The sequence below is a fragment of the Peribacillus sp. YIM B13472 genome (genome assembly GCF_042788005.1).
GTDB classification, from domain to species: Bacteria; Bacillota; Bacilli; order Bacillales; family DSM-1321; genus Peribacillus; species Peribacillus simplex_E.
Map to the genome: position 1 here is coordinate 1 of NZ_JBHZPG010000021.1, position 57,671 is coordinate 57,671.

Annotated in this window: 51 protein-coding genes, 14 tRNA genes, 1 riboswitch and 1 other annotated feature (1 of these 67 running past the window's edge); of the genes, 42 read left to right on the forward strand and 23 right to left on the reverse strand. The window is 43.4% G+C overall.

The features are described 5' to 3' along the window. Positions 1 to 86: 86 nt before the first annotated feature. The 14 genes from ACFX4I_RS16195 (at position 87) to ACFX4I_RS16260 (ending at position 1,421) form a co-directional block, all read left to right on the forward strand. Positions 87 to 163: transfer RNA gene (locus tag ACFX4I_RS16195), tRNA-Pro, on the forward strand. Positions 164 to 180: 17 nt separating this feature from the next. Continuing rightward, positions 181 to 256, forward strand: a tRNA-Ala gene (locus tag ACFX4I_RS16200). Between the two features lie 28 nt (positions 257 to 284). Further along, positions 285 to 361, forward strand: a tRNA-Met gene (locus tag ACFX4I_RS16205). 10 nt (positions 362 to 371) lie between these two features. Beyond that, positions 372 to 448: transfer RNA gene (locus ACFX4I_RS16210), tRNA-Ile, on the forward strand. A 21-nt stretch (positions 449 to 469) separates the two neighbouring features. Then, positions 470 to 562: transfer RNA gene (locus ACFX4I_RS16215), tRNA-Ser, on the forward strand. 106 nt (positions 563 to 668) lie between these two features. Beyond that, positions 669 to 742: transfer RNA gene (locus ACFX4I_RS16220), tRNA-Met, on the forward strand. 6 nt (positions 743 to 748) lie between these two features. After that, positions 749 to 824: transfer RNA gene (locus tag ACFX4I_RS16225), tRNA-Asp, on the forward strand. A gap of 23 nt (positions 825 to 847) precedes the next feature. After that, a tRNA-Phe gene (locus tag ACFX4I_RS16230) sits at positions 848 to 923 on the forward strand. 10 nt (positions 924 to 933) lie between these two features. Then, a tRNA-His gene (locus tag ACFX4I_RS16235) sits at positions 934 to 1,009 on the forward strand. A gap of 4 nt (positions 1,010 to 1,013) precedes the next feature. Then, a tRNA-Gly gene (locus ACFX4I_RS16240) sits at positions 1,014 to 1,087 on the forward strand. 5 nt (positions 1,088 to 1,092) lie between these two features. Continuing rightward, positions 1,093 to 1,169 (forward strand) — tRNA-Ile (locus tag ACFX4I_RS16245). 10 nt (positions 1,170 to 1,179) lie between these two features. Beyond that, positions 1,180 to 1,254, forward strand: a tRNA-Asn gene (locus ACFX4I_RS16250). Between the two features lies 1 nt (position 1,255). Next, positions 1,256 to 1,346, forward strand: a tRNA-Ser gene (locus ACFX4I_RS16255). 3 nt (positions 1,347 to 1,349) lie between these two features. Continuing rightward, a tRNA-Glu gene (locus tag ACFX4I_RS16260) sits at positions 1,350 to 1,421 on the forward strand. 41 nt (positions 1,422 to 1,462) lie between these two features. Here ACFX4I_RS16260 and ACFX4I_RS16265 read toward each other — a convergent pair. Together ACFX4I_RS16265 and ACFX4I_RS16270 are read right to left on the reverse strand one after the other, a co-directional pair. Continuing rightward, positions 1,463 to 2,212, reverse strand: a complete 750-nt coding sequence (locus ACFX4I_RS16265) for a TraR/DksA C4-type zinc finger protein (RefSeq protein ID WP_377421750.1) — start codon at positions 2,210 to 2,212, stop codon at positions 1,463 to 1,465. 148 nt (positions 2,213 to 2,360) lie between these two features. Beyond that, entirely contained in the window at positions 2,361 to 3,281 is a 921-nt protein-coding gene (locus ACFX4I_RS16270) for a 1,4-dihydroxy-2-naphthoate polyprenyltransferase (RefSeq protein WP_230301573.1), read from the reverse strand. 300 nt (positions 3,282 to 3,581) lie between these two features. Between ACFX4I_RS16270 and ACFX4I_RS16275 the strand changes: the two genes are divergently transcribed. The 7 genes from ACFX4I_RS16275 (at position 3,582) to ACFX4I_RS16305 (ending at position 11,604) form a co-directional block, all read left to right on the forward strand. Continuing rightward, a complete protein-coding gene (locus tag ACFX4I_RS16275; protein WP_230301572.1) occupies positions 3,582 to 4,991 on the forward strand; it encodes an isochorismate synthase in 1,410 nt (469 codons plus the stop codon). After that, positions 4,984 to 6,735, forward strand: coding sequence for a 2-succinyl-5-enolpyruvyl-6-hydroxy-3-cyclohexene-1-carboxylic-acid synthase (menD, locus tag ACFX4I_RS16280; RefSeq protein WP_377421753.1), 1,752 nt, complete (start codon positions 4,984 to 4,986; stop codon positions 6,733 to 6,735). Before ACFX4I_RS16275 ends, menD begins: the two co-directional genes overlap by 8 nt. Beyond that, the gene (gene menH, locus ACFX4I_RS16285) at positions 6,732 to 7,553 is read left to right on the forward strand and encodes a 2-succinyl-6-hydroxy-2,4-cyclohexadiene-1-carboxylate synthase (protein WP_377421755.1); all 822 of its coding nucleotides are present in this window, start codon (positions 6,732 to 6,734) and stop codon (positions 7,551 to 7,553) included. Before menD ends, menH begins: the two co-directional genes overlap by 4 nt. A 7-nt stretch (positions 7,554 to 7,560) precedes the next feature. Beyond that, on the forward strand, positions 7,561 to 8,373 hold the full coding sequence (menB, locus tag ACFX4I_RS16290; RefSeq protein WP_370662606.1) for a 1,4-dihydroxy-2-naphthoyl-CoA synthase: 813 nt from the start codon (positions 7,561 to 7,563) through the stop codon (positions 8,371 to 8,373). A gap of 86 nt (positions 8,374 to 8,459) precedes the next feature. Next, on the forward strand, positions 8,460 to 9,938 hold the full coding sequence (locus ACFX4I_RS16295) for an o-succinylbenzoate--CoA ligase (protein ID WP_377421757.1): 1,479 nt from the start codon (positions 8,460 to 8,462) through the stop codon (positions 9,936 to 9,938). Next, positions 9,935 to 11,038, forward strand: a complete 1,104-nt coding sequence (gene menC / locus ACFX4I_RS16300) for an o-succinylbenzoate synthase (protein WP_377421759.1) — start codon at positions 9,935 to 9,937, stop codon at positions 11,036 to 11,038. The genes ACFX4I_RS16295 and menC overlap by 4 nt, the downstream gene beginning before the upstream one ends. A 419-nt stretch (positions 11,039 to 11,457) precedes the next feature. Then, positions 11,458 to 11,604: a hypothetical protein gene (locus ACFX4I_RS16305; RefSeq protein ID WP_230301566.1), complete on the forward strand. Its 147-nt coding sequence runs from the start codon at positions 11,458 to 11,460 to the stop codon at positions 11,602 to 11,604. A 47-nt stretch (positions 11,605 to 11,651) separates the two neighbouring features. Here ACFX4I_RS16305 and ACFX4I_RS16310 read toward each other — a convergent pair whose 3' ends face one another. Both ACFX4I_RS16310 and ACFX4I_RS16315 read right to left on the reverse strand, forming a co-directional pair. After that, positions 11,652 to 12,347 (reverse strand): response regulator, encoded by a 696-nt coding sequence (locus tag ACFX4I_RS16310; protein ID WP_309519722.1) that lies wholly within the window; start codon positions 12,345 to 12,347, stop codon positions 11,652 to 11,654. Further along, complete coding sequence (locus ACFX4I_RS16315; RefSeq protein ID WP_377421761.1) at positions 12,340 to 13,950, reverse strand: ATP-binding protein; 1,611 nt, start codon at positions 13,948 to 13,950, stop codon at positions 12,340 to 12,342. Before ACFX4I_RS16315 ends, ACFX4I_RS16310 begins: the two co-directional genes overlap by 8 nt. Positions 13,951 to 14,090: 140 nt before the next feature. On the opposite strand from ACFX4I_RS16315, the gene ACFX4I_RS16320 reads away from it, so the two are divergent. Next, positions 14,091 to 15,170 (forward strand): DctP family TRAP transporter solute-binding subunit, encoded by a 1,080-nt coding sequence (locus tag ACFX4I_RS16320; protein ID WP_230301563.1) that lies wholly within the window; start codon positions 14,091 to 14,093, stop codon positions 15,168 to 15,170. Between the two features lie 46 nt (positions 15,171 to 15,216). Here ACFX4I_RS16320 and ACFX4I_RS16325 read toward each other — a convergent pair whose 3' ends face one another. Together ACFX4I_RS16325 and yidD are read right to left on the reverse strand one after the other, a co-directional pair. After that, positions 15,217 to 16,167 (reverse strand): metal ABC transporter solute-binding protein, Zn/Mn family, encoded by a 951-nt coding sequence (locus ACFX4I_RS16325; RefSeq protein ID WP_377421763.1) that lies wholly within the window; start codon positions 16,165 to 16,167, stop codon positions 15,217 to 15,219. A gap of 121 nt (positions 16,168 to 16,288) precedes the next feature. After that, a complete protein-coding gene (gene yidD, locus ACFX4I_RS16330; RefSeq protein ID WP_377421765.1) occupies positions 16,289 to 16,528 on the reverse strand; it encodes a membrane protein insertion efficiency factor YidD in 240 nt (79 codons plus the stop codon). Between the two features lie 190 nt (positions 16,529 to 16,718). Between yidD and ACFX4I_RS16335 the strand changes: the two genes are divergently transcribed. Then, positions 16,719 to 17,192 (forward strand): S-ribosylhomocysteine lyase, encoded by a 474-nt coding sequence (locus tag ACFX4I_RS16335; RefSeq protein WP_137019600.1) that lies wholly within the window; start codon positions 16,719 to 16,721, stop codon positions 17,190 to 17,192. Between the two features lie 38 nt (positions 17,193 to 17,230). On the opposite strand, the gene ytzI is transcribed toward ACFX4I_RS16335, so the two are convergent. Next, positions 17,231 to 17,386, reverse strand: coding sequence for a YtzI protein (ytzI, locus tag ACFX4I_RS16340; protein WP_081108936.1), 156 nt, complete (start codon positions 17,384 to 17,386; stop codon positions 17,231 to 17,233). A 123-nt stretch (positions 17,387 to 17,509) separates the two neighbouring features. Between ytzI and ACFX4I_RS16345 the strand changes: the two genes are divergently transcribed. Then, positions 17,510 to 17,950, forward strand: coding sequence for a Dps family protein (locus ACFX4I_RS16345; RefSeq protein WP_230301561.1), 441 nt, complete (start codon positions 17,510 to 17,512; stop codon positions 17,948 to 17,950). Positions 17,951 to 18,045: 95 nt separating this feature from the next. Here ACFX4I_RS16345 and ACFX4I_RS16350 read toward each other — a convergent pair whose 3' ends face one another. Then, complete coding sequence (locus ACFX4I_RS16350) at positions 18,046 to 18,312, reverse strand: DUF6154 family protein (protein ID WP_370694063.1); 267 nt, start codon at positions 18,310 to 18,312, stop codon at positions 18,046 to 18,048. A 226-nt stretch (positions 18,313 to 18,538) separates the two neighbouring features. Between ACFX4I_RS16350 and ACFX4I_RS16355 the strand changes: the two genes are divergently transcribed. Together ACFX4I_RS16355 and ytkD are read left to right on the forward strand one after the other, a co-directional pair. Next, complete coding sequence (locus ACFX4I_RS16355; protein WP_377421767.1) at positions 18,539 to 18,889, forward strand: hydrolase; 351 nt, start codon at positions 18,539 to 18,541, stop codon at positions 18,887 to 18,889. A 113-nt stretch (positions 18,890 to 19,002) separates the two neighbouring features. Continuing rightward, complete coding sequence (gene ytkD, locus ACFX4I_RS16360) at positions 19,003 to 19,473, forward strand: RNA deprotection pyrophosphohydrolase (RefSeq protein ID WP_309519725.1); 471 nt, start codon at positions 19,003 to 19,005, stop codon at positions 19,471 to 19,473. Positions 19,474 to 19,647: 174 nt separating this feature from the next. Here the strand turns inward: ytkD and ACFX4I_RS16365 are convergent, their stop codons facing one another. From ACFX4I_RS16365 to ACFX4I_RS16375, 3 genes are read right to left on the reverse strand one after another with little or no spacing between them, the layout of a single operon-like run. After that, positions 19,648 to 20,439 carry an ABC transporter permease gene (locus ACFX4I_RS16365; RefSeq protein ID WP_230301558.1) on the reverse strand — a complete coding sequence of 264 codons (792 nt, stop codon included), beginning with the start codon at positions 20,437 to 20,439 and terminating at the stop codon, positions 19,648 to 19,650. Continuing rightward, positions 20,429 to 21,199 carry an ABC transporter ATP-binding protein gene (locus ACFX4I_RS16370; protein ID WP_230301557.1) on the reverse strand — a complete coding sequence of 257 codons (771 nt, stop codon included), beginning with the start codon at positions 21,197 to 21,199 and terminating at the stop codon, positions 20,429 to 20,431. Before ACFX4I_RS16370 ends, ACFX4I_RS16365 begins: the two co-directional genes overlap by 11 nt. A gap of 27 nt (positions 21,200 to 21,226) precedes the next feature. Further along, entirely contained in the window at positions 21,227 to 22,228 is a 1,002-nt protein-coding gene (locus tag ACFX4I_RS16375; RefSeq protein WP_377421770.1) for an ABC transporter substrate-binding protein, read from the reverse strand. A gap of 135 nt (positions 22,229 to 22,363) precedes the next feature. On the opposite strand from ACFX4I_RS16375, the gene ACFX4I_RS16380 reads away from it, so the two are divergent. The 4 genes from ACFX4I_RS16380 (at position 22,364) to ACFX4I_RS16395 (ending at position 24,965) form a co-directional block, all read left to right on the forward strand. Next, a complete protein-coding gene (locus ACFX4I_RS16380; protein ID WP_377421772.1) occupies positions 22,364 to 23,152 on the forward strand; it encodes an alpha/beta hydrolase family protein in 789 nt (262 codons plus the stop codon). A 41-nt stretch (positions 23,153 to 23,193) separates the two neighbouring features. Further along, positions 23,194 to 23,436 (forward strand): DUF2584 domain-containing protein, encoded by a 243-nt coding sequence (locus ACFX4I_RS16385; RefSeq protein WP_076370015.1) that lies wholly within the window; start codon positions 23,194 to 23,196, stop codon positions 23,434 to 23,436. A 253-nt stretch (positions 23,437 to 23,689) separates the two neighbouring features. Next, a complete protein-coding gene (locus ACFX4I_RS16390) occupies positions 23,690 to 24,154 on the forward strand; it encodes a 2-thiouracil desulfurase family protein (protein ID WP_377421774.1) in 465 nt (154 codons plus the stop codon). Between the two features lie 40 nt (positions 24,155 to 24,194). Beyond that, positions 24,195 to 24,965 carry a sulfite exporter TauE/SafE family protein gene (locus ACFX4I_RS16395; RefSeq protein WP_230301554.1) on the forward strand — a complete coding sequence of 257 codons (771 nt, stop codon included), beginning with the start codon at positions 24,195 to 24,197 and terminating at the stop codon, positions 24,963 to 24,965. A gap of 188 nt (positions 24,966 to 25,153) precedes the next feature. Here the strand turns inward: ACFX4I_RS16395 and ACFX4I_RS16400 are convergent, their stop codons facing one another. Both ACFX4I_RS16400 and wecB read right to left on the reverse strand, forming a co-directional pair. Further along, the gene (locus tag ACFX4I_RS16400) at positions 25,154 to 25,342 is read right to left on the reverse strand and encodes a Fe3+ hydroxamate ABC transporter substrate-binding protein (RefSeq protein ID WP_230301553.1); all 189 of its coding nucleotides are present in this window, start codon (positions 25,340 to 25,342) and stop codon (positions 25,154 to 25,156) included. A gap of 95 nt (positions 25,343 to 25,437) precedes the next feature. Further along, positions 25,438 to 26,580: a non-hydrolyzing UDP-N-acetylglucosamine 2-epimerase gene (gene wecB / locus ACFX4I_RS16405; protein WP_230301552.1), complete on the reverse strand. Its 1,143-nt coding sequence runs from the start codon at positions 26,578 to 26,580 to the stop codon at positions 25,438 to 25,440. 190 nt (positions 26,581 to 26,770) lie between these two features. On the opposite strand from wecB, the gene ACFX4I_RS16410 reads away from it, so the two are divergent. Genes ACFX4I_RS16410 through ACFX4I_RS16420 form a run of 3 tightly spaced genes read left to right on the forward strand, consistent with a single transcriptional unit; the run spans position 26,771 to position 30,659 of the window. Next, positions 26,771 to 27,976, forward strand: coding sequence for a glycosyltransferase family 4 protein (locus ACFX4I_RS16410; protein ID WP_377421777.1), 1,206 nt, complete (start codon positions 26,771 to 26,773; stop codon positions 27,974 to 27,976). 23 nt (positions 27,977 to 27,999) lie between these two features. Further along, the gene (locus tag ACFX4I_RS16415) at positions 28,000 to 29,316 is read left to right on the forward strand and encodes a glycosyltransferase (RefSeq protein ID WP_283932285.1); all 1,317 of its coding nucleotides are present in this window, start codon (positions 28,000 to 28,002) and stop codon (positions 29,314 to 29,316) included. 41 nt (positions 29,317 to 29,357) lie between these two features. Beyond that, entirely contained in the window at positions 29,358 to 30,659 is a 1,302-nt protein-coding gene (locus ACFX4I_RS16420; protein WP_377421779.1) for a nucleotide sugar dehydrogenase, read from the forward strand. 528 nt (positions 30,660 to 31,187) lie between these two features. Here the strand turns inward: ACFX4I_RS16420 and pckA are convergent. Then, positions 31,188 to 32,774, reverse strand: a complete 1,587-nt coding sequence (gene pckA, locus ACFX4I_RS16425) for a phosphoenolpyruvate carboxykinase (ATP) (protein WP_377421781.1) — start codon at positions 32,772 to 32,774, stop codon at positions 31,188 to 31,190. Between the two features lie 430 nt (positions 32,775 to 33,204). Next, a riboswitch (SAM riboswitch) is annotated at positions 33,205 to 33,367 on the forward strand. A 162-nt stretch (positions 33,368 to 33,529) separates the two neighbouring features. On the opposite strand from pckA, the gene metK reads away from it, so the two are divergent. Further along, on the forward strand, positions 33,530 to 34,723 hold the full coding sequence (gene metK / locus ACFX4I_RS16430; protein WP_096340908.1) for a methionine adenosyltransferase: 1,194 nt from the start codon (positions 33,530 to 33,532) through the stop codon (positions 34,721 to 34,723). Positions 34,724 to 35,263: 540 nt separating this feature from the next. On the opposite strand, the gene ACFX4I_RS16435 is transcribed toward metK, so the two are convergent. Then, complete coding sequence (locus tag ACFX4I_RS16435) at positions 35,264 to 35,782, reverse strand: gamma carbonic anhydrase (RefSeq protein ID WP_063234974.1); 519 nt, start codon at positions 35,780 to 35,782, stop codon at positions 35,264 to 35,266. A 210-nt stretch (positions 35,783 to 35,992) separates the two neighbouring features. On the opposite strand from ACFX4I_RS16435, the gene ACFX4I_RS16440 reads away from it, so the two are divergent. Beyond that, complete coding sequence (locus ACFX4I_RS16440) at positions 35,993 to 36,796, forward strand: alpha/beta hydrolase (RefSeq protein WP_230301548.1); 804 nt, start codon at positions 35,993 to 35,995, stop codon at positions 36,794 to 36,796. Between the two features lie 69 nt (positions 36,797 to 36,865). Here the strand turns inward: ACFX4I_RS16440 and ACFX4I_RS16445 are convergent, their stop codons facing one another. From ACFX4I_RS16445 to mnmL, 3 genes are all read right to left on the reverse strand, one after another. Then, positions 36,866 to 37,261 carry a hypothetical protein gene (locus ACFX4I_RS16445; protein ID WP_377421783.1) on the reverse strand — a complete coding sequence of 132 codons (396 nt, stop codon included), beginning with the start codon at positions 37,259 to 37,261 and terminating at the stop codon, positions 36,866 to 36,868. Between the two features lie 128 nt (positions 37,262 to 37,389). After that, the gene (mnmM, locus tag ACFX4I_RS16450) at positions 37,390 to 37,962 is read right to left on the reverse strand and encodes a tRNA 5-(aminomethyl)-2-thiouridylate-methyltransferase MnmM (RefSeq protein ID WP_377421785.1); all 573 of its coding nucleotides are present in this window, start codon (positions 37,960 to 37,962) and stop codon (positions 37,390 to 37,392) included. After that, the gene (gene mnmL, locus ACFX4I_RS16455; RefSeq protein WP_377421787.1) at positions 37,959 to 38,918 is read right to left on the reverse strand and encodes a tRNA modification radical SAM protein MnmL/YtqA; all 960 of its coding nucleotides are present in this window, start codon (positions 38,916 to 38,918) and stop codon (positions 37,959 to 37,961) included. The genes mnmM and mnmL overlap by 4 nt, the downstream gene beginning before the upstream one ends. Before the next feature lie 168 nt (positions 38,919 to 39,086). Between mnmL and ACFX4I_RS16460 the strand changes: the two genes are divergently transcribed. The 5 genes from ACFX4I_RS16460 to ACFX4I_RS16480 all read left to right on the forward strand — a co-directional run bounded on the left by ACFX4I_RS16460 (position 39,087) and on the right by ACFX4I_RS16480 (position 47,135). Then, entirely contained in the window at positions 39,087 to 39,593 is a 507-nt protein-coding gene (locus tag ACFX4I_RS16460) for an SMI1/KNR4 family protein (RefSeq protein WP_230301544.1), read from the forward strand. A gap of 94 nt (positions 39,594 to 39,687) precedes the next feature. Continuing rightward, on the forward strand, positions 39,688 to 39,951 hold the full coding sequence (locus tag ACFX4I_RS16465; protein ID WP_230301543.1) for a DUF2524 family protein: 264 nt from the start codon (positions 39,688 to 39,690) through the stop codon (positions 39,949 to 39,951). 154 nt (positions 39,952 to 40,105) lie between these two features. Continuing rightward, positions 40,106 to 40,337 (forward strand) — a binding site (T-box leader). 53 nt (positions 40,338 to 40,390) lie between these two features. After that, positions 40,391 to 42,805, forward strand: a complete 2,415-nt coding sequence (gene leuS / locus ACFX4I_RS16470; RefSeq protein WP_230301542.1) for a leucine--tRNA ligase — start codon at positions 40,391 to 40,393, stop codon at positions 42,803 to 42,805. 325 nt (positions 42,806 to 43,130) lie between these two features. Continuing rightward, positions 43,131 to 46,298 (forward strand): Ig-like domain-containing protein, encoded by a 3,168-nt coding sequence (locus ACFX4I_RS16475; protein ID WP_377421790.1) that lies wholly within the window; start codon positions 43,131 to 43,133, stop codon positions 46,296 to 46,298. A gap of 351 nt (positions 46,299 to 46,649) precedes the next feature. Further along, positions 46,650 to 47,135 (forward strand): DUF2712 domain-containing protein, encoded by a 486-nt coding sequence (locus tag ACFX4I_RS16480; RefSeq protein WP_377421792.1) that lies wholly within the window; start codon positions 46,650 to 46,652, stop codon positions 47,133 to 47,135. Positions 47,136 to 47,933: 798 nt separating this feature from the next. Here the strand turns inward: ACFX4I_RS16480 and ACFX4I_RS16485 are convergent. From ACFX4I_RS16485 to gltC, 3 genes are all read right to left on the reverse strand, one after another. Then, on the reverse strand, positions 47,934 to 48,533 hold the full coding sequence (locus ACFX4I_RS16485; protein ID WP_377421794.1) for a hypothetical protein: 600 nt from the start codon (positions 48,531 to 48,533) through the stop codon (positions 47,934 to 47,936). Positions 48,534 to 48,584: 51 nt separating this feature from the next. Beyond that, on the reverse strand, positions 48,585 to 49,094 hold the full coding sequence (locus ACFX4I_RS16490) for a spore coat protein (protein ID WP_377421796.1): 510 nt from the start codon (positions 49,092 to 49,094) through the stop codon (positions 48,585 to 48,587). A 137-nt stretch (positions 49,095 to 49,231) separates the two neighbouring features. Next, a complete protein-coding gene (gltC, locus tag ACFX4I_RS16495) occupies positions 49,232 to 50,134 on the reverse strand; it encodes a glutamate biosynthesis transcriptional regulator GltC (RefSeq protein WP_207440020.1) in 903 nt (300 codons plus the stop codon). Positions 50,135 to 50,267: 133 nt separating this feature from the next. On the opposite strand from gltC, the gene gltB reads away from it, so the two are divergent. Further along, positions 50,268 to 54,818 (forward strand): glutamate synthase large subunit, encoded by a 4,551-nt coding sequence (gene gltB, locus ACFX4I_RS16500; protein ID WP_377421798.1) that lies wholly within the window; start codon positions 50,268 to 50,270, stop codon positions 54,816 to 54,818. 16 nt (positions 54,819 to 54,834) lie between these two features. After that, the gene (gene gltD, locus ACFX4I_RS16505) at positions 54,835 to 56,316 is read left to right on the forward strand and encodes a glutamate synthase small subunit (protein WP_377421800.1); all 1,482 of its coding nucleotides are present in this window, start codon (positions 54,835 to 54,837) and stop codon (positions 56,314 to 56,316) included. Here gltD and ACFX4I_RS16510 read toward each other — a convergent pair. Beyond that, a complete protein-coding gene (locus tag ACFX4I_RS16510) occupies positions 56,249 to 56,545 on the reverse strand; it encodes a hypothetical protein (protein ID WP_377421802.1) in 297 nt (98 codons plus the stop codon). The two genes, gltD and ACFX4I_RS16510, sit on opposite strands and share 68 nt — an antisense overlap. A 76-nt stretch (positions 56,546 to 56,621) precedes the next feature. Continuing rightward, positions 56,622 to 57,671, reverse strand: partial view of an MmgE/PrpD family protein gene (locus ACFX4I_RS16515; RefSeq protein ID WP_377421804.1) — the 3' portion only. It continues 291 nt past the right edge of the window; 1,050 of the gene's 1,341 nt are visible here — the last part of the coding sequence; the start codon falls outside the window, past its right edge; the stop codon is at positions 56,622 to 56,624.

Consider the following 57,671-nt stretch of genomic DNA (forward strand, 5'->3'; position numbering starts at 1 on the left):
CGCCCGTAGCTCAATTGGATAGAGCATCTGACTACGAATCAGAAGGTTGTAGGTTCGACTCCCGCCGGGCGCACCATGTTTTATTGCGGGAAGTAGCTCAGCTTGGTAGAGCACTTGGTTTGGGACCAAGGGGTCGCAGGTTCGAATCCTGTCTTCCCGACCACGTGATTTTTAATGAATGGGGCCTTAGCTCAGCTGGGAGAGCGCCTGCCTTGCACGCAGGAGGTCAGCGGTTCGATCCCGCTAGGCTCCACCATTTTTCAATCAGAAACTTATATTATATTGGCGGTGTAGCTCAGCTGGCTAGAGCGTACGGTTCATACCCGTGAGGTCGGGGGTTCGATCCCCTCCGCCGCTACCAATAAATATAAGGACCTTTAGCTCAGCTGGTTAGAGCAGACGGCTCATAACCGTCCGGTCGTAGGTTCGAGTCCTACAAGGTCCACCATATTCACTTTTCAAAAGCCATGGAGGTATACCCAAGTTCGGCTGAAGGGATCGGTCTTGAAAACCGACAGGGGAGTCAAATCCCGCGGGGGTTCGAATCCCTCTACCTCCTCCATTTTTTTTTAAAAAAGCAGCAAGTTGTTTTGAAACACCCTTACATAATGGATGCGGACAAAACGATATACACGAAAACTTGATGCAAATCGTTTCATTATTACCGTCGCGGGGTGGAGCAGTCCGGTAGCTCGTCGGGCTCATAACCCGAAGGTCGCAGGTTCAAATCCTGTCCCCGCAATTATTAGGTCCCGTGGTGTAGCGGTTAACATGCCTGCCTGTCACGCAGGAGATCGCGGGTTCGATTCCCGTCGGGACCGCCATTTTTAAAATTCAATACATTTGTGGCTCAGTAGCTCAGTCGGTAGAGCAAAGGACTGAAAATCCTTGTGTCGGCGGTTCGATTCCGTCCTGAGCCACCATATAATTACGGCGGTTGTGGCGAAGTGGTTAACGCACCTGATTGTGGTTCAGGCATTCGTGGGTTCGATTCCCATCAGTCGCCCCATTTCGCGGGTGTAGTTTAGTGGTAAAACCTCAGCCTTCCAAGCTGATGATGAGGGTTCGATTCCCTTCACCCGCTCCAAATATGGGCCTATAGCTCAGCTGGTTAGAGCGCACGCCTGATAAGCGTGAGGTCGATGGTTCGAGTCCATTTAGGCCCACCATATTCATTGTTCCGCAGTAGCTCAGTGGTAGAGCATTCGGCTGTTAACCGAACGGTCGTAGGTTCGAGTCCTACCTGCGGAGCCATGGGGAAGTACTCAAGAGGCTGAAGAGGCGCCCCTGCTAAGGGTGTAGGTCGCGCGAGCGGCGCGAGGGTTCAAATCCCTCCTTCTCCGCCAGTTGGCCCGTTGGTCAAGCGGTTAAGACACCGCCCTTTCACGGCGGTAACACGGGTTCGAATCCCGTACGGGTCATAACAAAAAAGGAAGCATACATTCATGTATGCTTCTTTTTTTCATTTCTTTTCATTGATATAACTTTCTTTTTGTTTATAGGGAATGTCTCCAAGATTGGATTCTATATTTTCTTCCTCCAGTGTGCCTTCATATTCCTTTTGCTTTTTGTTCGGTATATTCACTCTATTTTTTCCTTCGATATCATTTGCGGCAAATCCTTCATAGTCTTCAGGAAACCCGTTCGTTTCATCCTCTGTTTTATAAAGATCATTATAATTGTCATGATCGCCTGTGTAATCGGATGGTGTTTCGGATGTACCGAATTTGGCAACTTCACCAAAGCTATCTTCTTTATCCACCATTTCGATTCCATGACGATTTTCAAAATGATCACCCTTGGATGGAATCAGTATGTCCTCTTCCGCAGGCCGCTCTTGTGAAAGTGGACGTTCTGGGGCATGCTCGACACAATAGAGGGTGCTTGGAATCGCTTCAAGCCTCTCAATGGGGATTTCCCTATTGCAGGTTTTACAATGGCCATACGAACCTTCTTCCATGGCTTTCAAAGCTTCATCGATTTTCTCCATTTCGGATTGTGCATGCTCATCGAGTGCTTGATTCCGTTCCATCTCGAATAATTCGGTTCCTAGGTCAGCAGGATGATTATCATAGGATGATAATTCCCCTATGGATTCGGTCTGGCTTTTCTCCAGAACGGATTGTTCATCATTTTGAATTCTATTACCTAGCTCATTTTTTTCTTGAAGCAGTTCTTTTTTGAATTTTTGCGTTTGTTGTTTCGTTGCCATATCGGATTCACTCCTTCTAAAGTCTAAATCTCATTTTATATTGGTGGGATGGTTGTATTATCTATTACCCGAATCGGGGGATAGGAAAACAATATGGAACGGATGATAGAAAAAAAGGACTGAGCGGATGAGCTCAGTCCTCGGAGATTTATATAAGATAGCTGATGAATAATCCAATGGCCATGAGTAAGCCAAAGAAGGTGTTCGTTTGGGCCGTGGCTTTCATTGCTGGCACCATAGTGATTGGCTGCGTTTTACCTACGAAGCCTTTGATTGCGGCCAGGGCTTTCGGGATGCTTAGGAAAGCAAGGAGGATCCACGCCGTTACGCTTCCGGTAAGGACTAGCCCAAGTAGCCATAGATAAGAGAAGGCGAACATGATTGCCATGAATGTCAGGGCGTTTTTCCGACCCATGACTACCGGCATCGTTTTGCGGCCATGTGCCTTATCTCCATCATGGTCACGTAGGTTATTGGATAAGTTGATCAACCCGACCAATATTCCACTTGGAATGGCAATTAAGATGGCTGTTGAAGAAACATTACCGGTTTGAATGAAAAAGGCGATCAGGATTATCAAAAAGCCCATGAACAATCCAGAAAAGAGTTCCCCGAATGGTGTATATGAAATGGGCAGAGGGCCGCCTGTATAAAGATAGCCTACAAGCATGCAAACCAGTCCTACTGCAGCAAGCCACCAAGATGATGCGGCACAGATATAGATTCCAATTATCAAGGCGATGGCATACATGCCAAGGGCCAAGTTCATGATTAGTTTGGGGGTCATCCCATGACGGACGATCCCGCCGCCGATGCCTACGGATTCCTCCGTATCCAAGCCTCTCTTGAAATCATAGTATTCATTGAATAAATTGGTTGCAGCTTGAATCAGGATACTTGCAATCATCATGGCAGCGAATAATAACCAATTCACTCCATCTTCCAAAAGTGCAATAACAGTTCCAAGTAAGACTGGGACAAAAGCTGCGGTTAGTGTATGTGGACGAATTAACTCCCACCAAATCTTCCAGGTCCGTTTAAGGGGAAGTCCGTCGTATTCTGTTTGCATTATTTCTCTCCTCAAAATCATTATTGGTTCTCTCGAAATTATAACAAATATTGAAATGTTGCACAAAAGGTTATCCTAATAAATGCAGGAAAAGTGGGCAAGGGTGATATTTGGAATTCATGGATGATGCATTTCCAGAATCAAGGATATTTCTCTACATTCGCTAAGATTCATATAATAAGGAAAAAAGCAGGAAAGAATCGTTCGGTAAAGGGGCGTTTTATTGACATGAGGTTCAAGGGAGGTGTATCTTTAAATAGGTTAAAAAGCTTTTAAAATGTACATTTGGGGGGATTTTTTTTGGCTATCTCAGAGGAAACTGAACAGTTTCAGGGACTGGCTTCAGCTATACAAAAGGCGAAGGACTTGAATGATCAAGTTCTATTCAGTCATATTAAGAAAGTTAATTGCAACAACCCCCTTTCATTTTATCAAGCTGGAAGAGAACGGTACGCGGGTGAACGCTTTTTCTGGGAGGACCCTGCAAAGGAAATAACCATCACCGGTTTAGGCAATGTTAAGAAACTCAAAGCGGCATCGAATGCCGAACGTTATAGAGAAGTCGAAAAGAGCTGGATCAAACTGCAGAATACTGCTGTCAAAACAGGAGTGACCGATTTAGAAGCGACAGGTCCTTTACTGTTTGGTGGCTTTTCTTTTGATTATGAAACTGACAGTACGCTCCTGTGGAATCAGTTCGGGGACAACCTGTTTTATATACCTGCCTTCATGCTGTCAATAGTGGGGAAACAAGCTTACTTAACGACAAACTTACTTTGTTCGCCTGATGATTCGGAAAAACTCTTCATAGATATGATAAATGAACGGGAAGCTTTCCTTTTCGAAAGCTTGGATGGCAATGGATCGGGTGCAAATTCCCTGGTTATGCAGAGGGAAGTCGAACCTGAGGAATGGAAGCGGACGGTCGAAGAGGCTGTTCAGGAAATCAAGACGACAGATCTCGACAAGATCGTATTGGCAAGGGAGCTTCGACTTGTTTTTGAACGTTCCATCGATTCAGGGAAAGTGCTTGAACAATTGATTGCTGAGCAGCCATTAAGCTATATTTTCAGTTTGGAGGCTGGCGGTGACTGTTTTGTAGGTGCCACCCCTGAACGTTTAATTAAGAAACAGGGAAATGAAGTTTTTTCAACCTGTCTTGCCGGATCGATGGGGCGAGGGAAAGATGAGCAGGAAGATGTTTGTCTTGGTGAAGAATTGCTTCATGACCAAAAGAATTTACAAGAGCATCAATATGTCGTGTCGATGATATCCAATGCTTTTGATTCTGTATGCGAAAAGGTGATGGTTCCTGCCGAACCGACACTTATGAAAAACCGTCATATCCAGCATTTGTACACACCGGTCCGCGGTATATCCAAGGAAGGTGTCACGATTTTTGAATTCGTCGAGAACCTCCATCCTACACCTGCTATGGGCGGACTTCCAAAAGAAAAGGCCGTTGTCCGGATCCGGGAAATGGAAGGTCTTGAACGCGGCTTTTATGCGGGTCCTTTAGGTTGGGTGGATACGTATGGAAACGGGGAATTCGCAGTAGGGATACGTTCTGCCCTAATACAGAACAATGAGGCATCCCTCTTTGCCGGGTGCGGGGTAGTGGAAGATTCGACTCCCGAAAGTGAATTCCGGGAAACAGGGATTAAATTCAATCCGATGTTAAGTGCTTTAGGAGGAAATCTTAATGAATGACCGAGATGCATTGACAGCGTATGCTGCTTCATTCGTCGATGAGCTGGCACAAAATGAGGTGAAGCATGTGGTGGTGAGCCCAGGTTCACGATCCACACCCATAGCTTTGTTGCTAGTGGAACATCCTGATATCGAAATTCATATTAATGTGGATGAGCGTTCGGCTGCTTTTTTTGCCCTTGGTTTGGCTAAGGCCTTAAAAGAACCTGTCGGACTTCTTTGTACGTCCGGTACAGCCACAGCAAACTATTACCCAGCCGTCATTGAGGCTTACTATTCAAGAGTGCCGCTTATTGTACTTACCGCTGACCGCCCGCATGAATTGCGTGATGTCGGAGCCCCGCAGGCAATCGATCAGATACATCTTTACGGGAGACATGTAAAATGGTTTGTCGAAATGGCACTTCCTGAAAGCACGGATGGGATGATGCGGTATGCCAGAACGGTCGGTGCAAGGGCAGTGGCTACAGCCGCAGCTGAACCAGCAGGGCCTGTACATTTGAATTTCCCGCTTCGTGAACCATTGATTCCGGATCTGGAGAAAGCAAAGGAGTACAGGCAAAATAAAATGACGCCTGCAGTGTTGATTGACAGTGGAGAACGGTCACTGTCCTCATCACAAATGGAGGCTGTTGCAACTACATTGTCACAAGCTAAGCAAGGTATGATCGTATGTGGCGAATTACCGCATCCAGAGATGAAGGAAGCCATAGTCGCATTAGCGGAAAAACTTGCTTTTCCTATACTGGCTGATCCCCTTTCACAGTTAAGGAGCGGAAGTCACGACAAAGCCGTCATAATTGATGCGTACGATACGTTTCTACGCGATGAAACGGCTCAAACGGCTTTCAGGCCGGAAGTGATCTTGCGTTTCGGGGCAATGCCTGTTTCTAAACCCTTATTGTTATTCATGAAAAAACAAAAACAGGCAATCACTTTGGTCGTAGATGGTGGAGCAGGCTGGCGTGAACCAGCCGGATTGGCAACGAATATGATTTACAGCGAAGAGAAAGATTTTTGTTTGAAAATTGCTGATAAAATTATTGCTTCCCCTGATGATGAATGGCTTCGCTTATGGCAGACCGTCAACGGAGCGACGAAGGATGCCCTGGCCTCCGTCAGGGATGAATCGGAGTTAAGTGAAGGCAAGCTGTTCGCCCTGCTTGCTGATATGATGCCATTGGAATCGACGCTGTTTGTCGGGAATAGCATGCCCATACGTGATTTGGATACTTTCTTTTTGAATAATGGAAAAGGAATCAAAACCATGGCAAATCGCGGTGCGAATGGGATCGATGGTGTCGTTTCCACTGCGCTTGGCGTAAGCACCGTATCGAAAAATACAGTGCTGGCAATCGGGGATTTAAGCTTTTTCCATGATATGAATGGCTTGCTTGCGGCAAAACTTCAAAAACAAAATATCACGATATTGCTGGTTAATAATGATGGCGGCGGCATATTCTCCTTCTTGCCGCAGGCGAATGAGAGGGAACATTTCGAAACGCTATTCGGCACGCCTCATGGGCTTGATTTTTCCCATACTGCAAAGCTTTATGGCGGTAAATACAACAAGGTGCAAAGTTGGGATGAGTTTGACAAGGTATTTACGGAGTCATTCGAAATTCAAGGTCTGAAAATCATCGAAGTACCGACAGAAAGAGAGTCCAATTTACAAAAGCATCGAAATTTGTGGAGCTTTGTTTCCCAGGAAATAAAAATGGTGTTAGACAGGGAAATATCATGAATATTGTCAGCAAGGATGTCAATTATGCTGTTGAAATAACGGGAAATGGAGATCCTCTTGTACTTTTACATGGATTTACGGGAAATCGGGATACATGGAAATTCCTCATTCCGCTACTGAGTGACAGGTATACCATGATAATGGTCGACATCATCGGTCATGGCATGTCTGCGTCACCAGCCGATCATCGAAGGTATGAGATGAAGCGTGTAGCTGAGGATATCAAGTATATTTTGGATGTGTTACATTTCCCGAAAGCCCATATCCTTGGATATTCGATGGGTGGAAGGCTCGGATTGGGATTTGCCTGTTTGTATCCTGAGTATGTTGATACACTGATATTGGAGAGCGCTTCACCAGGCCTTTTAACAGAAGGGGAACGGGAAATTCGAAGGGGAAATGATAGGAAGCTTGCTGAACGGATTCTTGTAAATGGCGTGGAAGCGTTTGTGGATCAATGGGAAAACATCCCGCTTTTTGAAAGTCAAAAACGGCTGTCGGCCAAAACCAGGTCGGCCATTCGGGAGCAGCGGTTGGCAAATGACCCTGCCGGCCTTTCCAATAGCCTTCTTGGTATGGGGACAGGCAGTCAGGCTTCATACTGGGAACAACTGCAAACTCTTGATTTCCCTGTGCTCCTTGTAACCGGTGAACTCGACCGTAAGTTCTGTGACATTGCGGACTCAATGAAGAGAAAGCTGAAGCGGTCCGAATGGAAAATAATAAATGATGCGGGACATGCGATTCATGTGGAAGTTGGAGAAAAGTTTGGTAAAATAATAAGTGAGTTTTTAAAGCGAAATAAAAGGAGGAATTAAGGTGACGATACAATGGGAAACAATACGTGAGTATGATGAAATTTTGTATGAAAAATATAACGGGATTGCAAAAGTGTCCATCAACCGACCACATGTACATAATGCATTCACGCCAAAAACCACTGCTGAAATGATTGATGCATTCGCAAGGGCGCGTGATGATTCTAGCATTGGTGTCATTATTTTAACGGGTGTAGGCGGCAAAGCATTCTGTTCAGGCGGAGATCAAAAAGTACGCGGAAATGGCGGGTATGTAGGTGAAGATAACATTCCGCGTCTAAATGTTCTTGATTTGCAACGTTTGATCCGCGTAATTCCAAAACCGGTCGTAGCCATGGTTGCAGGATATGCAATTGGTGGCGGTAATGTCTTGAACGTGGTCTGTGACTTGACGATTGCAGCTGACAATGCAATTTTCGGACAAACTGGACCGAATGTGGGAAGCTTTGATGCTGGTTATGGTTCTGGCTACCTTGCACGAATCGTGGGTCATAAAAAGGCGCGCGAAATCTGGTACCTATGTCGTCAATACAATGCACAGGAAGCATTGGATATGGGATTGGTCAACACGGTTGTACCTTTGGACGAATTGGAAACGGAAACGGTTAAATGGTGTGAAGAAATGCTTGAGAAGAGCCCGACTGCACTTCGTTTCTTGAAAGCGGCAATGAACGCTGATACGGATGGCCTTGCAGGTCTTCAACAATTGGCTGGTGACGCTACACTTTTATACTATACAACAGAAGAAGCAAAAGAAGGCCGCGATGCATTCAAAGAAAAACGCACTCCGGACTTTGGGCAATTCCCTCGTTTCCCTTAATGAAACGCGTGAATCGATGAGACTGACAGCTTGGCGGAAAATCGCCGGGCTGTTTTCTATATCAAAATGGAAGAGGGTAAGCAGCAATGGCAGAAGAAAAGTTGCCGAACTGGCTGAAAAATCGGGCGCATCTCTCACCGGATCGCCCGGCAATTGAGTTTGAAGGTCATACGTATAGCTTTCTTGAACTGCATACATTATCGGAGAAAATGGCTGGTAAGCTGGCAAGCATTGGTCTGGGCGCTGGCGATTCGTGTGCGGTTTTGCTCCGTAACCATATAGATGGTGTCGTCGTTATCCATGCACTACTTTATCTCGGTGTAAAGATTGTGATGCTGAATAATAAGCTAACGGCAAAAGAGCTGTCCTGGCAGATCGGGGATAGTGGAACGGCCCATTTGGTTTCAGAAGGCTCCTTCTCCGGCAAACTCTCTGATATTGGTGAGATTCTCCCGGAATTGAACCTTCATTTCATGGAAGAATTGCCGGATGGCACTGCGGAGATACTTCAAGAGTTTTACCTAGAGGATACCGCGACGATCATGTATACATCAGGTACGACAGGAAATCCAAAAGGAGTGATCCAAACATTCGGCAACCATTGGTGGAGTGCCGTCGGGTCTGTTCTGAACCTTGGATTGCATGAGGAGGATTCGTGGTACTGTGCGGTTCCCATCTTTCATATTAGTGGTTTATCCATCCTGATGAAAAATGTGATATATGGCATGAAAGTCGTTTTGGCAGAACGTTTCGATGAACGGGAGGCAAACCGGAGCATCCAGGAAAATGGCGTGACGATCATTTCGGTCGTGACGGCGATGCTGAATAGGATGGTGCAGGATATGAAGGGAACGAGCTATCCGGAAACGTTTCGCTGTTTCCTGTTGGGCGGCGGCCCTGCACCCGTCCATTTACTTGAGGTATGTAAGGAGAAAGGGATTCCCGTCTATCAATCATATGGGATGACCGAAACGTCTTCACAGATTGTGACACTGGCACCGGAGTATAGCATGACAAAAATCGGCTCGGCGGGAAAGCCCTTGTTTCCTTCGCAGTTACGGATAGAGAAAGACGGCACTATGTGTGAGCCGGGTGCAGTGGGCGAAATCGTGGTTTCAGGTCCGAATGTGACGAAAGGCTATTTTAATCGGCTGGACGCTACACAGCAGGCCATTACCGATGGATGGCTTTATACTGGCGACCTTGGTTATCTCGATGAGGAAGGCTTTTTATATGTGCTTGACCGACGTTCGGATTTAATCATTTCCGGCGGTGAAAATGTCTACCCGGCCGAGATTGAAAATGTCCTTAGTAAGCACCCTGATGTTTTCGAAGCGGGGGTGACGGGGACTGACGATGAAAAATGGGGACAGGTCCCACTTGCCTTTGTCGTCTTGCATCAAGGTGCAGAGCTTGATGAGAGCGAACTGCTGGAATATTGCAGGGGATATTTGGCATCTTATAAAATTCCCCGGAACGTGATTTTTTGTAAGGAACTTCCCCGGAATGGCGCAAGCAAGCTTTTGAGACGGGAACTGAAGAAGGAAATGGGGGGATGGCAATGAAGTTATCCTCCATTTCCCTTAAGCTCATTAAGGCCCCTTTAAAGCGGTCATTCAAGACCCATCTCGAAACGGTAAGCGATCGGGAAGTGATAATTGTCGAAGCCATGGATGAAGACGGATTGATTGGATACGGGGAAGCTGTCCCTTTTACAAGTCCTTGGTATACCGAGGAAACGATCAAGACATGCTTTCATATATTGGATGACTTCTTAATCCCGCTGACATTGGCCAGTCAGATCAGGCATCCTGATGAGCTGCCGAACTTATGGAGCGGAATCAGGCGGAATGCGATGGCGAAATCAGCTTTAGAGCAGGCAATCCTCGATTTATATGCGAAGCAGAAAGGAGTCTACCTCGGACGGCTGTTTGGCGGCGAACGAAGTGAAGTGGCCGCTGGTGTAGTCGTTGCATCCAATGATATAGAAGACGCGATGCGCCAGATCGAGGATTTTTCCGGATCTGGTTATCAGCGTTATAAAATAAAAATCAATCCTCAAAATGATCTGGAGTTTTTAGGGGAAATACGTCGGGCCTATCCCGATATCCCGCTAATGGCAGATGCCAATTCAGCGTACAGTCTTGATGACATCCCACATCTTCAGAAACTTGATGTGTTTAAGCTGATGATGATTGAGCAGCCGCTTGGACATGACGACATTGTGGAACATTCATTTTTGCAGAAACAGCTGCAGACACCCATTTGCCTTGATGAAAGCATAAATTCATTTCATGATGCCAAAAGTGCGCTGTCGCTCCAGAGCTGTGGGGTGATCAACATTAAGATGGCTAAAGTCGGCGGCTGGATGGAAGCTGTAAGAATCCATGATCTATGCCTGGGTAATGGTGTGCCCGTTTGGTGCGGCGGTATGATTGAATTTGGCATTTCACGTGCACATAATATTGCACTTGCCACATTAAAAGGGTTCACGATTCCCGGGGATATATCATCTTCATCTCGTTATTGGGAAGAGGATATAATCGATCCCGAAGTCATTGTCGAAAATGGCATGATCCAAGTTCCCGATAAAGCTGGAATCGGTTTTGCCATAAATGAAAAGCGGCTAAAGGAATTGACTACATATAGTAAACTGTACAAGTGAAACATCAAAAGAGGTGCATTACCGCCTCTTTTGATCAAATATTGATAATCCCCTTTTTACCTCCCACGGTCTATGTAACTCACCCATTTAGTGTTTTTTTGGACAGGAATCCCACCCTTTTGCTAAATGATTTTAATAGGATAAATAACAAATATCAGTTTGAGGTTTCGAATGGCATCCCCCGAACGATGATTTTTAAAAGAAAACTTGGGATAACTGGCTAACCTAGACCCCGCTGGATGCTAGTGGCGAAGCAGGCGTCGGGCGCAAACCCTACAGATTTTAGAAAAATCATTTAAATCGCCGGATAAACCATATTTTTTTTGGAAAATGGGGTTTTGTCTATTTTTTCTTTATTGGATTATTTTGTATAATGAAATTAAAAGAATGGCAACCAAGGGAAAGGGAGGGGAGAGTGTATGAAAAAACCGTACCTTATTGCGGAAATTCTACTGAGAAGAGGCATGTCTGACTATGTCATAAAAGAAGTGACGGCTTTGGAGGAGTGCGAGCTGTTTCTTTTGAAGAGAAAGTGGGGCCTCTATGACCGGAAGACAGGTGCGTAAAGAATAAAGGTAAAAAGGGAACCGTTCCGAGCCGGTCCCCATGCGTTTTAAGGTTTTTTAAGCCGGTATCTATTGACAGGGCGGCCTATGCTGCCATACTGTACGTCAAGCTGAAGGACTTCTTCGCCATGCAAGTATTCAAGATAGCGCCTTGCTGTAACTCTGGCGATACCAATCCCATCAGCCACTTCTTCTGCAGATAGTGACCCAGGCTGGTTCTTTATGAACTTCGTCACTTGCTCAAGAGTCGCGCCATTCAATCCTTTGGGAACATCATATTTCGGACTCGCTTCAGAATGTGTTTTATTTTGAAAGAGAATTCGGTCGAGCTGGGTTTGAGAAATTTGATGGTCAGGTTCAACCTCCATCCGAAAAGCGAAGTATTGTTCCAGCGTATGTTTTAGCCTATCGAATTTAAATGGCTTGATTAAATAGTCAAAAGCCCCGTTCTGCATCATTTTTCGGATCGTTTTCTGATCATTTGCCGCTGAAATGATGATGACATCCACATCAATTTGCTCTTTTCTGATTTGATAAAGTGTATCAACCCCGTTTAAAGAAGGCATGAAGATGTCCAAAATGACAAGGTCGGGTTTAGTCTGCCTGATTTTTTCCAGACCTTCAAGCCCATTTGAAGCTGTATCAACGACTTTAAAGGCAGGCAGGCGCTCGATGAACTGTTTGTTGACCTCTTGGACCATTGGGTCGTCTTCAATTAAAAGTACACGAATTTCGTTAGTCATTTTGGTTCTCCTCTATATCGTGCATCGGAAAAGAAAGAAAAAAGCTTGTTCCTTCGTTAGGGCGTGTCGTAAACTTCATTTCGCCGTTCGCTTTTTTTACAATTTGGTCTATTAGGTAAAGACCAATTCCTGATCCTTCCGCACCTTTTGTTGTGAAACCATACTCGAATATATCTTTATGAATGTCCTCGGGAATGCCGGGTCCATTATCCTCAAGCACGATTTGACAATGAAGTTCATCCTGATAGATGGATAAATAAACCTGTTTTGTTTCCTCAGAATAATGCTTTAGCGCTGCGAATGAATTTTCGATCAGGTTTCCGATTATCAAAACAAAATCATGATGATCCAAATCAGCGGGGAAGCAGTCCAATTTCGTGTGCTTGTCCATTATGAGCTCGATTCCGAGTTCCCGTCCCAATGAGATCTTACTTAATATCAGCCCCACTAAATTATCATCGTGAATGTGCTTCGTTAAAAACCTGGTCAATTCCTCTTGTTCTTCCGTGATCTGAAAAATGTAATGCAGCGCTTCGTCAAGATTACCTAGCTGGATCAATCCGGCTATCGTATGAAGTTTGTTCATATGTTCATGGTTTTGAACACGCAGGGCTTCAACGAATGCTTTGACACTAGTCAACTCTTCAGCTAGCTTCGTCACATCGGTGCGATCCTGGAAAATGGCCACGGCACCGATCGTTTTATCCGCAATCTTTATTGGTACCCGGTTGCTTACAATATTCCTGTTTTGAACGGAGATTTCCTGATTGAAGATGGGAGATGTCCGGTCGAGCACTTCCGGGAGACGGGTATCGTGTATAATATCATTGATATTCTTGCCTATGACTGCACCGTTGATATTGAATATTTGCTTAGCCTTTTCATTGAAAATCGTGATTGTTTCATTATTATCTATGGCAATGACCCCTTCATGCATCGCATTGAATGCCGCTGTCCTTTCAACCAACATCCGTGAAATTTCATGTGGTTCAAGTTGGAAGGTCTCTTTTTTTATCCTTTTTGCCATGAGCCATGAGCCGCATACCCCGAATAGAAGTGTAAGGACCAGGATGATCGCGATTTCGCCTTTCAGATCCTTGATTAACTCCGGTATCGTAGGCAAGATATTACCAACCAGAACGACGCCGATTTGCTCTCTATCTTTATCAAGGATCGGGACAAAGGCACGGACGGAAATGCCAAGTTCGCCAGCCGCCTTTGAAAGATACTCGTGCTCAGCGAAAGCAGCGCTTTCATCATTGCTTTCCGAAGGGGTCCCCAATTGGCTGAACACCGGATGGGAATAACGTATATGCTGATTGTTGAGCACAACTATATAATCGGCTTGATGGATCTTCCTTAAGTTTTCAATAATCGGATTGAGCTGCGTCCATCCTTCGGGCTCACGGACCAATTTTTGTACTTCAGGGAGTTCGGCAATGGTATGGGCAGTGATCATGGATCGTTTGCCAATTTCATCTTCCCTGACCGAAACGATGTTTCCGAATATAAAAATCCCGCCTATTAGTATCGAAAAAGCGACGATTACGAATGATAGCAGGGTGATTTTAATTTGAATGGGCATATGAAAGGATTTATCCATTGTTTTTCCTCCATTACTTCTATACTTTATAGTAACAGAATATCTATCACTTTTCGCTATTTTTCGAGCATTGTATTACGACAGTAAAAAGCTGTGATAGAATAGTGATAATGTGAAGTGAGCGGTGAGGAGTTGTCGGTATGCGTGCATTATGGGGGTACTTATTATTAATTGGCCTGGGGCTGTTGATAGCAGTGTATATATCATTTCAATCGTTCTTTACAAGCTTCGGTTTTAATTTGCCCAAGGATGAGGAGCAGATCGGGATGAAGGATCAAATCGTGATTAAGTTCAGTCATGTCGTGGCCGAAAATACACCTAAAGGGCTAGCTGCGAACCGGTTTGCCCAACTTGTCGATGAATATACAGATCATCGTGTCAAAATTGAAGTTTATCCTAATCAGTCATTATATAGTGATCATGAAGAAATCGAAGCATTACAAGAAAACAAGGTGCAGATGATTGCTCCAACTACATCTAAAATTACGAGCATATCAAAGAAATGGATGCTATTGGACCTCCCTTACGTCTTCCCAACGGACGCTGCCTTGCAGGAAGCATTGAATGGGGAAGTGGGGGAAGAGCTGCTTAAGCAGCTGAATACCATCGATATCGAGGGACTCGCATTTTGGTCGAATAACTATAAACAGATTACAAGCAGTAAACCGATACGGCATCCAAGTGATTTTGCAGGAAAGAATTTTAGAATCATGCCAAGTGCAGTCCTGGAAAGCCAATTCAATCATTTTGGGGCGACAACTTCTCAGCTGGAGTTTAATGAAACGTTTAAAAGCCTTGAAATCAATGAAACGGACAGCCAGGAAAATACGATTTCGAATATCTATTCCAAGAAATTATATGAGGTGCAAAAATATTTAACGATCAGTGATCATGGCTATTTAGGGTATGTCGTCATGATAAACAAGCCGTTTTGGAACAAACTCCCGTTGGACATTCAGCAGCAAATCCAACGGGCGATGGATGATACAACGAAATGGCTATGGATCAAATCAAATGAATTGAATCAGGAACAGCTTAAGGAAATCCAGCAAAAATCGAATATCGACATCTATAAACTGTCAGATGAGGAAAAGAAAGAATGGATGGATGAGATGACCGTCATCTATCCGGAATTCGAATCAACGATTGGAACCGAATTGATGACTAAAATGGAAAAGATCCGTGAGAAGCATTTAAAGGATAACGAAAACACTCATTAAATAGTGGGGGACAAAAAAAGCGGACCCAATGGGCCCGCTTTTTTTCCTATTGCAATGCAGTTTGAAGTGTCTTGATATTTTTTTCCATTAAACTGAAGTAATCTTCACCGGCTTCGATATCTTTATCCGTCAACACGGAAAGGTTATGGAGCTCAAGTGATTTCGCTCCCATTTCCTTTTGGATGATCTCGGTTAGTTTAGAACTGATATTCTGCTCAAAGATGACGTAGTTCAAGTCTTCTTCTTCAGCCATGGTTACGATTTTCCCCAGTTCCTTTTGAGAAGGTTCGTTTGAAGACGTTAGTCCTGTGACGCCAATTTGTTCCAATCCATAGCGTTCCTCCCAATAACCATATGCAGAATGGGAAACGATGATCTTATTGGTACGGCCTGACTCGATCGTCGTTGCGAATTTTTCATCAAGTGCCTCAAGCTTTTCGGAAAGCTCGTTGAAACGATTGTTGAAATATTCTTCCTGTTCCGGCATTTTTTTCGTTAATTCATTCTTGATGGTTTTAGCCATGTCAATGGAATAGATGGGATCTAACCACAAATGCGGATTAACGCCCCCATGGTCATGACCGTCTTCTTCATGTGAATGTTCCTCTTCGTGTGCATGCTCATCTTCATCAAGATGAACCGTTTCGCCCACCGCGATCGTACTGACGCCTTCTTTGCTTAGAATTGGTTCAGCCTTTGTTACAAAGCCTTCAAGATTATAGCCAATATAGAAAAATAGGTCTGACTCAGCCATTTTTACAATATCTTTTTGAGAGGGTTCGAATGAGTGTTCATCCGTTCCGGGAGGATAAACCGTCTTGACATTTACGTACTCCCCGCCAATGGCCTCTGTGAAGTACTGTAAAGGGTAAACCGTCGTATATATATCTAAGGCATCCTTGGTTTCTTCTTTACTCGATTCTCCCTTTGAGTTGACGCAGGCTGACAAAAATACCGCAGTAATAAGGAAAAGTGAGAGCAATGCTCGGATTATCATATGAAATGCTCCTTTATAATTCGTATTGATTACGATTTGAATGTTATGTGATAAAAACGAAATGATTACGATTTGACTTCTGTATGATACAAAAAATTGCAAAAGAAAGCAAGGTTTTTTTCTATTGGTCCTCACTTTTTTCTTTTTTTTCAGGGACAAGGTCAATGCCCCCTGGATGAAACGGATGACATTTAAGAATCCGGATGAGTGCTAACCAGCTTCCTTTTATAGGTCCAAAACGATTGATCGCTTCCAAACCATAATGGGAACAAGTTGGGTAAAAACGGCAGGTAGGCGGTTTTAATGGAGAAATAGCAACTTGGTAAAAACGGATGAATCCCATTAATATTTTTTTCAACACAATGCTTTCATCTCTTTTCGAGTAAATTCACTACCCTTCATTATAGCATATTTTCTAAATTTCCAATAAGGGTAAAAAGGAATAAGCATATTGGTATTCCGATTGATATAATGAGAATTAATTTTAAAGGATGAAATATATTGTTATTCAAGGTAAAATAGAGATGACATACAATTAAGGAGTGAATTAAATGCCTTCAGTTGAAAGCTTTGAATTAGATCATAATGCTGTTAAAGCCCCATATGTTAGACATTGCGGTGTCCATAAGGTAGGAACAGACGGTGTTGTTAATAAATTTGATATCCGTTTTTGCCAGCCGAATAAACAAGCGATGAAGCCGGATACGATCCATACCCTGGAACACTTGCTTGCATTCAATATCCGTAAGCATTCCGAGCGCTACGATCATTTTGATATAATCGATATTTCGCCAATGGGATGTCAAACAGGATATTACCTTGTTGTCAGCGGTGAGCCGACAGTGACGGAAATCATCGATGTTCTTGAAGATACATTCAAGGATGCTGTTACAATTACCGAAATTCCAGCTGCAAACGAAAAACAATGCGGCCAAGCAAAATTGCATGATCTTGAAGGGGCTAAGAAATTAATGAATTTCTGGCTTGCACAAGATAAAGAAGATCTTCATAAAGTTTTCGGTTAATAAAAAAGTTCCTGTCATATTTGTGACAGGAACTTTTTTCATTTTTCGGGTTCTTCTTTTTTTCCCTCATCCTCAGGCAAAGGATCGATGGGATCCACTGTATGCTTGTAGCTGTAACCTTTTCCGATTGTTAGGACCGATAAGGCCAATACAATCAGAATCACAATGATGGATATGACTAAAACCGTAATCATACTTCACAGCTCCTAACGTTCACAATTTAGATTCATTTTAGCATAAGAACATAATCAGAAAATGTTTCAATTTTGGAATAGAGGGAATTATAAAGGTATAACCAACTACGGAGGTAGATATTTATGGCTCAGAAAAAATTAGGAACTTTAGTGAATAAGGAAATTGCAAACTTCAGTGTTCTTTATACGAAAATTCATAATTACCACTGGTTCGTGAATGGTCCGCACTTCTTTGAACTTCACCAAAAATTGGAAGAGTTATATAAAGAAGTGACATCCAACTATGATGAATTGGCTGAAAGGTTATTGGCCATTGGTGAAAAGCCGGTTGCCACCCTTAAAGAGTACATGGAATTAACGACGATCGAAGAAGCTACAGGTAATGAAAATACAGAAGATATGGTTCAAAGCGTCATCAGTGATTTTGAGAAGCTATCCGAAGAGTTCCTGGAAATCATCGCAGTTGCCGAAGAAGAAGATCCGGTTACGGCTGATATGCTGACAGGCATGAAGAAAAGCCTAAACAAACATGCTTGGATGCTGCGAGCGTATTTAGGACATTAAGATATAGGAAAAGCCTTGCTTCGGCAGGGCTTTTTTTCTGGTTAAAAAAATAAAAAAGGCATCCATCAAAAGAGGGACACCTGACAAGGTATGTATTAATGAATATTCCTTGGCGGAAAATGTGTAGGTTTCGTGTCGTTCATACTATTTTGAGCGAACTTCCCTTTTAACGTTTCAATAATGTAAAGGCCCATTAAATTGGTCAGTTCTTGATCATCCATCTCTTGAAGCAATTCGAAAATTTCCTTGCGGTCAAGTTGTTCCAGAACCGCAAAAGTAAGCATATCAATATCTTCTTCATCACCAGTCATCTTATCACGGTACATATTGTATAATTCTTCAATTAACTTCAAAACTCTCACCTCACATTTATTAGAAATCCGTTATCTCTTTATATGTAGGTTATCAAAAAAACCTCTGGGTGCATATAAAAATCTTAAAGGATGCTTGGGCTTATTATATGTTTTACCCTTTGAAAGATACTTTAATCTATTATTTAACATCTTTGTTATTCTGTAAACAAAATTTTCCATTGTATGAAGTCGGGAAATACGTGAAAAATAAGCGTAGGATATATGGAAAGGGTCGATGAATGTGTCTGAAAACAGGAAAAAATATTACATTTGGCTTCCAAATGGACAGATAACACAAGATAGGGAAAGTTCTCCATGGAATTTCGAGATCGAGGCGACCGATAATGAAATCATCAAGTTACGTGAATTATTTGATTATAATTATTCAATAGGCGAAGAAAATTTTTACCGGGCTCATGTCCCATACCTTCAATTCCATTTTGACCGTGAAAATGATAAACAGGATATCACGCTCCAAAAAATTTACGAGATGATTTATGCTCTAGGTACTGATGAAGGAAGACGGCATATAGAAAGCATGGGGATTTTACAGGCAAAACCAACAGACGATGGCCTCGAATATTGAGGGTCCATCGTTTTTTTGGTGTGATGCAGATTCTGGCTGGATAGTGTATTTTATTACCCATATAATGAGAGAAGGGACATAGCGTTATTTCTTATACGGAGAGAAGGGGAAAAATGAAACGTTTTCTTGATAAGAACGGATATAAGGTAGAATACTCAGAGGATCCTGTCTTTGGAGAGTCTTGGCATGTTTTTGTGCTAAGCAGATATAAGGGAAGGTGGGTATTGACCAAACATAGAGAGCGGGGATTGGAGTTCCCCGGAGGAAAGCGGGAAGCAGGGGAAACGATTGAAGAAACGGCCATAAGGGAAGTGTATGAAGAAACAGGAGGCCTGGTGGGCCAGCTGCAATTTTTAGGACAATATAAAGTACATGATCCAGTGAAGCCATTCGTTAAATCAATATACTATGCTGCATTGCGTGAAGTAGAGAAGAAACAGAATTACCTGGAAACGGAAGGCCCGATCTTTTTGGAAGCATTGCCGGATGTACTCGGTGATGAGTTTAGCTTCATCATGAAAGACGAGATTGTACCGTTGAGCTTATCAAGACTGGATGATGCCATTTTGCTGAGAAACGACTGAATCTGCTGGAATTCACGAGTAAATGGCCAAAATTCACGAGTAAATGGCTGAAATTCACGAGTAAATGGCCAAAATTCACGAGTAAATCACCGAAATTCACGAGTAATGGCCGAAACTCAACTAAATTCATTCTAAGCATGAATGAAAAACTGCCGAGGGTTATCGGCAGTTTGGTTAGTCTTTGATTAGTTTTCGCTCGAGCAGTTCTACTAGTTGATACATGATTGTGGCAAAGACGGCAATGATCATCAAGGCAAGCATTACGAGGGTGAAGTTGAAGACTTGAAAGCCATAAATGATTAGGTAGCCGAGTCCTTTGGCCGAAACAAGGAATTCCCCTACGATGACGCCGACCCATGAGAGGCCGACATTCACTTTCAATGTCGAGATGATCGTTGGGAAGGAGGCGGGTAAGATGGCTTCCCGAAAAGCTTGTGTTCTTGTGGCTCCAAAAGTTTGGAGTACCTTCAGGTAGTTCGGGTCGACTTCGCGAAATGCGGTGTAGACGACGATGGTAGTGATGATGATGGAGATGATCGCCCCCATCGAGATGATGGATGGAAAGCCAGGGCCGAATGCTACGATGATGATGGGGCCGAGTGCCACTTTCGGCATGGCATTTAAAATGACGAGATAGGGGTCAAGTGTTTTGGATAATCTTGGCGACCACCAAAGCAGGGATGCCAGGATCGTTCCAAACAGTGTCCCTATGATAAAGCCGAGAACGGTCTCGAATAGCGTCACTCCGGAATGGGATAGCAGTGTTCCATCACCTAGTTTCTGTATGAAAAGATGCCATACTTTAGTTGGGGAGCTGAAGATGAGCGGATCGATCACTTCCGTCCGGGATAAAAGTTCCCAACTGCTGAAAAAAACGATAAAAATCAGGATCTGATAAAAGCGGATGAGCCTGTTTTCTTTTTTTAATGAGGTTTTATAATGGTTATGAAGCTGTTCAATATTCAAGGCTCTCAAGCTCCTTCCAGATCGTTTGGAATAGCATCTGATACTGTGGATGGTTTCGTGCATGGAAAGGCGTGAGTTCACGCAGTTCATCGGGCACCTTGAAGATTTTGTGCACGCTTCCCGGGTTCGCGGAAAACAGATAGATGCGGTCACTCATTGCAATGGCTTCACCGATATCATGGGTGACGAGCACGGCTGTCTTTCCGAAGGATTTGAGGGTTTCAAAAACAAGGTCTTCCAGCTTCAGTTTCGTTTGGTAATCAAGAGCCGAAAATGGTTCATCAAGCAAAAGGATTTTTGGGTCGACCGCCAGTGTTCGTGCCAGTGCAGCCCTTTGCCTCATTCCTCCGGAGAGTTCGCGCGGATATGATTTTCCGGTGCCTCCCAATCCAACGTCACTTAAAAGTTTCAGTGTTTTTATTCTTTCAAGGCCTTCATCCTTTTTAATCAGTTTCAATCCTAATAATATATTTTCTTCTATAGTCTTCCATGGAAATAGATAATCCTGCTGCAGCATATAGCCGATTGAAAGGTCACTGTTGGCTTTCAGCGGTTTGTTTTCGAGCAGGATCTTTCCTGCAGTGGGCGGAAATAACCCGGCGATGATGGAAAGCAGGGTGGTTTTTCCGCAGCCGCTCGGACCTAGAAAAGAGACGAATTCACCTTTTTCAATGTCGAGGGAAATGTCCGCTAGTGCGGTCGCTGCCGTCTGATTTGAAAAATAAGTATGGTGAATGTCTTGGATTTTTAAAAAGCTCATCGGACATCCTCCTTACCTTTAGCTATGCTATTTTGTGACTTCTTCTGCAAAATCTGTATTGACCAGCTCTTCATGGCTTATACGTGAAGGCAGCTCGCCTGCTTCATCCATGATGTTTTGCAGATTGTTCCATTCTTCTTCATCAAGAATGGGGTCTGTGGCAAAGGATCCTTGTTCTTTGTAGCGGTTGATAACTGTTTCCATGGTCTCGATATTGGTATCTTCAAAATACGGCTGAATGACTTCGGCAATTTCGGCAGCATCTTTTTCCTGAACCCAATCCTGTGCTTTCTTCAAAGCCCTCGTGAATTTTTCGACAGTCTCTTTGTCTTCTTTCAAATAGCTTTCCTTAGCCATATAAACTGTATAGGGAAGATGCCCGGATTCGGTGCCGAAAGAAGCGACGATATATCCTTTTCCTTCTTTTTCAAACACACTGGCCGTTGGTTCGAACAGTTGAACGAAATCGCCGGTTCCGGAAGCGAAGGCAGTTGCGACATTCGCAAAATCAATATTCTGGATGAGGTTCAAATCTTTTTTCGGGTCTATGTTATGTTTTTTCAATACGAACTCGCCGGCCATTTGCGGCATTCCGCCTTTTCGCTGGCCTAGGAATGTAGAGTTTTTCAGCATATCCCAATTGAAGTTGTCAATTTTTTCACGTGAAACAAGAAACGTTCCATCCGTCTGTGTTAATTGAGCGAAGTTGATGACGGGGTCTTTCGAATCTTGTGCCTGAACGTAAATCGATGTTTCAGAGCCGACGAGGGCAATATCCGCCCCATCGGACAGAAGCGCGGTCATCGTCTTGTCGCCGCCTGCCGTCGTTTTCAAATCAATGCTGAGACCCTCATCTTTAAAAAATCCTTTTTCAATCGCTACATATTGCGGTGTATAGAATAGGGAGCGGGTAACTTCGGCAACCCTGACTTTCGTTGTTTCCTGTTCCTTGTTGCCGCATGCTCCAAGCGGGATCACCAGCATGCACAGAAGTAAAAACACGACACCTGCTTTACACCATTTTTTCAAAAGTCCTTCCTCCTTGATATATAGGTATTTTGCCTACATTATCGTATGAACGGAAGAAAAAAATGTGAATGCCTCTCAGGGGATAAAAACAAGCGGATGTTTTACAATAAGAATAAAGAGAAAGGAGAGTGGAAATTGGAGAACGGAACGATTATTTCAAAACGGCGGTTTCCATCACCGCATCCACGAATCCATCTTTATTCAGTCACATACATATCACAAGGCTTGAAGGTAAAAGGGCTGCTAGCTGAACCGGTTGATGGCGAAATACATGACGCTTTCTTATATTTACGCGGCGGGATAAAAAATGTCGGCAAGGTGAGGCCTGCAAGGATCGTACAGTATGCCGTAGAAGGTTTCATCGTTTTTGCCCCTTTTTACCGTGGAAATCAAGGAGGGGAGGGAGATGAGGATTTTGGAGGCGAAGATAGATTCGATGCGATAGCAGGCTTCAATCTTCTTGAACGGCACCCCCGGGTGAACAAGGATCACATTCATATCCTCGGATTTTCCCGTGGCGGCATCATGGCGCTTTGGACTGGGATATACTGCAGGAATGCAGCGTCGATCGTCACATGGGGAGGTGTGTCGGATATGTTTTTAACATATGTCGAACGTGTCGATATGCGTCGGATGATGAAGCGGGTCATTGGCGGAACACCTAAAAAATGTCCCGATCAGTATGAATACCGTACGCCATTGTTTGCTATTGAAGATTTGAATGTACCCGTTCTGATCATTCATGGTGAAAAAGATGCCAATGTCGCCATTGAACACGCGTACCGTTTGGAAAAAAGGTTGAAAATGCACGACAAAGAGGTCGAAAGCTGGTATTTCCCTCAATTTACGCATTACTTCCCACCGGCCGTGAATAGAAAAGTAGTCGAAGATTTAACATCTTGGATGAAAAGTAAAACCGAATAATGATAGAATGAAGTATATATTGGCAAGAGGAGGAGATTCACATGGGCATGCCTATGGAGCTAAATACCATGATCGTTACAAAAGGGAACGAAACCCGTGAAGAAGAAAACATTTTTCGGCTGTCGAAAGATGGTTACAGGTTATACCCTATCGATATTCCAATCGATGTCCGCAAGACGATTCAATCTGACTCAAGCGGAACAGCCGTTATCCAAAAAATTGAATGGACAAGTGAAAAGACCATCATTACGTACCAACTACTATCACTGAACTCAACTAACTAAATAGACAAGCGCTTGCTGGGAATCGACTCGCAGCAAGCGCTTTTTTTGAATTGTTGCATAATTCGACCATGTGCGCAAATAATTCGACCTGTTCACCAATGAAATCGACCGTAAACTCCCAAAATTCGACTTACACGCCAATATTCCAGCCGACATCTTATCAGCGCAAAATTCCTGGTGGATTCAATCTTCGAAATGATTGTCATTAAAAGAATGGTAAAATGGTGTAAAGCGAATGAGGTGGGGTGATTTGATGATTTTGGTGAGCTCATGTTTAGCGGGTCTTGAGGTAAGATACAATGGTACACACAGCTTGGATGATGGAATTATGGAATTAGTGAAGGAGAAAAAGGCTATAGCGGTTTGTCCTGAGTTGCTTGGCGGTTTTTCGACACCGAGGGATCCTGCGGAGATAGTTGGCGGTGAAGGTGGGGATGTCCTTGATGGAAAAGCGAAGATCATCGAAAAGTCGGGCAGGGATGTAACGGAACTGTACATAAAGGGAGCGAACCTTACATTATTGAAAGCCAAGGAGGTAGGGGCGACGTTAGTTGTTTTAAAAGAAAATAGTCCATCCTGTGGAAGTGCCACGATTTATAATGGGGAATTCAAGGGGGAGAAGAAGGTCGGGAATGGAGTGACTGCGGCTTTGCTTAGGCGGCATGGATTCACGGTCATTTCAGAGGAAAGGTTATTCGATTATCTGGTAGAAAAATGAGAAGGCATTATAGATAGTGCTTTTGAAAGAAGGGGAATATATGGAGGATATCAATCTCTATACTTTGCTATTTTTAGTACTTGCGGGTTTTATTGCCGCATTCATCGATTCCGTTGTGGGCGGGGGCGGATTAATTTCCATTCCAGCTTTATTGTTCACGGGGATTTCGCCTTCAGCAGCACTTGCCACTAACAAGCTGGCGGGGACAATGGGATCTTTAACAAGTACGATTTCATTCATTCGGGCTGGAAAAGTGGATTTCAAATTCGTCATCAAGCTGTTTCCTATTACAGTGATTGGAGCGGCGTTAGGAGCATACGTTGTACATTTCGTTTCCGCAGAGATACTGAAGCCCCTCATTTTGATTTTGCTGGTCATTGTCGCGATTTATACGTTGGTAAAAAAGGATTGGGGTAAAGACGCAAAGTATAAAGGGCTGAAAAGGAAGAAAATGATTCTTTTGATAGTCATAATATTTGCGATTGGTTTTTATGATGGTTTTCTTGGACCGGGCACAGGATCCTTTTTATTATTTTCATTTTTGATCATCGGGTTTGATTTTGTCCAGGCTGCCGGGAATGCAAGAATATTGAATTTTGGAAGCAATATTGCCGCACTTATCATTTTCTTATCCATGGGGACCGTCAACTTTGCCTATGGAATTCCGATGGGTATTGCAATGGTCGCAGGAGCATTGGCAGGAACGAACTTCGCAATTAAGAAAGGTGCTTCCTATGTACGGATATTATTCATTTGCGTCACGGTTTTATTGATTGGAAAAAATGTCCTTAATTATTTTCATGTGTTTTGATGGATGGTTTCCGCGAATGATTCCTATTAAAAATGGCCGGAGATACAATGCGTATTTGCGGCCATTTATACATTCATTTTGTGAAATTCAAGTCCCGGTGAACGCCAAATTGACCCTTGACCTTACCATACTTAGCTAGGGGGTAACTTGATTTTTCATGCTAATCCTCCTGTTTCGTGTCAAGACTATCAATTCGGCAGGGAGATTTTATCCTCCTTATCAAAACAAACTTCGCAGATGAAACTTCCTTCATTTTTTAGATATGCCTTTATTTCAGACATCCCTTTACGCTTCGGATAACGCATCTTCACAAGAACGACTTCTTCCCCCTTAATTTCTTTACCACATTTAATACACTTGGGATCTTCCTCGAACACCTAAACACCTCCCAGCAATTTAAAGTTTTTGATCACCCATAGAAAAAGCCTGCCGCTTACGTGACAGGCTTTTTTCATTATTTTCTTGTGCTTTTTCATAAAGGAAGGGGGGATTTCATTCCGCAATGCTTTAACAGGATTTCGACAATCCGCTGTGAAGCGAATCCATCTCCATATGGGTTTGAAGCTGTCGCCATTTTTCTATAGGCCTCTTCGCTTGTAAGCAGATTATTGGTCAATTGGTAAATTCGATCTTCCTCAATCCCTGCCAATAAGAGAGTGCCAGCGTCGATTCCTTCCGGACGTTCTGTCGTATCGCGCAGCACGAGAACGGGAACGCCTAGTGATGGGGCTTCTTCCTGAACGCCCCCGGAATCTGTCAGGATTAGATGTGAACGAGCCGCGAAATTATGGAAATCAATCACCTCTAAAGGTTCTATTATATGCAGCCTATCATTATCGTTGAAAATCTCATGAGCGATTTCGCGAACGACTGGGTTTTTATGAATGGGGAAAACAACTTGGATATCCCCGTGTTCATCAAGAAGCCGTTTCACGGAACGGAATATTCCTTCCATGGGTTTTCCGATATTTTCACGGCGGTGTACGGTCATTAATAGCATTTTATCACCATTCAACCCGGAGAGAATCGGATGCATGTAGTCTTTTTGTATCGTTGTTTTCAAGGCATCGATGACAGTGTTGCCGGTAATATGGATATAATCATTGTTCTTATTTTCCGCTAGGAGATTTTCAGCAGCCCTTTTGGTAGGCGCAAAGTGCAAGTCAGCCAAGACTCCGGTCAACTGTCGATTCATTTCTTCAGGGAACGGTGAATGCTTATTCCAAGTACGGAGACCAGCTTCAACGTGACCAATCTGTATCTTATTATAGAAGGCGGCCAAGCTTGCGATGAAAGTTGTCGTTGTATCCCCATGAACGAGGACGATATCCGGTTTTATATCTTTCATGAGCGAACTCAATTTTTCAAGCCCTCGAGTTGTAATCTCTTCTAATGTTTGTCTATCCTTCATCATATCCAAATCGTGATCAGGCTTTATTTGAAAACATTGCAAGACTTGGTCGAGCATTTCCCTATGCTGGGCGGTGACCACCACGATGGTTTCTATTTCTTCTTGATGCTTTTTCAGTTCCAAAACGACTGGTGCCATTTTGATAGCCTCTGGTCTTGTACCAAATACGGTCATGACCTTTATACGTTGTTTAGGCATGCTCATTTCCTCCTCTTCTGAATGTCTCCACCATTATAACGGGAAGTTCATGGGAAATTTAAAAATGAAACAATAATTAACAGAATTTTTACAATATTAATGAGGACTTTATATTTCTTTAACCTTCAGTTAATAACTGGCATTTACAATATAAAGCAGGAAGCATAGCTAAGCAGAATAGAGGTGATAGGCGAATATGAAAAGCGTCCTGATGATCGTACAAAACTTTTATCCGGAAATCGGAAGTGCGGGAAATAGAATGAAAAATATATATCTCCATTTGAAAAGAAACGGATTTGAGGTAACGGTCATCACATTGAAGCCGAGTTATCCTAATCAAAGTTTATATCAAGATACAAAGTTTTGGGATGAAGAAAGCATTGAAGAAGATGTCATCAGGATTAAACCGGACAAAGTGAAGAGGTATACAAGCAATATGGGGAAGCGTTTGCTTCATTATCTTGAAGCGATGTGGCTTTTCATTTATACAATCATCCGTCTCGAAAAAAAATATGATTATGTGTTTGCCACAACCCCGCCGATCTTCCCGACATTTGCGGCGTTGATCGCCAAGAAGAAGATGAAGGCGAAACTCATTACCGATGTCAGGGATTTATGGCCGGAATCGCTGATAGGAGTTGGGGTATTCACTAATAAGTGGGTTTTGAAAATCGCTTTCTTCCTGGAAAGGAAGCTATATCGGCATTCGGATTTTATTATCATCAATAGTCCTGGTTTCAGGGATTATATCGTTGCAAAGGGAGTCAAGGAGGAGGCCATCCAATTCATCCCTAATTCGCTTACTGCGGATGAGCTGACGTTAAAGAATTTGCTTACACCCGTATCGGAAAAAGTAATCAAGGTCGTTTATGCGGGGAATATCGGACTGGCTCAGGACTTGAAAAAACTGATAGCCGTGGCTGAAAAGCTAAGGGAACATAAACAAATCGAGTTCTCGATGATTGGATATGGATATCGGATATCCGAAGTGGAGAAGGAGATAAGCTCTAGAGGGCTGACTAATATTAAGATGATTAATGCGATGAACCGAAGAGTGACCCTTCATGAAGTTTCAACGTCCCATATTGCCTATGTGAGCTTGGTTGAAAAAGAAGTCTTCAATAAGGTTTTGCCTGGTAAAATCATCGATTATATGTGTGTCGGAAAACCGATTGTCGGTGATGTGGACGGCAGGGCCAAGAAGATGCTCAAAGAGGCGAAATGCGGGCTGGTGGCAGAGAGCAGGAAGGTTGATGAAATCTGTCAGCATATCTTGACCATGGCCTCAGATCCAACCCTTCGTGAAGAACTGGGGGAAAACGGTCATCGGTATGCTAAACAACATTTTCAATGGTCTAAAAATATTAAAGGTCTCATCAATGTGATGGAAGCGTCAGGCTGAAAAATCCGGAAGTGGAGGACAACATGGCGAAGAAAGTATGTATGTTCGTGTGGAATCACTTTACAAACGATGCGAGGGTTTTAAGAGAGTGCACAGCACTTACTGAAGCGGGTTATGAAGTCGATTTAATTGCCATTCATAACTGGAAGATCAAGGATATGCCCAAAAAGGAGAAACACCAAAATGGTTTCTCCGTCACTAGGGTGAATAACCGCTGGGAGGCGCTTCATAGGATTCTCAGGATCGTAGGCAAATTGAAGAAAAAGAAGTTTGAAATCGTTCTATTGGCCTTATTGGTCTGGAATACGTTGTGGAACCTGAACTTGATCAACGGCTGGCTGGGATCGGGAATACTGTTCGGTTCCCTTGCACTCCTTGCGATGGGCACCATGATCATCACTAAAACGAAGCTGCCGACCCTATTAACAAGGAGCTATATTTTTGGTCAAATGATCTATCATGGCCGGAAAGGGAAATATGATTTTTATCATTCGAATGACTTGAATACGCTCATGCAGGGAGCGATCAGCAGTAAATGGTTGAGAAGAAAAAAGCTGATTTATGACTCGCATGAGGTGCAAACGAGCAGAACGGGATATAATAGCCGAATTTATGGGATGATGGAGAAATTCCTATTAATGTTCGTCGATGAAATGATTGCCGAAAACCATACGAGAGCTAAGTATAACGAAGACTTATATGGTCTGTATCCCAAGGTGGTCCATAACTACCCGATTCCAACCAATCCTGAGGAAAGTACGGCAGTGAATTTGCATGAGCTGCTCGATTTGCCAGAGAATGAACCGATATTGTTATACCAAGGCGGCGTGCAAATGGGAAGAGGGTTAGAGCAATTGGTTGATGCTGTACCGATGATCGAAGGCGGGACGATAGTTTTTATCGGGGATGGAAGGATCAAGGACGAATTAATGAAAAAAGTAAGCGACATGAATCTGGAGCATCGTGTGAAGTTCCTGCCGAAGGTTCCGGTCGACGAGCTGCTTCATTATACAAAAAATGCGTATTTAGGTTTTCAGATATTGAATAATGTCTGCTTTAATCACTACTCCGCATCTTCAAATAAATTGTTTGAATACATGATGAGCGGTGTGCCTGTGGTTGCTTGCAGCTTTCCTGAAATTCAAAAGGTTGTCGATACGGAAAAAATCGGTGTGTGTGTCGATTCACATGATCCAAAATCAATTGCCGAAGGTGTCAATTACTTATTGAAACATCCTGAAAAAAGGGCGGAAATGAGCAATAACTGCCTGAAGGCACGACAAAAATACAATTGGAAACAAGAGAAGGAAATCTTTATCGAAATCTATCAAACAGCCTAACAAATGTGAGCGTAGCAGAAAAATAGATAGGAGTGGTTTATATGAAACTTTGTACAATCGGACTTGGTTATATAGGACTTCCGACTTCTTTAATGTTTGCGAAACACGGTGTCGATGTTGTCGGCGTGGATATCCATCCTGAGATTATTTCCAATTTGAATAGCGGCAGGCTCCATATTGAAGAACCAGGTTTGGAAGAGGTATTGCAAGAAGTGCTTATTTCCAATAAGTTCCGAGCTGCGTTAAGCCCGGAACATGCGGATGTTTTCATTATCGCGGTGCCTACACCAAATAAAAAGGACATACACCAATCTTGTGATTTAACTCATGTCATGGATGCAACCTCCAACATTCTTCCTTTTATCAAAAAAGGGAATGTCATCATTGTCGAATCGACGATAGCGCCGAGAAGTATGGATGATCATATTAAACCGATGATCGAGAGGACGGGCCTTACCATCGGAAAAGACATTTTCCTCGTTCATTGTCCGGAACGTGTTTTACCTGGAAGGATTCTTGAAGAGTTGGTTCATAATAACCGTATCGTCGGGGGCATCACGGAAACATGCTCATATAAAGGAAGTCTTGTTTATAAAACTTTCGTTCAAGGGGAGATCATTCAGACGGATGCGAAAACGGCTGAAATGTCCAAACTGATGGAAAACACCTTCAGGGATGTCAATATCGCCCTTGCGAATGAGCTCACGAAAATCTGTTTCGAGCTGGATATCAATGTTTTGGATGTCATATCGATGGCAAACAAACACCCTCGTGTCAATATTCACCAACCAGGACCTGGAGTTGGCGGCCATTGTTTAGCGGTCGATCCGTATTTCGTCGTTGCAAAGGCACCAGAGTATGCGAGAATCATTAAATTGGCCCGTGATACCAACGTATCGATGCCTTATTACATCGTTAATTCCGTAAGGATGATGCTAGAGGGGATCCGGAAGCCAAAAGTAGCTGTTTTCGGTCTTGCATACAAGGGAAATGTAGATGATATTCGTGAAAGTCCCGCCATTGATGTCGTCAATATCTTGATGGGGATGGACAACATGGATGTAGCCTTGCATGACCCTCATGTCCAATCCGGAAAGATGCCAGTCGTATCTGTGGAAGACGCTGTAAATGATGCCGACTTGATACTTGTCCTGACTGACCATGATGAATTTAAACAAGTGGATTATGATAAGCTATCGAATCTCATGAGCAATAAATTGATATTGGATACACGCAATTGCATTGATGCAACTAAAACAGATGTCCCGGTGGCCAACCTGGGCAATATATATCAATACAAAACGATGTCCATGAAAAAAGCCAGGAATAAAGCGATCATCTAAAAACTTGGACAAACATCGTTAGTGGAATAAGGATAAAGGGGGCGCTGACTATGACAGTGCCCTTTTTCCAATGAAGAGGACCATGCAAGAGCTTGGGCCTTTCAGTTGTAGTATCGTTCCAGTTAGTTTCGGAATTCAGCTTCCTTTCCGCCGAGACTGTCCGTCTGCCAAGCCTCTTGCCGCGGGCATCTGGCGGGGTCTCGGCAAGTCCGTTATTCGACCGCAGACGCCGTCTTTCGCCATATACGGCATTAATCGACCGCAGACGCCGTCTTTTCGCCATATACGGCATTAATCGACCGCAGACGCCGTCTTTTCGCCATATACGGCATTAATATCGACGGCAGATGCCGTTTTACGCCCTGCCCAGCACTATATTCGACCGTAGACGCCATTTTTCGCCCTACTTGGCTTAAAACCATGAAGGAAAACATACTCTTGTTTTAAAATCAATGTTCGGGAAGAGACATTTCTTGGCGACAAACAGAAAGGACCAAGCAAGAGCTTGGTCCTTTTGTGAAAGATTTATTAAGCTGTCGGTCCGCCAAGTTCCTCGATTTCACTTGGAACGCTTTTGAATTTCTTGAAGTTTGCACGGAATTGAGCGGCAAGGTCTGTTGCTGCTTCTTTATAAGCTGCAGGATCTGCCCAAGTCTTGATCGGTTGAAGCACTTCATCAGGAACACCAGGAACATGAAGCGGGATATCCAAACCGAAGATGTCATCTTTGATCGTTTCGATGTTCGCTAATTCACCTTCAAGTGCAGCTTGTACCATTGCACGAGTGTAAGCAAGTTTCATGCGGCTTCCAGTTCCGTATGCACCGCCAGTCCATCCAGTGTTGACAAGGTATACCTTTGCATTGTGCTCGTCAATTTTATCACCAAGCATCTCAGCATAGCGTGTAGCTGGAAGCGGTAAGAATGGTGAACCGAAGCAAGTGGAGAATGTAGCTTCCGGTGAAGTTACGCCTCTTTCAGTACCAGCCAATTTACTAGTGTATCCGCTTAGGAAGTGGAACATTGCCTGTTCTTTGGAAAGCTTGCTGATTGGAGGCAGAACGCCTGAAGCATCAGCTGTCAAGAAAATGATTGTATTTGGGTGTCCTGCAATACTTGGGTTCACGATGTTATCGATCGCTTGCATTTGGTAAGCAGCACGAGTGTTTTCAGTCAATGAACTGTCATCATAGTTCGCTTCACGTGTATCCGGATCAACAACAACATTTTCCAGTACGGCACCGAAACGGATCGCATCGAAAATTTGCGGTTCTTTTTCACGTGAAAGGTTGATCGTTTTAGCATAGCAGCCGCCTTCGATGTTGAATACGCCGTTAGAAGACCAGCCGTGCTCGTCATCGCCAATCAGTTTACGGCTAGTGTCTGCAGACAATGTCGTTTTGCCTGTACCGGACAGTCCGAAGAATAAAGCGACGTCCCCTTCACGTCCTACGTTAGCAGAGCAATGCATTGGAAGGATTCCAGCCTCTGGAAGTAAGTAGTTCATGATCGAGAAGATCGATTTTTTCATTTCTCCTGCATATTCCGTTCCGCCGATCAAGATTGTACGGCGTTCAAATGAAACGATGATGAAAGTTTCGGATGCAGTTCCATCAACTTCCGGGTCTGCTTTGAAGTTAGGTGCAGAAAGGATTGTGAATTCAGCTTCGTGACCTCTCAGTTCCTCTTCGTTTGGACGGATGAACAAAGTATGGGCGAAAAGGTTATGCCAAGCATATTCATTAACAACACGGATAGGAAGACGTGATGATTCGTCTGCACCAGCGAAACCTTTAAAAACAAAAATCTCTTCTTTTGCTTTTAGGTAGTCAACTACTTTATTATATAGTTTATTGAACACATCTTCGGAAATTGGCTGGTTCACTGAACCCCAATCGACTTTATCTTTAACTGATGCTTCTTCCACGATATATTTATCTTTAGGTGAACGACCTGTATATTTGCCAGTTTCAGCTTTTACCGCACCGGTAGATGTTAGAACGCCTTCATTTCTGCTTAATACTTTTTCGACCAATTGAGGAACTGAAAGTTGAGTTTGCACATTGTTTCCTGTTAATAATTGGTGTAACTCATTAGAAACGTCTACAGAATTCATATATGAGGTACCTTCCTTTGTTTAAGTTTTTAGATTACAATTAGTATAACACATTCATTTAATTAGTCTATACTATTTATTTTAATTTGTGATTATTTTCAGTTGGTCGCGTTAATCATTTTAATCCGGCAGGAACCGATTCAGGATTATCGCATAAACTTTCATGAAGAAAATTTTATTTTAATAGGAAGTAAGTAAACAATATATGTCTAAAGGGAAAGTCAGGATGTCGTTTCTTTTCGGATGCTCATTCCTTTATTATTAATGGCAATTTACAGCATTTCTATTCGTGTTTTGCATTGTAAACCCTTCTAGGACGTTGTATCAACATGTTTTTTCAAATGAACGCCATTCTGGGTGGAAATGTTCTTTTTAGAAAAGCATTGACAAGTTCCTGCCAGATACGATAATATCTTAAATTGTACGGATTCTCTTATCCCGAGTTGGTGGAGGGACAGGCCCTTTGAAACCCAGCAACCTGCCATATTGAACTTGACTCCAAGATCGATCGCCGAAAATAAAGCGAAGGTCTTCAAGGAATAGTGGTGATGGTGCTAACCTGAGCAAGGTAAAAAACCCTTGAACGATAAGAGTGAAAGGATAGAAGACAGAATGTTAAACCTTTCCTCATTTGCCAGGGAAGGTTTTTGTGTTTTTTTAAGTAATTCTGTGTCTATAGTTGAAACTAATGAGGGAAACGAGTTCCGTAAAAATCAGGCTTTTGCCTGCAACATACTAACTTCCAAGGAGGAAATATGATGTCAAAGAAACGTCTATTTACTTCTGAATCTGTTACAGAGGGCCATCCGGACAAAATTTGTGACCAGATTTCAGATTCCATTTTAGATGCTATCCTAGCTAAGGATGCAAATGCACGTGTTGCGTGTGAAACTAGCGTAACTACAGGTCTTGTACTTGTTGCTGGTGAAATTACAACGTCCGCTTACGTGGATATTCCGCGTATCGTTCGTGATACGATTAAAGGAATTGGCTACACACGTGCGAAATACGGTTTCGATGCTGAAACTTGTGCCGTGTTAAGTTCCATTGATGAGCAGTCTGCCGATATCGCAGCTGGTGTCGACAAAGCATTGGAAGCTCGTGAAGGAAACATGTCAGAGGAAGAAATCGATGCAATCGGTGCAGGGGACCAAGGTCTTATGTTCGGATTTGCTTGTAATGAAACAGAAGAGCTTATGCCGCTTCCGATTTCATTGGCGCATAAACTTTCATTCCGCTTGGCTCAAGTTCGTAAAGATGAAACTCTTGCTTACCTACGCCCTGATGGTAAAACACAGGTAACTGTGGAATATGATGAAAATAACGTTCCTGTACGTGTAGATACGATCGTTATCTCTACACAACATGATGCAGAAATTACGCTTGAACAAATTCAAGCCGATCTAAAAGAACATGTGATCAAAGCAGTCGTTCCAGCTGAATTGATCGATGCCGATACTAAGTACTTCATCAACCCGACTGGCCGTTTCGTAATTGGCGGACCTCAAGGGGATGCTGGTCTTACTGGACGTAAAATCATCGTTGATACTTACGGCGGTTACGCTCGTCACGGCGGCGGTGCATTCTCTGGTAAGGATGCTACTAAAGTTGACCGTTCTGCTGCATACGCTGCTCGTTACGTTGCGAAAAACATCGTGGCAGCCGGCCTTGCCGACAAAGCGGAAGTTCAACTGGCATACGCAATTGGTGTGGCAGAGCCTGTATCTATCTCAATTGATACGTTCGGAACTGGTACAGTTAGCGAAGAAGTCCTTGTTGACCTAGTTCGCGCTAACTTCGACCTTCGTCCAGCAGGTATCATCAAAATGCTTGACCTTCGTCGCCCGATCTACAAACAAACAGCTGCCTACGGACACTTTGGCCGTACAGATGTCGATCTTCCATGGGAACGCACGGACAAAGCAGAAACATTAAAAGCACAAGCGTAATCCATATAGAAAAAGGTGTCCCGCAATTAGCGAGGCACCTTTTTTTATGGATTAATTTTGCCTTCAGCGGGAATAATTCAAGAAATCCCAAAGAAATTCAAGTTACGTGCAATACGCCGTGAGTCAGGGCGTTTACAAGTTTGTTTGGGTCAACTACTCGTGAGTTCGAGCGGTTTACTCGTGAATTTGTAGCATTTACTCGTGAGTTGAGCAATTTACTCGTGAGTTCGAGCCGTTTACTCGTGAATATGTAGCATTTACTCGTGAGTTCGAGCCGTTTACTCGTGAATTTGTAGCAATTACTCGTGAATTCGAGCCGTTTACTCGTGAGTTTGCAGCATTTACTTGTGAGTTCGAGCGGTTTACTCGTGAATTTGTAGCAATTACTCGTGAATTCGAGCCGTTTACTCGTGAATTAGAGCAATTTACTCGTAAGTTCGAGCAATTTACTCGTGAATTAGTGCAATTACTCGTGAGTTTGGAACGTTTACTCGTGAGTTTCAGTGCAATACTCATAACTTTCAGTCAATTACACGTGAGTTACTTTATTCGTTCCGCCGTTTTATAGTATTGGCCTTTTTCGGCGTATTCACGTACGATGCGTTCCATATCCTGGCGATCTTCTTCGTTAATTTCGCGAATGACTTTAGCTGGACGTCCGAATGCCAACATGTTCGGTGGAATGACTTTACCTTGGGGAACGAGACTGCCGGCACCGATGAATGCACCTTCGCCGATTTCGGCTTCATCAAGTACGATCGATCCCATGCCGATCAAAGCTCCTTTGCGGATTTTACAGCTATGTAAAATGACCTGATGGCCAATGGTCACTTCATCCTCGATGATCAATGGATTATTTGGGCTTTGGTGCAGGACGCTGTTATCCTGTATACTGACTTTTTTCCCGATGATGGTTGGGGATACATCACCGCGAATGACGGAATTGAACCAAATGGATGTTTCGTCGCCGATTTTGACATCACCTGTCACTACAGCATTTTCGGCAATATAAGCGCTTTCAGCGATTTCAGGTTCTTTGCCTTTATACGGATAAATAATCATTTTCAATCATTTCCTTTCCGAAGTGAATATTTTTATGTATTATTTTAATATACCGTATGCAAATATACTTGGCTATTTATAATAGCAATGTACAACTTGTTAGATTTCTTTTTTGTCGAAAATCACGAATATGGTTATAATTTATATATATTATTTTGACTATCATGGATCGTATACAACAAGTGAAAAGTGAAAGGGGGATTTCGAATGTGGAAATGGGAGACAGAAGGAGACGCAAAGGGCGTCATTGTCATCATTCATGGGGCAATGGAACATCACGGACGTTATAAGTGGGTAACACAAATGTGGCTTTCAGCTGGATACCATGTCGTCATGGGCGACCTTCCTGGGCAGGGTATGACAACTCGCGCCTACCGGGGACATATCGATTCCTTTGATGAGTATTTGGATGAAGTGAAAAGCTGGATAGAAGAGGCTTACGAATATTCGTTGCCGGTCTTTTTACTTGGACACAGCATGGGCGGTTTGATTTCGATACGCCTTCTTCAGGAAGAGGAATGGGACATTGCAGGGGTGATTCTTTCTTCTCCATGCTTGGGCCTCGTGACGAAGCCGCCGAAGTTCCTTACAACCATCTCGCATGGTTTGAACATCGTGATGCCCATGTTCAGGGTAGATTCCGGATTGACACCTGAAATGGCGACGAGAAGTGCGGAAATTCGTGAATCCGATAGAAACGATACATTATATATCACGAAGGTTTCGATTCGCTGGTATCGGGAGCTTGCACAGGCCATGAAAGATGCTTTTGAAGAGATTCCTGAATTTCAGGATGTGCCGCTTTTGGTCATGCAGGGCGGAGATGACCGAATCGTGAATAAGAAGGCTGTTCGTGAGTGGTTTAATTATAACTTGGCCAGTGAAAAGCAATATAAGGAATGGCCGAAGCTTTATCATGAAATCTTCAATGAACCAGAGCGTGATGATGTATTTCAATATGCGCTGAGTTTTGTTGAAAACCGTTTAAAGATATTAGGGTATGTCGTTTGATCAGTACATACTGTCACGATAAATGAAAAAGCTGCCGAAGTTAGATCTCGGCAGCTTTTTTTATTTGGATCAGCCTGCGTTTTTAAGCATTTCGTTTGATTTGATGACCGGTGCCCAGAAAGTAACCGGATACATAAATTGGTTTAAATGTGTAAGTTCTTTTTTATTGGATAATGCGGTCGATAGAAGATAAATGGATTTGAAGGTCAAGTCATTGGCGAATAGGTCCAAAAGCGTCGCTTTCATATTCATGATTGCTTCATGGTTTTGGGTGGAAATCATTAAATCGAGCTGTGACAGGAACTTATCAAAATGATGATCGAATTGTTTGAGGTCCTCCATGGTTTTTGGTTTTTCTGTCAACGAGTTAAGCGAGCTGACAAAATCCCCGTATTGCTCACTTGAATCCCTTTTGATTTTTTCAGTCAATATATCCGTCAGTATTGAAGTGGGCAAATGTTCCATTTTTTGCACCCTCTTATCTATTTTCTATCATTGTAATCATTATAGACGAAAAATTCAAAAAGTTATGATTGGCAATTCTGCTGCCTGCGATAAAAAACACCGTTCGTATCGAACGGTGTCAAAAGTCATCATCTCTTTTCAATCGCGACAATGAATGGCGGATTGTTTGCTTGGTTGATGAACCCGTATTTCAGGATATGGGCTTTCTGTTGAGGGAAGTTCTCTACATAATCCATTAATGCATCCCGTTCTTCCGATCCCCCTGGATGACCGTGGTAAATGACGAGGATGATGATGCCTTCAGGCGCCAGCAGTTCGAACAGCTGTTCAATGGCTGATATCGTCGTATCGGCTTGGGTTATGATTGATTTGTCCCCGCCAGGAAGGTAGCCTAGGTTGAAAATGGCACCTGTGATCTTTCCGGAATGTTCATTCCTGATGTATTTGCTTAAATGTTCATGCCCATCGTGAATGAGGGTGCAGCGCTCATGTAAATTCTCGGCGTTCAGTTTTGCCGCTGTGGTTTGGATCGCTTCTTTCTGAATATCAAAACTATAGACATGTCCGTTTACACCTGTAAGCCCTGCAAGAAAGGCCGTATCAAAACCGTTGCCCATCGTGCCATCTATGGTTATATCCCCGGGACGGACCGCTTTTTCCAGCAAAATCCTGGCGAATGGCAAAATTCGATCAAGCTTCATGATTGTACCTCCATGTGATGATTTTTTCCCTGCCAGCTGTTGCGGCGTTTCAATTCGGCGTCAATGGCATTCAAGACATCCCATTTATTGACGCTCCACATTGGACCGATCATCAAATCAATCGGACCGTCACCCGTAATGCGGTGAACGATCATTTCTGGAGGGATTATTTCGAGCTGGTCACATACCAGGTTGACATAATCATCACGGTCAAGAAACTCGAGCAGGCCTTTTTCATATTGTTTGACCATCGGTGTCCCTTTTAATAGATGAAGTAAATGGATCTTTATCCCCTGCACATCGAGTTTGGCGACTTCACGGGCTGTTTCCATCATCATGCCGTAATCTTCCTGAGGAAGGCCATTGATGATATGGGAGCATACGCGGATGCCGTGTTTGCGCAGTTTATCGACGCCTTCTTTGTAGCAATCAAAGTCATGGGCACGGTTGATCATCGTTGCGGTCTTTTCATGAACCGTCTGGAGACCAAGCTCCACCCAAAGGTAGGTGCGTTCGTTCAATTCCGCTAAATACTCGACTACATCATCTGGAAGGCAATCAGGGCGTGTCGCGATCGAGAGTCCGACGACACCTTCCCGGTTCAATACGCTTTCATATTTCTCACGAAGCTCTGCCACGGGTGCATGCGTATTCGTGAACGCTTGGAAATAGGCCATATATTTTCCATCTTTCCATTTATGATGCATCCGTTCGCTGATCTTCTTAAACTGGACATCAAGGGGTTCAACCCTGTTGCCCGCAAAGTCACCAGATCCTGAGGCACTGCAGAAGGTACAGCCGCCATGTGCGACGGTGCCATCACGGTTCGGACAGTCAAAACCGCCATCCAGGGCAACTTTAAAGACCTTATGTCCAAAATGTTCCCTCAGGTGGTAATTCCATGTATGATATCGTTTGTTATCCGTTGCATATATAAACGGGTTTGCTTGATTCAAATCAGCAACCTCCTAAATAAAATAAAGCGCAACATATATTATACAACATTCTCGCAGCTAGGTCTTTTTTTGAAAAATAAGCGTATACTGTATACTTGAAGGCTAAACATTTTGCTGCTAATTCCAGTATATCTTTGAATGACTATATCCAATCGGGAGCTGATGGACATGACCGGTCAAGTTGAAGAAGCGATTAATCAAATGAAAAAGAAATTAGCCGAAAATAATCAGGTGATCGAAGTAAATGAAGATGGGTTCATATACAAAGCAACTTGCACCTTCAATTCACCTGCTTCGGATGAACAAATTCATTCCTTTGAAAAGAAAACCGGACTGCTTCTGCCCGAGGATTATAAGGAGTTTTTAAAAATAACCAATGGATGCCGTCTGTTCGATAATGTGGAATCGGGTGGGGAAAATGATTTATACAGTCTGGATGATATTATTAATTACACATATGAAAAATCCTACGAGGGATGCTATAAAGTGGCCTGCATTTATCAAGATAATATCGTCATCGATGGGGAAGCCGTCGCTAAAGGCGATAAGGAGTATTTAATGGTAAAAGGCCATATCGATGATTTTGAAGAAGGCGAGAAACTCCATATGGGCTTTGCCGAATGGATCGAGCAGTTCATTTCCCATCAAGGTGAGAAGTTTTGGGATAAAGGTTGATGCTCAAAAAAAATGATAATCCAACCGTTTTTTGCTCAAACTAGACAAGATGATTCCGAATCATCCAAATGAGACGCGAAGGAGAGGGTTTGAAATGGCAACCAGACAATCCGTCGATCATTTTTTAGAGCAATGTGAAGGGGCTCTCCATTTTGCTGAGTTTGAATTTAACGAGGCCTCACGGCAAGAGCATTATGATGATGAACAATTTCAAAATTCGCAAAGGTATATCGAAGAGGCTTTGACGGATATGGAGCAATTGTATGCCAGTTCGAATGACCAGCAACGGGAAATGCTTTCGCGGATGAAGCAGCAGTTGAATCAATTGAAGAATGAAATGATTTTACTGCAACATTAAAGGGAAGCAAGGGAGCTATGAATGAATAGCTCCCTTTTTTTGCACAATTTTTCTTTAATTCGCATATATAATGAAAAACCTGTCGATAATGTTTATGTACGGCTATTGCAATTATCGGTGAAATTGACTAGAATTAAATAAAATCAATATTCTCATAAAGACTATGATGAGGAATAGTAGCGGTTTAAACCAGTAAAGAGAGTTGACGGGTGGTGCAAGTCAACCTGGGATGGTCGTGAACTCGCCTTGGAGTCCCGGGTGTGAAGGTGAAAAGTAATGCCTGGCGTTTTAATCCATGTTACGGATGTTTTAAGCTGGGCGGATTTTAGCTATCGCCAATGTGGGTGGTACCGCGGGAAGATATACATAATCCTCTCGTCCCTATTTTGGGATGAGGGGTTTTTTATTGTTTTTTATACGGAAATTAGGAGGAAATCATATGAGTTTTGACCATAGAAGCATAGAAACGAAATGGCAAAAGTATTGGGAAGGCAATAAGACATTCAAAACGGGTGAAGAAAGCGGCAAACGCAAATTCTACGCGCTGGATATGTTCCCATACCCTTCAGGGGCCGGTCTTCATGTAGGGCACCCGGAAGGTTATACGGCAAGCGATATTCTGGCACGGATGAAACGGGCGCAGGGGTATAATGTATTGCACCCGATCGGCTGGGACGCTTTTGGACTTCCTGCAGAGCAATATGCGATCGATACTGGAAATGATCCAGCTGAATTCACGGAGCACAACATCAACACGTTCCGCCGCCAAATCAAAGCCCTTGGTTTTTCTTATGACTGGGACCGCGAAATAAACACGACAGATCCCGACTATTACAAATGGACGCAATGGATCTTCTTGAAATTATATGAAAAGGGCCTTGCATATATTGATGAAGTGGCCGTTAACTGGTGTCCGGCACTTGGCACGGTATTGGCTAACGAAGAAGTCATCGATGGGAAAAGTGAGCGTGGGGGCCATCCGGTCGAGCGCCGTCCGATGAAGCAGTGGATGCTTCGTATCACGGCGTATGCAGACCGCTTAATCGACGATCTGAATGATGTGGATTGGCCGGAAAACATCAAGGATATGCAGCGTAACTGGATTGGCCGTTCCGAGGGAGCGGAGGTTACATTCAATATCGATGGCTTTGATGAAACATTCACGGTGTTCACGACTCGTCCGGATACGTTATTCGGTGCAACATATGCCGTATTGGCACCTGAACATCAGTTTGTCGATAAAATTACGTCGGCTGATCAAAGGGCGGCAGTTGAGGCCTATTTAGATGAAGTGAAGCATAAAAGCGACTTGGAAAGAACAGACTTGGCAAAGGATAAATCAGGCGTGTTCACGGGGGCTTATGCCATTAACCCGGTAAACGGCGAAAAAATGCCGATCTGGATTGCCGATTACGTGTTGATCAGCTACGGAACAGGAGCAATCATGGCCGTTCCTGCCCATGATGAGCGTGATTATGAATTTGCAGTCAAGTTCGACTTGCCGATCAAGGAAGTCGTAGCTGGCGGAGACGTGACAAGTGAAGCATATACAGGAGATGGACTTCATGTGAATTCGGAATTCCTTGATGGATTGAATAAAGATGAAGCCATTTCGACCATGATCAAATGGCTGGAAGAAAAAGAAATCGGAACGAAGAAAATAACATACCGCCTTCGTGATTGGTTATTCAGCCGTCAGCGTTACTGGGGTGAACCGATTCCGATCATCCATTGGGAAGACGGCACGATGTCTCCAGTGAAGGAAGAAGATCTTCCGTTGATTTTACCGAAGGCTACGGACATCAAGCCTTCAGGTACAGGCGAATCACCACTTGCGAACATATCGGAATGGGTGAATGTAACGGATGAAAACGGACGAAAAGGGCGCCGTGAGACAAACACGATGCCACAGTGGGCAGGCAGCAGCTGGTACTTCCTGCGTTATATCGATCCGGACAACAAGGAAGCACTTGCAGATCCTGAAAAATTAAAAGAATGGATGCCGGTCGACATTTATATCGGCGGCGCCGAGCATGCGGTGCTTCACTTGCTTTACGCTCGTTTCTGGCATAAATTCCTGTACGACATCGGTGTCGTGCCAACGAAGGAACCATTCCAAAACCTATTCAACCAAGGAATGATCCTTGGCGAAAATAATGAAAAAATGAGTAAATCCAAAGGGAATGTCGTGAACCCGGATGATATCGTTGAAAGCCATGGTGCCGATACACTTCGGATGTACGAAATGTTCATGGGGCCATTGGATGCTTCGATTGCCTGGTCCACAAACGGATTGGACGGTTCTCGCAGATTCCTTGACCGGATCTGGCGTTTATTGGTCAACGATGACGGTACGATCACAGATAAGATGACAGAGACGGATGACACGGGCAAGCTCGAAAAAGTCTATCATCAAACGGTTAAAAAAGTGACCGAGAACTATGAGGAATTGAAATTCAATACGGCGATTTCACAATTGATGGTATTCATCAATGATGCTTATAAAGCGGATTCGCTTCCTAAAGTATATATCGAAGGCTTCGTAAAGCTGCTTGCACCAGTCGCACCGCACATCGCCGAGGAAATTTGGTCTAAACTGGGCCATTCCGAAAGCATCACGTACGGAACATGGCCGGCTTTCGACGAAGCGAAGTTAGTGGATAACGAAGTCGAAATCGTCATCCAAATCAACGGAAAAGTCAAAGCGAAATTAATGGTGCCGACTGACACTACGAAAGAAAAACTGGAAGAAATCGCGATGGGTGATGATTCCATCAAAGAACAAATCGATGGGAAAACCATTCGTAAAGTGATTGCCGTACCAGGCAAATTAGTCAATATCGTCGCAAACTAAATAAAAATGATTGCAAGCTGTCCCGCATATTTTTACTGCTGGGGCAGCTTTTTTTCGCAGTCATTGGCCGACCATGGGAAATAGGTCATGTTAGGATCTTCACCGATTTGAATCTATCGGATGTTGGCAACGACTATCGTCATGAGATGACCATCGGAACTCAAATATTTTGCTAAATTGGTACATGTGAATCATTTTTCGGCTGAATGGACAAATAAATCAAGCATTTGACATAAAAAAGGGAAAAAATTGGTTGATAAAATTTTACAGTATGATAGTTTGGTATAGTACTGTTATTTTTTAACCAATTATTGGAGGGAAAACCGTGAAATTTAAGAATGTGAGTCGAATTACGGCGTGTGTATTAATTTTTGCACTGATCTTCAGCTTGATGGTTCCGCTAAATTCTCAAGCTGCACCTGCAACACCGATTGAAAATGTAAAAACGATCAAAAATGGGGACACTCTGGACGGAAAGTTTGAAAAACCGGATGTTCAATGGTATCAAATCAGTCCCACAACAGAAGAAATACAAAAGTTCTCCCATATTGAGTTCGAAGTCAATTCGGACAAAATCTTGAATATCTCCGTATATCAAGATAAAGAAAAGGCAGAAAAAGATGAGAGCAATTATATTGTCTCTTCTTATCCTGATGAAAAAGCCGTAGTCGATTTCCCATATGCTTGGGAAGGCACATATTATGTTAAAGTTGAATATTTCGGCGATACGGATGATGAGGGAAATCCGATCCCGGATGCGGAAAATGTAGCTGAATACTCCATCAATGCGCATTCAGTAACATTGCCGCCATCTGCCGGGGACGAAGGGGAGGATCTCGAATCATGCCCGGTTGAAGTGAGTGTAAACGATAAGAAAACGGGAGAATCCATGTTGAAAACACTCCGCGTGTTTAGAGATGAAGTTCTCACGAAGTCGCCTGAGGGACGCACCCTTTCCTCTTTATACTATAAAGCTTCGCCATTCCTGGCTCTTCATCTTGCCGGGAATAAAACGGCAAGGGAAGCCGTTTATAATCATTTAGTCGAGGTTAAGCCCCTTATAGAGGATCTTAATGAAAATGGAGCAAGCAGTACGGCAGTCATTAGCAATAAGCAGCAAGAAGCGATTAAGGCCTTATTCAAAAAGTCGACAGACGTCGCTCCAGCCGGATTGAAAAAGGATATGGACGCCATTGCAAAGAAAATCAATCTTGATAAGCTTGCAGGTGAAAGAATCGTCGATATCGCAAGCAAAGCGGGAATCGAACTTCCGGCTTCGAAAAATGTAAAGAACAAATATATCGTCAAACTTAAACCAGGGAAGTCATTAAGCGCTGTCCAATCCAAAATAAGTGGAAAAGGATTTGGAACATTATCGGCACCTAAGCAACAAGAGGCTCTGTATGATGATATGTATGTAGTAGAGTTAAAGAACCAAGCTAAAATGAGCACAGCAGCACTATCCGGTATCGAAAAACTTCCAGAAGTGGAATATATCGAACCGGTAAAAACGTACAAAGCATTTTCTGCCGACATTCAATCACCGTATCAATGGTCTTTAGATAACGCCGGTGGGGAAGAAGGCATAAAGGGAGCGGACATCGATAACGAAAAACTGCAGAACCTTATTAAGAAACGTAATTTAAAAGATACATTGGTAGCGGTCATCGACACAGGTGTCGATGATTCACTTGCAGATCTGCAGGGTGTCGTTGAAATGGAGTCAGGTAAGAACTTCATCGATAAGAAAGAAAAAGCAATCGATGACAATGGCCATGGTACACATGTATCCGGAATCATCGCTGCCAAAGCGGATAATGGATATTCCATGCAAGGAATCAATCCAGTAGCTAAAATCATGCCTGTGAAAGTCTTGGACTCTTCAGGATTTGGAGACAATGAGAAAATTGCACTAGGCATTAAATATGCCGTGGATCATGGTGCAAAGGTCATAAACCTTAGCTTGGGCGGAGAATATAGCAGGACGATTGAATATGCCTTGAAACATGCCGCTGCCAAGAATGTAATGGTAGTCGTAGCAAGCGGTAATGATGGGATGGAGGGTCTTTCTTATCCTGCTTCATCTAAATACGCCATATCCGTCGGTGCAACCAATGCCCTTGATTTAGTATCCGATTATTCCAATTATGGATCGAAATTGGACATGGTCGCTCCAGGGACAGGCATCCCGAGCCTTGTGCCTAATGGGAATGTTACCTACATGGATGGTACATCAATGGCAGCTCCCCATGTTGCGGCAGCTACAGCTCTGTTATTATCCGGAAACCCTGGGTTGAAAGTGAATGAAGTAAGGGAAATCCTTCATGAGACATCGGAATATGTCGCTTTTGAAGAAGAAGATAATGCAGACCCTTATGAGGACTATCAACCAGAAGATGGAGAAATCATAATTCCGGAAGAAGAACTGCCTGTCGGAAAAGATTTAGTATCTGGATATGGAAGGCTGAATGCGTACAGTGCTCTTAGTGCAGTGGATTTACAAGCTAAAGTCAATCTTGTGATGGATACGCAAACAAAACTGACTGGTTCAGCTAAAAAAGGATCAGTAATCGAAGTGAAAAGTGGAAACAAAACGCTCGGTAAAGGAACGGCGGCAGCTAACGGAACGTTCACCGTTACTATTCCGGTCCAAAAAGCTGCACAGCTGCTAACTGTGAATATCTCTGATTCTTCTAAACTGGCAGTATCTTCAATCAAAGTATTCGTGAATAAGGGTGCAACCCCTAACAAACCGACTGTTAAAGCTGTAAGTGACAAAGATACGTATGTAACGGGTCAATCACAAGCGGACATGAAAATCACGATCAAAAATAGCGCGAAAAAAGTGATTGGTTCAGGTAACACGGACAGCAAAGGGAATTTCAAAGTGAAAATCAGCAAGCAAAAGGCTGGCACTAAACTTTCAGTCACAGCTACAGACTTAGCAAAACGTGAAAGCAAGGCAGCAACCGTGACTGTTCTCGATAAAACGGCCCCAGATGCACCGAAAGTGAATGAAGTAAGCGATAAAGCAACGAAAGTAACTGGTAAAGCGGAAATCGGTTCAAGCGTAACCGTGAAGTACAGCAATAAAAACATCGGAACGGCAACCGCTGATGGTAAGGGGAACTTCTCTATTAAAATCAGCAAGAAAAAAGCAGGATCTGCATTATACGTCTCAGCAAAAGACAAAGCGGGCAATACAGGAAAAGCAGCAAAAGTAACGGTTAAGGATAAAACCGCTCCAAGTGCACCGAAAGTGAATGAAGTAAACGACAAAGCAACAAAAGTAACTGGTAAGGCGGAAATCGGTTCAAGCGTAACCGTGAAGTACAGCAATAAAAACATCGGAACGGCAAAAGCTGATAGTAAGGGGAACTTCTCCATCAAAATCAGCAAGAAAAAAGCAGGATCCGCATTATACGTCTCAGCAAAAGACAAAGCGGGCAATACAGGAAAAGCAACAAAAGTAACCGTTAAAAAATCTAAATAGCAGTGAAGGCCGTTTAACTTACATGTTAAACGGCTTTTTTTTGTTGATGTCCTTAAGCTACGAAGATGCAGTTTCCCCGCCCCAGCTGTTGATTTGTTGAAGCTTAAGATAGGATGATAAGCATGAGATGTTTGATATCTTAATTAAAAGGGGGAGGGTTCCGACTTTTTTTGACTTGCCAATAGTCCTTTCTTAGTCACATAAGTCTTGTTTATAAAAGACTATTATAAACATAGTATAAGTGGGATACTAAATTTATCTAAAATAGTCCTTTTTTATCAAAGGATATTGGAATGATAGGTATAAAGTGCTAATATTGATATGTCAAATAAATACTCTGTAGGAAATAAAATGAAAAAAGGAAGAGTGATAGCATTAGGAACTATTTTAGCTTGCTCAATTGGGTTAGGAACGCTTTCAGTTGAGGCTGGAAATGACAATTTGGGATATTCATTTACGATTAAGAAAAAGCAAGCTAACTCGTACACAGGTACAGAGTATCGCCAAACGACTACGGAACGGAATACATGGAAAGTGAGAATGTATAAATCAACAGAAGGAACTAATACTTTAACTACTTATTGGTTGGAAAAAAGCAATGGTACGAATGTATCTCCTGCAGTGGATGTTAAAGCAGGGAGTGGCGATTCAAAAAGTGGGCGTAATTATTATATTAAAGGCAATTCAGGTGCTAATGCCGCTAATGTAAGATTAACGGCAGAGAATAATAATTTAAGTTCTAGCAGCTATTCCGTAAACGGATATTGGGATGAGGAGACGGGGAGAATATTACCTGGACAGTATAAAGAATTTTACACGACGGAATATAATAATTAAAAAATGTTGATCATTGTGAAGCCATCTTGAAGGAAACTTCATTCAAGATGGCTTTATAAAGGGAGACAATATGAATAGTTATTACTATAGATTAAGAAATAATAAAAAAACTAAGGTTCATAGTGTTATGTATTGTGGCGATTGTTATTATTGACATATTTATCTTGGTCGGAAATGTTTCATCTTCATGGATCGTTCCCCATTTAGCTACTTTTTTGGCGGGAAGTTCTTTAGGTCATATGATGCAAATGATCTTAATATGGTTAAAGCTCAGAAATGGCGGATTCCTTATTTTAAATGTATATACCTAGGGCGGGATTTTCGAGGGTCCAAATATCCGCCGTTTATTTGATGTCCGAGAGAGCTCGCAATGACTACTGCTGCGAAGAGGAGGATGATTTTCTTCAATTAAATATCTTCTTTCCGTTTTTTTATTTTTAAAGATTACACCCAAATGCCTTTTCCTTCAACCCCCTTTTTATGGATGTTGGATTAATTGTGAAAAAACACTAAATGACCGTTTTTAATTAATGTATCAAAAGTAGCAGGTATTAATTTAGAAGTGAAAGACTCTAAAAAAATTCACTAATATAGATGAGAAAAATAAGAGGATGTGTATTTATGGGAGTCAGCTCTTGGCGGACTCTCAATTGCTTTTGGATCCGCCAATTCCCCCACTTCGATCTTGAATTGCTCTTAAAGCATGAGTTTTTCTCTAGCTTGATGCAGTAAATAGGGCGGAATGAAAAAAACAATGAAGGGGCAAGTTTGATTTAACTTGACCCTTCATTTGTCAGCTCATTTAGTGAATTCGCTTCTCAGGAGGTAGACGACATCGTATTCCTTTAACTCTTCCATATGACGATCCATTTCATTGTAAAAACCATTGGAAAGTGTATGTATGCCTTCATCTCTGCTTGAATAACAAATACTAGCCAACGCAAGCTTTTTTGTGTTGTTTATATTGAATTTACTAGGACTGCCCCATACGCTGGACTCCATTTTATCAATGGTTTCAGGATAAGTAGCTGTGTCCGTTCCATCTTCGGTTTGAATGCTGATGTTGAACATCGATTGATCTTGGTCATCATCCGTTTTGGAAGTCGTAAAGATGATCGTCCCATTATCTTTAACAGCAGTTGTCATGCGTCCCATTTCAGGTTCTACAAGTTTGCCAAATTCATATTTTTCGACCCAGACGGACATCTCCTTGTATGTATCATCAACATTAAAATCGATAAGAAAGGAATGTTCACTAGAATTCTCCAGGATGGCTTTTTCCCTTGCTGTCAGCTCAGGAACTGAAAGGTTATTCCCGGATTTTGGATCATTAACCTTACAGGCGACTAACGAAAATGAGAGCAGGGGCAAGATGATGGATAAAAAGATCTTCTTCATGATTTTCACCTCTTGAATACTATTCACCTAATTAAAACCAATTCTTATATATTATAACATTATAATGAAAAACGGAATCGGAACGCGGCAAAAAGGCAAGCAATTGCCTTTAGAATGGTTGGGAAAGAGCCTTATTGGCAACATCGACGTCATTTTGAAGCATTGGTTCAAGTCGTAAGCAGGATAGAGGTTTCTTTCATAAAGGTAGCTGAAAATCTTGGCATGGGTATCGATGGCTCCATTTAAATGTTTCTTAAATACTTTTCGAAGGGAAGGGGTGGCTGTTTCAGTAATGGCAAGTGCATAACTTTTAATGGATGATTTGGCAAAGCTGAGCAATTCCCCGGCAGCAGCGGCCGATGCGTCATCCCTGCCCGCCTTAGGCGTCAATGGGTAAAATTGCAGCAGCTCCATGATGTTTTGGGTAAGGGTATCAATCGTCTGCTTATATATCGTTTTTAAAATGGGATCTTTTATTATAAGGGCATTGGACTGGGCGCCGACCCATTCATGAAGCTCGAGTGTTTCATACCAAGCAAGATGTGAATGGGTGGGTTTCATTTAAATTCCTCCTGAACGAATAATTTTGACACGTTATTCGTTCAGTGGGCTATTTGTAAGTTGTCTAGTGAAATCATTTATAGGAAGGGCTGTCCCATCTTCGATTCATATTCACAGTTTAGAAGGATCGCCAAGTTTTATTGATATTGCTCGAGAACAGAGAAGAACTTTTTGGCAAATTGGTAAAAAAGTTTTTCTGATGGAGCCAAGTCCCTATTTTTAGGAGTGATGATGCCGACAGTCCGTTTGACTTCGGGGGTATCAATCGGAATTTTGACTGTCAGTCTTGGAATGACTTCATAAAAGGTACTGTCAGGGAGCAGACTGACTCCGATACCGGCAGATACGAGCCCTTTTATGGAATCCATGTCCTCTCCTTCCGAGGCGATGTTCGGTGCGAAACCGGCTGCTTTACATGCTTCGAGAGCGATAGTGTGAAAGATGTAACCTTTTGGAAACAAGACGAAGGGATCATTTCGTAAGTCACTTAGACGCAGACTCTGCCTTTCGGCTAATGGGTGAGTTATGGGCAGTAAAGCGGAAATGTTTTCCGTGAACAGGATATGACCTTCGATATCTGGATCGTTTGTCGGAATCGGTCCAAGGAAGGCTAATCCGATTTCGCGATTTTTGACAGCTTCCTTTAAAGAGGAATAAGATCCCTGTCTTAAGTGGAAGCCAATATTCGGCTGCTCATCTTTAAAAGCGGAAATGACGGTAGGCAGTAAATGGGTGGAAAGGCTGGTCGGGAACCCGATTTTAATGCTTCCGTGTTCAGGGTCCAAAAACTCCTCAATTTGATATTTGGCATATTCTATCGCCTGTATCGCCGTTTTGGCATGAATCAAGAAAATTTTACCAATTGGGGTTAGCTGGATATTCCGGCCGATTTTCTCGAATAAAAGTACGCCAAGCTCATCTTCCAGTCTGGAGATTTGCCGGCTGATTGCTGATTGTGCGATATGTAGGTGCTCTGCGGCTTCAGAGACGTGTTCCCTCTCGGCGACCTCAACAAAATAACGTAATTGTCGTAGTTCCATTTATTCATCCTCCTGCCATTCATCTCAAATTGAGATAGATTCTATTAGAATTATATATTGTTTATATCGATTTGAAAACCTAGAATAAATGTAAGTGACATAACGGTGTAAGAATACGATGGGGGCGATTAATATGACATACAATCAAATACCAAAAGCACAAGGGCTCTACCATCCTGAATTTGAACATGATGCATGTGGGATCGGTTTATACGCTCATTTAAAAGGGCTTGCTACACATGACATCGTCAAACAAGGACTGAATATGCTGTGCCAATTAGATCATCGCGGCGGACAAGGCAGCGATCCCCTTACAGGAGATGGCGCAGGATTAATGGTGCAGATTCCTGATGAATATTTCAGGCTGGCATGCCCGGAGATGAACTTGCCGGCAAAAGGACGCTATGGTGTAGGCATGCTCTTTTTCTCTAACAATGATGATGAACGGAATGAAATCGAAACTCGTTTGAATGCATTCATCGAACAAGAGGGCCAAACGCTATTAGGCTGGAGAACGGTTCCTGTTGATGCAACGAAAATCGGGGAGGTCGGCAAGGAGACATGTCCGATGATCCGCCAAGTATTCATCGGGGCAAGCGTTGGGCTGACAGATGATTTAGCTTTTGAGCGTAAATTGTTCATTATCAGAAAACAAGCTGAAAACTGGGCTCGTGAACGCGGCAATCGTTTTTATTTTGCCAGCCTTTCAAGTGCTACGATCGTATACAAAGGATTATTGACGCCAGAGCAGGTGGATGCTTTTTATCTTGACCTTCAACAGGAGTCTTTCGTTTCGGCTTTCGCTTTAGTGCATTCCCGCTTCAGCACGAATACTTTTCCTAGTTGGGAACGGGCACATCCAAATCGTTACCTGATCCATAATGGCGAAATCAATACGCTTAGAGGTAATGTGAATTGGATGAAAGCGCGTGAGCAGCAGTTTGTATCGGAATCATTCGGGGATGACCTGCAAAAGGTCCTGCCTATTCTGGATATAGACGGCAGTGATTCCTCGATTCTTGATAATGCACTTGAGTTCTTCGTGCTTGCCGGACGTAAGCCGGCACATGCGGCGATGATGCTCATTCCTGAACCATGGACGGAAAATCCGCATATGACGAAAGAAAAGAAGGCATTTTACGAATATCATAGCATGCTCATGGAGCCATGGGATGGTCCGACGGCCATATCCTTTACGAATGGCAAGCAAATCGGTGCCATCCTTGATCGAAATGGTTTAAGGCCGGCAAGGTATTATGTGACAAAAGATGATTACATCATTTTCTCATCTGAAGTCGGCGTGATCGATGTGGAGCCGGAGAATGTATTATATAAAGATCGTTTAAGTCCAGGCAGAATGCTTTTAATAGATTTAGAGGAAGGCCGTATTGTTTCCGATGAAGAGATCAAGTCGGAAATGGCTCAGGAAAAACCATACCAGCAATGGCTGGACGAACAGCTTGTTCAATTACATGACGAAGAACCTGTGCTCGAAGGGGAGCCGTTGAGTGATTTGTTATTCAGGCAAAAAGCGTTCGGATACACGTATGAAGATGTCCAAAAATATTTACTGCCGGTCATTAACGAAGGCAAAGATCCACTGGGCAGCATGGGGAATGACATTCCGTTAGCGGTCTTATCAGATCGCCCGCAATCGCTATTCAACTATTTCAAGCAATCCTTTGCACAGGTAACCAACCCGCCAATCGATTCGCTTCGTGAACAGATCGTCACGTCAACGATGACATTTCTGGGTGCGGAAGGAGATTTGCTGAAACCGGATGAAACGAACAGCCGCCGCATTCAATTGGATTCACCTGTTTTGACGCCAGGTCAAATGCAGCAGTTGAAAGAAAATGCCTATCCTGAATTCAGGAGCAAAGTCATTCGCACTTTATTTTCAGAAGATTTAGAGAGTGAACTCGATCGCATCTGCCGTGAAGCGGAACAAGCGATCGCTGATGGTGTCAGCCTTTTGATATTATCTGACGAGGATATGAGCAAAGAAAAAGCTGCGATTCCTTCCCTGCTGGCTGCGAGTGCCCTTCATCAAGAGCTGATCCGTCATGGGAACCGTACGAAAGTGAGCATTATCATTGAATCGGGGGAAGCAAGGGAAGTTCATCATTATGCGTCCCTGATCGGGTATGGAGTGGATGCGATTTACCCGTACCTTGCTTATGAAACATATAAGCAGGCGGTATTGGAAGGCAGTTTGGCCATCAGCTACGAAGAAACGGTAAGGAAATATGTACGCTCGTTGACAGAAGGCATCGTAAAAGTGATGTCGAAAATGGGGATTTCAACGATTCAAAGTTATCGCGGCGCACAAATTTTCGAAGCGGTCGGAATCGGTGCTGAAGTGATCGAACGCTATTTCAGCGGTACGGCATCGCAGCTTAGTGGGATCGATTTGGAAACGATCGCAGATGAAGCGTTGATTCGCCATAGGAAAGCTGCAGCCGATTCACTTGACCAAACTCTTGAAAGCGGAAGTGATTTTCAATGGAGAAAAACAGGAGAGCATCATGCTTTCAATCCTAAAACGATCCATACACTGCAATGGGCCTGCCGGAAAGGCGATTATAATTTATTTAAGCAATATTCAAACTTGGCGAATGAAGAGAGACTCGGGTTTTTACGGAATTTATTCTCGTTCGATCAAAAACGCCAAAGCATTTCCATAGATGAAGTGGAATCCGTGGAATCCATCGTCAGCCGATTCAAAACGGGCGCGATGTCATTCGGTTCATTGAGTCAGGAAGCACATGAAACATTAGCGATTGCGATGAACCGTTTAGGCGGAAAAAGCAATAGCGGTGAAGGCGGGGAGCATCCTAGCCGTTACCAACTGGATGAAAACGGCGATGACCGCCGCAGCGGAATTAAACAAATTGCATCCGGTCGTTTTGGAGTGAAAAGCCATTACCTTGTTAATGCCGATGAACTTCAAATCAAAATGGCGCAAGGTGCAAAGCCGGGTGAAGGCGGCCAGCTGCCAGGGAACAAAGTATATCCTTGGGTCGCAGAAGTCCGTGGTTCCACACCAGGTGTCGGCCTGATTTCACCGCCTCCGCATCATGATATCTATTCGATTGAAGATCTGGCACAGCTGATCCATGATTTGAAAAATGCGAACCGTGATGCCAGGATCAGCGTCAAGCTTGTGTCAAAAGCAGGCGTAGGCACGATCGCAGCCGGTGTGGCCAAAGGAGCCGCAGATGTCATCGTTATCAGCGGGTATGATGGCGGTACGGGGGCATCACCAAAAACAAGTATCAAACACACGGGTCTTCCTTGGGAGCTGGGCCTTGCCGAAGCACACCAAACATTGATGCTGAATGGCCTGCGCAGCCGTGTAGTTCTTGAAACGGATGGAAAGTTAATGACGGGCCGCGATGTGGTCATGGCAGCTATTCTTGGAGCGGAAGAATTCGGCTTTGCAACAGCACCGCTTGTGGTCCTTGGCTGTGTCATGATGCGTGCTTGCCATTTGGATACATGTCCAGTCGGGGTAGCTACTCAAAACCCTGAGCTTCGCAGCAAATTCACAGGAGATCCGGATCATGTCGTGAATTTCATGCGCTTCATCGCTGAGGAAGTGCGGGAAACGATGGCCGAGCTTGGATTTAGAACACTGGAAGAAATGGTCGGCCGCACTGATGTTTTACAAGTGAGCGAGCGGGCACAAAACCATTGGAAAGCGAAGCATCTGGACTTGACGACACTTCTTTTCCAACCGGAGGGGATACGTACGTATCAACTTCCTCAAAACCATAAAATTGATGAATCCCTGGACATCCGTGAGATTTTACCGGTAGTGGAGCCTGCTTTGAATGATCAAACCCAGGTGGATGTCAGCTTCCCGATTACAAACGTGAACCGTGTGGTCGGAACGATTGTCGGCAGTGAAGTATCCAAACGCTATGGGGAAGAAGGGTTGCCTGAAGATACGATCACACTTCGTTTTACGGGATCGGCGGGCCAGAGCTTCGGTGCGTTCATTCCAAAAGGGATGTCGATGTATTTGACAGGTGATGTCAATGACTATGTTGGGAAAGGCCTATCTGGCGGAAAGATCATTGTCACGGCACCTGCGGGCAATCAGATTGAGGCTGGGGACAACGTAATTGCCGGAAATATCGCCTTATACGGCGGAACAAGCGGCGAGGCCTACATTAATGGCCGCGCGGGAGAACGATTTGCAGTACGGAACAGTGGAGTCAACGTCGTCGTTGAAGGAATTGGAGACCATGGCTGTGAGTATATGACAGGCGGCCGCGTGGTCATTCTGGGCGACGTCGGCAAAAACTTTGCGGCAGGCATGTCAGGCGGCATCGCTTATGTACTTGCTGATGATGCAGAAGAATTCAAGGCATTATGCAATGGTGAAATGATAGAATTCGAGACGCTTGATGATATGGATGATGCAAACGAAGTAAAAGAAATGCTTTACAGCCACCTTCATTATACAGAAAGTGCCAAAGCATCGTATGTACTGGAGAACTGGGAGGATTTCGCTAAGAAATTCGTAAAAGTCATTCCGAAAGATTACAAACGGATGATCAAAAGCATCAATGAGCAGAAGCTTGCAGGGCTAACGGATGAAGAAGCGATCATGAGTGCATTTCAAGCAAATGCCGTTCAAGATAAAAAAATCACTAAACAAGCTGTGATGCAGTAAGGAAGGGGAGAGAAAGATGGGAAAAGCAACAGGATTTATGGATTATCCGCGAGAAAAACCAAAAGACCGGAATCCTCTCACTCGTTTAAGCGACTGGAGAGAATATACAGCTCCTTTCTCTGATGAAAAGTTAAGTACGCAGGGAGCGCGGTGTATGGACTGCGCCACCCCTTTCTGCCATATGGGCATGGAATTGAACCGGGTCACAACAGGATGCCCGATTCATAATCTGATCCCGGAGTGGAATGATTTGGTGTACCGCGGCAGATGGAAAGAAGCATTGGACCGTTTATCGAAAACGAATAATTTCCCTGAATTCACCGGGCGCGTCTGCCCGGCTCCTTGTGAAGGGTCTTGTACGGTAGCGATAAGCGATCCTGCCGTTACCATCAAGAACATTGAACGGACCATCATCGACAAAGGATTTGAAAATGGCTGGATTACGCCTCGCATCCCTGAAAGCAGGACCGGCAAGAAAATTGCCATCATCGGTTCAGGCCCGGCAGGATTGGCGAGTGCCGACCAGTTGAATCAAGCAGGTCATTCGGTCACGGTTTATGAGCGCTCAGACCGTGCAGGCGGGCTGTTGACATACGGCATCCCGAACATGAAACTTGAAAAAGATGTCGTTGCACGCCGAATTAAATTATTGACCCAGGAAGGCATCGATTTCATTATCAATACAGAAGTTGGCAAAGATATAACAGCCGAAGAACTGCAAGATCAATATGACGCAGTCATCCTTTGCACAGGTGCCCAAAAGCAGCGTGACCTGGTAATTGAAGGACGCGAGGCATCAGGCATTCACCTTGCAATGGATTACTTGACGACTTCGACTAAAAGCCTGTTGGACTCCAATTTTGAAGACGGCAAGTTTATAGACACTAAGGGGAAGGACGTCATCGTCATCGGCGGCGGGGATACAGGAGCTGACTGTGTCGCAACTGCCCTTCGCCAGGAATGTAAGAGCGTCGTACAATTCGGGAAGCATCCAATCCTTCCGACTGCCCGTACATCTGATAATATGTGGCCAGCCTACCCGAATATATTTTCCCTTGATTATGCGTATGAAGAAGCGGAAGCGAAATTCGGTGCAGATCCGCGTCAATATTCAATCCAAACAAAAAAAATCGTAGCCGATGAAAATGGCAACGTTAAAGAACTGCACACAATCTCAATGGAAAAAGTCAAAGGCGAAGACGGAATGTACATTTTCAGGGAAGTTCCAGGAACTGAAAAAGTATGGCCTGCACAATTCGTTTTCATCGCAATTGGATTTGAAGGAACCGAAATGCCGCTATTAACTCAATTTGGCGTAGAAACAGTAAATCAAAAAATTGATGCCGTCTATGGCGAATACAAAACGAATGTCGAGGGGGTTTTCGCTGCCGGAGATGCTAGGAGAGGGCAAAGCCTCATCGTTTGGGCAATCAATGAAGGCCGTGAAGTAGCGCGAGAAGTGGACCGCTACTTGATGGGCGCATCGGTATTGCCTTAATTTTAAAAAAGAAGTGCCATAATGGCGCTTCTTTTTTTATGGTGGAAAATATGGTACTCACGAGTAAATGCCCCGAATTCACGAGTAAAACGCCAAAACTCACGAGTAAATGCCCCGAATTCACGAGTAAAACGCCAAAACTCACGAGTAAATGCCCGGAATTCACGAGTAAAACGCCAAAACTCACGAGTAAATGCCCCGAATTCACGAGTGAAACGCTAAAACTCACGTGTAAAGATACCGTATTGATGGTATACAAATTAGGCGAGCAGTATATAAATACTGTTCGCCTAATTTACTTTCAGTTAGCTTCTATAGTCAGCTTCTTGAAGAACGCCAAGTGATGTGTGATTCAGTGCATGGACAGCTTCTATTATTTTCTCTGTCTCTACTTCATCTCCTACGGCTTTATGCAATTTTTCTATTAGCTGGGATTTTGTTAATGGATTCCCGGGACTTCCTTTAGGTGTATCGATCCGTTTCGATAGTACATCCCCACTCGTTGTGGTCACGGTCACAATTGTAAATCGTCCCACTGGGAGTGCTGCTTTTGAAGGCTTGATCGTTGCATCCGTCTCTCTATTTACTTTTTGAAAGGATTTTCTCCATGAATGGGGAATAGGTTTCGATTCAAAAGAAGCAAAGGTCAGGGGTTTGCCTGTAAGCGCGAGCCATACAATATACTCAATCGAAAATCTTCCTTCTTCACCAGTCGATGGGGTATGGTGAATCAAAGCGGAATCACCATTTGGAGGAAAGCAAACACTCACCGATTCAATATCTTCTTCCGACAAATCGTACGTCTTATGTAAAAAGACAGCTGCATCAGCGCCATGTGCCGCAGCAGAACAAAATGGGTACTGTTTAAACCATAATCCCGGTGTTACGATCCGCCATGTCTTTCCCCAATTTACCGTCAAATCGGGAACTCCATTTTCTGCATATACCTCAAAGAAACCATTCTTATCATTCAAAAAGTCGGGGTTGCTATGTAATCCCATCCGAATCCAATCTGCGGAATCCACAGCATTTTTAGCAGCAATCCCTACATGGAGCGGCTTTACGACAGTCCCAAATTGGAGTCGTAAACCCGCCGATTGGGTAGCGGCAAGACTCATGGTTTCAGCTATTAAGCGTGGTGAGTATTCCCGTAAATACGCAACCGCACCAGCTGCAGCTATTACGCCAAGTGTAGCTGTATTATGCCAACCTTTTGTATAATGATATGGGTTCATTGCTTCTCCAAACCGAGCCATAATTTCCACACCAACCACATAGGCAGCTAAAAAACGTTTCCCGGTCATTTCAGGTTCTCCAACTGCTAACAAAGCAGACAAAATGACTGCGCTTGGATG

What these genes read in the sequence shown, in the direction of transcription:
- gltD (WP_377421800.1), top strand. Translation starts at nt 54,835, where the DNA reads ATGGGAAAAGCAACAGGATTTATGGATTATCCGCGAGAAAAACCAAAA.
- ACFX4I_RS16295 (WP_377421757.1), top strand. Translation starts at nt 8,460, where the DNA reads ATGGCAGAAGAAAAGTTGCCGAACTGGCTGAAAAATCGGGCGCATCTC.
- ACFX4I_RS16440 (WP_230301548.1), top strand. Translation starts at nt 35,993, where the DNA reads ATGTGGAAATGGGAGACAGAAGGAGACGCAAAGGGCGTCATTGTCATC.
- ACFX4I_RS16415 (WP_283932285.1), top strand. Translation starts at nt 28,000, where the DNA reads ATGGCGAAGAAAGTATGTATGTTCGTGTGGAATCACTTTACAAACGAT.
- ACFX4I_RS16335 (WP_137019600.1), top strand. Translation starts at nt 16,719, where the DNA reads ATGCCTTCAGTTGAAAGCTTTGAATTAGATCATAATGCTGTTAAAGCC.
- ACFX4I_RS16485 (WP_377421794.1), bottom strand. Translation starts at nt 48,533, where the DNA reads ATGAAGAAGATCTTTTTATCCATCATCTTGCCCCTGCTCTCATTTTCG.
- ACFX4I_RS16265 (WP_377421750.1), bottom strand. Translation starts at nt 2,212, where the DNA reads ATGGCAACGAAACAACAAACGCAAAAATTCAAAAAAGAACTGCTTCAA.
- ACFX4I_RS16420 (WP_377421779.1), top strand. Translation starts at nt 29,358, where the DNA reads ATGAAACTTTGTACAATCGGACTTGGTTATATAGGACTTCCGACTTCT.
- ACFX4I_RS16270 (WP_230301573.1), bottom strand. Translation starts at nt 3,281, where the DNA reads ATGCAAACAGAATACGACGGACTTCCCCTTAAACGGACCTGGAAGATT.
- menH (WP_377421755.1), top strand. Translation starts at nt 6,732, where the DNA reads ATGAATATTGTCAGCAAGGATGTCAATTATGCTGTTGAAATAACGGGA.
- ACFX4I_RS16310 (WP_309519722.1), bottom strand. Translation starts at nt 12,347, where the DNA reads ATGACTAACGAAATTCGTGTACTTTTAATTGAAGACGACCCAATGGTC.
- leuS (WP_230301542.1), top strand. Translation starts at nt 40,391, where the DNA reads ATGAGTTTTGACCATAGAAGCATAGAAACGAAATGGCAAAAGTATTGG.
- ACFX4I_RS16355 (WP_377421767.1), top strand. Translation starts at nt 18,539, where the DNA reads ATGAATGTGTCTGAAAACAGGAAAAAATATTACATTTGGCTTCCAAAT.
- gltB (WP_377421798.1), top strand. Translation starts at nt 50,268, where the DNA reads ATGACATACAATCAAATACCAAAAGCACAAGGGCTCTACCATCCTGAA.
- ACFX4I_RS16490 (WP_377421796.1), bottom strand. Translation starts at nt 49,094, where the DNA reads ATGAAACCCACCCATTCACATCTTGCTTGGTATGAAACACTCGAGCTT.
- ACFX4I_RS16410 (WP_377421777.1), top strand. Translation starts at nt 26,771, where the DNA reads ATGAAAAGCGTCCTGATGATCGTACAAAACTTTTATCCGGAAATCGGA.
- ACFX4I_RS16445 (WP_377421783.1), bottom strand. Translation starts at nt 37,261, where the DNA reads ATGGAACATTTGCCCACTTCAATACTGACGGATATATTGACTGAAAAA.
- menC (WP_377421759.1), top strand. Translation starts at nt 9,935, where the DNA reads ATGAAGTTATCCTCCATTTCCCTTAAGCTCATTAAGGCCCCTTTAAAG.
- ACFX4I_RS16390 (WP_377421774.1), top strand. Translation starts at nt 23,690, where the DNA reads ATGATTTTGGTGAGCTCATGTTTAGCGGGTCTTGAGGTAAGATACAAT.
- ACFX4I_RS16385 (WP_076370015.1), top strand. Translation starts at nt 23,194, where the DNA reads ATGGGCATGCCTATGGAGCTAAATACCATGATCGTTACAAAAGGGAAC.
- ACFX4I_RS16305 (WP_230301566.1), top strand. Translation starts at nt 11,458, where the DNA reads ATGAAAAAACCGTACCTTATTGCGGAAATTCTACTGAGAAGAGGCATG.
- ytzI (WP_081108936.1), bottom strand. Translation starts at nt 17,386, where the DNA reads ATGATTACGGTTTTAGTCATATCCATCATTGTGATTCTGATTGTATTG.
- metK (WP_096340908.1), top strand. Translation starts at nt 33,530, where the DNA reads ATGATGTCAAAGAAACGTCTATTTACTTCTGAATCTGTTACAGAGGGC.
- ACFX4I_RS16480 (WP_377421792.1), top strand. Translation starts at nt 46,650, where the DNA reads ATGAAAAAAGGAAGAGTGATAGCATTAGGAACTATTTTAGCTTGCTCA.
- ACFX4I_RS16370 (WP_230301557.1), bottom strand. Translation starts at nt 21,199, where the DNA reads ATGAGCTTTTTAAAAATCCAAGACATTCACCATACTTATTTTTCAAAT.
- ACFX4I_RS16320 (WP_230301563.1), top strand. Translation starts at nt 14,091, where the DNA reads ATGCGTGCATTATGGGGGTACTTATTATTAATTGGCCTGGGGCTGTTG.
- ACFX4I_RS16325 (WP_377421763.1), bottom strand. Translation starts at nt 16,167, where the DNA reads ATGATAATCCGAGCATTGCTCTCACTTTTCCTTATTACTGCGGTATTT.
- gltC (WP_207440020.1), bottom strand. Translation starts at nt 50,134, where the DNA reads ATGGAACTACGACAATTACGTTATTTTGTTGAGGTCGCCGAGAGGGAA.
- mnmM (WP_377421785.1), bottom strand. Translation starts at nt 37,962, where the DNA reads ATGAAGCTTGATCGAATTTTGCCATTCGCCAGGATTTTGCTGGAAAAA.
- ACFX4I_RS16345 (WP_230301561.1), top strand. Translation starts at nt 17,510, where the DNA reads ATGGCTCAGAAAAAATTAGGAACTTTAGTGAATAAGGAAATTGCAAAC.
- ACFX4I_RS16460 (WP_230301544.1), top strand. Translation starts at nt 39,087, where the DNA reads ATGACCGGTCAAGTTGAAGAAGCGATTAATCAAATGAAAAAGAAATTA.
- ACFX4I_RS16395 (WP_230301554.1), top strand. Translation starts at nt 24,195, where the DNA reads ATGGAGGATATCAATCTCTATACTTTGCTATTTTTAGTACTTGCGGGT.
- menD (WP_377421753.1), top strand. Translation starts at nt 4,984, where the DNA reads ATGAATGACCGAGATGCATTGACAGCGTATGCTGCTTCATTCGTCGAT.
- ACFX4I_RS16315 (WP_377421761.1), bottom strand. Translation starts at nt 13,950, where the DNA reads ATGGATAAATCCTTTCATATGCCCATTCAAATTAAAATCACCCTGCTA.
- wecB (WP_230301552.1), bottom strand. Translation starts at nt 26,580, where the DNA reads ATGAGCATGCCTAAACAACGTATAAAGGTCATGACCGTATTTGGTACA.
- pckA (WP_377421781.1), bottom strand. Translation starts at nt 32,774, where the DNA reads ATGAATTCTGTAGACGTTTCTAATGAGTTACACCAATTATTAACAGGA.
- ytkD (WP_309519725.1), top strand. Translation starts at nt 19,003, where the DNA reads ATGAAACGTTTTCTTGATAAGAACGGATATAAGGTAGAATACTCAGAG.
- ACFX4I_RS16465 (WP_230301543.1), top strand. Translation starts at nt 39,688, where the DNA reads ATGGCAACCAGACAATCCGTCGATCATTTTTTAGAGCAATGTGAAGGG.